Here is a 54,115-nt window from a genome sequence, read left to right as displayed (position 1 = left end):
TCCTTGCCGAGCTGCGAGGCCGGATAGACGTCGACGGTGTAGCGGCCCTGAGTGCGCTTCTTAATCTCCTCCGCTGCCCACACGGACTCGGTATGGAAGGGCTCCGACGTCTCATACACGTGGGCCCATTTCAGAGCTGTCTGCGCCGAGGCCGAAGCCAAAGGCATAGCGATCGCTGCGATCGCACCGAGTAGAACTGCGTATTTTCTCAGCATTGTGTTCCTCCCTGAGGTTGGATTTGACTGCTCCGACCGGATCTCCCCCCGGCCGACTGCTAGATATTTTAGTTGAGCATCGGATTTCCCAAAACCGATTCCTGCTTTTGGGTCCGATGCTCTATTCCGCGACCTCCCCGGCCACGGATTTCTCACCGAAATTGCGTGAGAATCTCAGTTGCGACTGACGCAGATGTTCCTGCATGGCGGCCTTCGCCCGTTCGGGCTCGCGCGCCGCGATCGCGTCCCGCACCGCGCGATGCTCCTCCGCGGCGGCCCGCCAGGAATCCCTGTTCTCGAAATAACTCGACAGGCGTTCGAAATATGGGTTCATGCGCTGGTCGAAAAGCTCGCCGATGCAGCGCACCAGGACGGCGTTTCCGAGAATGCCCGCCACCATCGTATGGAACTCGCGGTCGAGCGCGATCGTCGTCTTGGTCGGGTGAGGTATGTCCTCCATCCGGCGCAGCACGTCGTCCATATGTTCGATGTCGATCGGCCGAACATGGAGGGCGGCTTCGGCGGCGATCGCCCCTTCGATGAACTCGCGTGCCCGCAACAGCTCGAACGGGCCTTCATCCATCTCTGCAGTCAAAACCTCGGCACGCGGCCGGTCGGTGACGTAGATGCCGGAGCCGACGCGAATGCGTATACGCCCCTCGACCTCGAGCGCGATCAGCGCTTCACGGACGGTCGGGCGGGAGATGCCAAGCTGATCGGCCAGTTCGCGCTCAGTCGGCAGGCGATCGCCGACTACGAACTCGCCCGCGTCGATCAGCTGCCTGAGCTGATCGGCGATCTGTCGGTAAAGTCGACGCGGTTCAACGGCCTGGATCGGCATTCTCACCCAGTTCTACTTCAACAGAATCATCGGGCTGGTCCCGGATCGGTAAATTGGTCTGACCTATTAATCGAAGGTGCCGCGAAAAAAGCGGAGAGTCAAGCAGCAGAGAACGCCCATGGAACTCATTCTCCGTGACTTTCTTGGAAACGACGGATCGGCCATGGCTGGACGGCAACTCTTGACCTTCCAGCAACTGGAAGGCTTATCGAATGGTTTCGCCGCCAGCACCATCTCCGGGAGTTTCTAGGGGAAGGGCCTGCGACGCGGCGCGTTCAAGGGGGCGGACGAAACAGTCCGTCGCTCTAAGGTCAGTGGAGAGAAAACCGACAGGAGTTCTGCAGTGTTCGTACAGCCCGTCGACTACTTTCTTGCAGTCTGGTTCGTTCTAGCGGCCCTCAGCACGGCTTGCGTGGCGTGGGATCAGTTCCGCAACAATCCCGAGCCCGTGGTAATGAAATGGGGCTTCATCCTGGTCACGCTCTATATGGGGCCGCTGGGGTTGCTGATTTACGTGCTGGCCGACAAGGAGCCTCGGCCGGGCGAACACGAGGCGTTCACCAAGCCGCTCTGGAAGCAAGGCGTCGGCTCGACGATCCACTGCGTCGCCGGAGACGCCACCGGCATCATCCTCGCGGCAGCAATCACCGCCGCTCTCGGGCTGCCGATGTGGATCGACCTCATCGTCGAGTACGTTGCCGGATTCGCGTTCGGCCTGTTCATCTTTCAGTCGCTGTTCATGAAATCGATGATGGGCGGCACCTATTGGGAGAACGTCCGCAAGAGCTTCATGCCGGAATTCATCAGCATGAATTTCATGATGGCGGGCATGGCTCCGGTCATGAGTTTTCTGATGATGGGCAGCGACATGCGGGCCATGGAACCGACCGAGTTCCTGTTCTGGGGCGTGATGTCGTTCGGCGTGATCGTTGGATTCATCACTGCATATCCTGCCAACGTGTGGATGGTGGTTCGTGGCCTGAAGCACGGGCTGATGACCGAACGCGAGCCGGAATTCGACAAGGCGAGGGAAGGCAGGCGCGAGCACACGCATGGCGGCGCGGAAGTCGGGGTAGCGGGGCACCGTCATGACGAGGAAAAGCGCAAGCCTGAACCGACGGGAGACCGCCCAAGCCACAGCGCTCACGCGCGCGTCGACGAACACGCCAACCCTGGACATGGCGGCGCAGGCGGCAATCCCGGGGTTGGTCATTATGGATCCGGCCACGGATCGACGCATGGGGAGGCGGGCATCACTGCCTTTGCGAGGATCGGCCGTCATCCGCTTCATCCTATGCTTGTGCCGCTTCCGATCGGATTTTTCATAGCGGCACTGCTTACCGACATCGCCTATTGGCTTACGGCTTCGCCGGCGACGGCGAGCGCAGCCACATGGCTGATTGCCGGGGGCGTCGTGACCGGCGCCGTCGCCGCTGCCGCCGGTCTGGCCGACTTTTTGGCAAACGCCGAGATTCGCGCGCTCTACCACGCACGCTATCATCTCGTCGGAAACGTCGCGGTTCTAGCGATAGGAGCAACCAGCCTGTGGTTGCGAAATTCAGTGGGTGAGGCCGATGCCGTGCTGCCTTGGGGTCTCTCAATGTCCGCTGCGGTCGTCGCGCTGTTGGCATTCACGGGGTGGCATGGAGGCGAGATGGTCTTTGGCCACGGCGTCGGCATGCAGCCGCATCAGCATGAAGCTGGGCACAGGGTCCATCGGCAAGGATCTCGATCCGGCCACGGCTCAGCCCATGGCAATGGGGGAGGCGGGTCGCGTAGTCCGCATGGCGGTCACGGGATGGAACCGGATGCAACTGTACCGCAACTCGCGGCCTTTGGCGGCGTGTCCGTGCTTGCGCTGGCGCTCGGCATGATCGCTCCGGCCAATTGGGTGAACCTCACCCTCAGCGCGCGAGACGTCGGCGGCGCTATCATGCCGCCGGGTATGGTTATGGACCGCGACACGCCGGCTGCAGCGATGCTCGACATGGCCGCCGTGCATCCTCGCCTGGTCACGGCCAGTCATGGCCTGGAGGTACGCGGCGACCGGGAACTGCAAGCCAGGATGGAGAACGGGGTGAAGGTGTTCGACCTTGAAACGTCGGTCATCCGCTGGGCGATCCTGCCTGACGTGAAAGTCGATGCCTATGCGATCAACGGTCAGGTTCCGGGCCCGCGGCTGCATATCCGGCAAGGCGACCGCGTGCGCATCAACGTCACGAACCGCCTGCCGGAGAGCACGACCCTGCACTGGCATGGATTGATCCTGCCGAACGAAATGGATGGCCCGGCCGAGATCACGCAGGAGCCCATCCCGCCCGGCGGCAGCTACCGATATGAATTCACGGCGGGCCAATCAGGGACCTACTTCTATCACTCGCATGACCATGTCGATCGCCAGCAGGCGCTCGGACTCTACGGCGCGCTCATCATCGATCCTGCCAATCCCCAGGTCGAGATTGCGGCAGACCACGACTATGTTATTCAGCTTCAGGAATGGCTGATGCGGGAGGGCCTGACCTTTCCGTCGATGCCGATGGACGGCGGGCAGCCGAATTACTTCACCATCAACGGCCGCGCCTATCCTTCGACGGACACGATCAGGATGAAGGTCGGCGAAACTCTGAAAGTGCGCTTCATCGGCACCAACAATGGGTTTATCCACCCGATGCACATCCACGGCGGTCCATTCGAAGTTGTCGCCCGCGACGGCGAGACGATCCCGGAGTCGGCGCGTTTCCTTGCCGACACAGTCAACGTCGGACCAGGGCAACGCTACGATGTCGTCTGGCAGGCCCGTCGGCCCGGAAAATGGCTGATCCACTGCCATATCGGGCACCATACGACCAACAACAATGTCGAAGAGAAGGGCGGTGGCGGACTGATGGTCGTGATCGATGTGCAATCCTGAAGCCCTTCCGCAAAGCGAAAACATAGATGGATGTGTTTGCCGTATACGGCGGCCTATTTGCTGTTGCCTTCGCCGCGGCGACCATCCTTCCGGCGCAGTCGGAGGCCGCCCTTGCAGGGCTCCTCGCCACGGGTTCCTTCTCGCCCGCAGTGCTGGTTGGTGTCGCCAGCATAGGCAACGTCCTGGGCTCGGCGGTGAACTGGGGGCTTGGTCGAGGGATCGAACGCTTCCGGGACAGGCCATGGTTTCCGCTGCGTCCTGCGATGCTCAACCGCGCAACGAACTGGTATCGCCGTTACGGTAGATGGTCGCTCCTGTTAAGCTGGATGCCGATCATCGGCGACCCGCTGACCGTGGTCGCTGGGGTCTTGCGCGAGCCGCTATGGAGCTTTGTCGCAATCGTCGCCCTCGCGAAGGTTTCGCGTTATCTGGTCGTCGCCGGGGCGGTGCTGAACCTGATGTAAAACCGGAATCGCGGACATCGCAGCGCTGCTTTTTGCGCGGGCCATAAACAGGCCATACAAAAATGTATGAAAAATGTGGTGGCACATGGCGGCTTCGAGCAATACCGTCCTTACAACAACCTTCACTTTTGGTTGCACTGCAGCAAACTGGTCGAGGGCGGCCTTGACAAATCAGCCGAACAATTGTCGGAAGGGGTTGATGAGGACTCTTGGTCGATTCACGATCCTAGGAAACGCACCGCTCCGAGCAATGCTGGCGGTTTTGTTCCTGGTCATGTCGGCTCTTCAGCCTGGTCTGTTCGCCACAGCCAATGCTACGGGTTTTCACGCCGGGGTGCATCTCCAGGCCGAGACAGCCGCACACGATATGGGCGATCACGGCGCCACGGCGGACGACGCGGACACATCGGAGCATCATCACGGCGCCAAGCAATCCGCCGACAAGAGCTGTGAAGCCCATTGCGCGCCGGCAAATGCCGTGCCGGTCGACTGCCCTGACTTGGAGCATGTTGTCTCCCGCTGCTTTGCGCCCGTCGTTGCCGTCACTTTGCCGCTTGGCGAATACACAGCGCTCATAAGGCCCCCCAAACATCTGAACTGACTCGCCCTTTCGGGGCGTTCGCGCGCAGCGTCGGGAATCCGTTCCCGCGCGGCCAAACGCATACGTCATGTTTCAGGTCTACAATGAAAATCGCAAGCTCCGCGATGCTCGCATCGCTGTTAGTTACCGGATGTGCGGCAACCACGCCGCCGGACATCCTTCCCGCCTTCAATCCGGCCGATCCCGCAATGGGCGTCCGTGATGTGCACTACCACCCGGTCGTCGTCGACTATCGCCACCGGGAGCCAGTCGATCCGCGGAATTGGCGGCGTCTCAATCAAGAACGTTCTCCCGTGAACCCGGGAGCCGGATCATGACGCGCCGGTTCCTGACCATAGCTGCAGTGGTGACCATTCCGCAGATCGCAGCCGGATGCACGACCAGCGGGGTCCTTGATGGCATCTCGGCCCCGATGGCCGGCTTCACGACAGTTGCGGCGCGTGCCGAATCCGTGACCGGCAAGAAAACCGTATGGGTGCAATCCAGCGAGGAAGCGCGGACGGCTTCAGAGCGCGTGAAGCGCCTCGTCCAGAAGAAGACAATCGGCCCGGACACCGCGGTGCAGGTCGCCTTGCTCAACAACAAGGGCCTGCAGGCCGCCTACGCCGAGATCGGCTTGTCGGCGGCCGACATGTGGCAGGAGACGATGCTCGTCAATCCGACGATCTCTGTCGGCATGATCGGTGTCGATCCCATGCGGACGATTGAAGGAGCGGTGATCAGCAACATCCTTGCGCTGGCGACCCACAAGCGGCGCGTCGCAGTCGCGGACGCACGTTTCCGTCAGGCCCAGCTCCGCGCCGCCGAAGAAACGCTACGATTGGCCGCGGACACGCGGCGGGCCTGGATCAATGCTGTCTCGGCCTGGGAGAGCGTTTCCTATCTGAACAAGGCGCAAGCCGCCGCCGACTCTGCCTCCGAACTCGCTCAAAAACTTGGAGAGACGGGTGCCTTCACAAAGACCGGCCAAGCCCGCGAACACGTCTTTTATGCCGAGATCACCGGTCAGGCGGCGGAAGCGCGGCTCGCTGCCCGGACTGCCAAGGAAGAGCTCACCCGGCTGATGGGTCTATGGGGACCGGACGTCGATTACTCGGTCCCCAACATGCTTCCAGCCCTGCCCAAAGGGGCCAAGGCCAAACGCGCGATCGAGGCTGAGGCGCTAAAAAATCGCGTCGATCTCGAGATCGCGAAACTTGAGCTGGAGGCGCTGGCGAAATCCTACGGTCTGACCGAGGCGACGCGCTACGTCAGCGACCTGGAACTACTTTCCGGCGTCGAGGTGGAACGCGAGGAGTCGGAGGAGGGCGGAACGGAGACGAGTGTCTCACCCACTCTCGAGCTCGAGCTCGTCATTCCGATTTTCGATACCGGCAAGGCACGCATGCGCAAGGCCGAGCTTGCCTACATGCAAGCCGCAAACCGGTTCGCGGAAAAGGCGGTCAACATCCGGTCGGAGGCGAGATCCGCCTATGACGCCTACCGTTCGACCTACGACATTGCCCGGCACTATCGGAACAATGTTGTGCCGCTGCGAACAAAGATCGAGGCGGAGTCGGTCCTCACCTACAACGGCATGATCACCAACACGTTCGAGCTGCTGGCGGACACACGCGCGAAAATCAGCTCGATCATGCTTTCCCTCAACGCCAAGCGCAATTTCTGGCTGGCCGATGTCAATCTCGGAACCGCCATCCACGGCGGCGGCGCGAGCGCGTCCGGGGGCGGCGACGCACCGGCCGCGGCCGAAGCAGGCGCCGAAGGCCACTGAATTCAAGGAGAAGAAAAATGCTTTCAAGACGTCAGTTGTTAGGCGCGGGAGCCCTGCTCGCCGGCGCCACTGCATGGACCAAAACGTCCGCGATGGGGCTGCCCGACGCACCAATCATGGAGTCCCCTGATATGCAGCCTCCGATCTTCCCGACGAGCGGACCGGACTACCAGCCGGTCGTGACGCTCAACGGCTGGACCCTTCCGCATCGCATGAACAGCGGCGTGAAGGAGTTCCACCTCGTGGCCGAGCCGGTCGAGCGCGAGATGTCGCCCGGCATGACTGCCTATCTCTGGGGCTACAACGGTCAATCTCCCGGCCCGACCATAGAGGCGGTTGAGGGCGACCGAGTCCGCATCTTCGTAACAAACAAGCTGCCGGAGCATACGACGATCCATTGGCACGGCATGATCCTGCCCAACGGCATGGACGGCGTGACCGGTCTTACCCAGCCCGGGATCCCGCCCGGCAAGACCTTCGTCTACGAGTTCGACCTCGTGAAGAGCGGCACATTCATGTACCACCCGCACGCCGACGAAATGGTCCAGATGGCGATGGGCATGATGGGCTTCTTCGTCATTCATCCCAAAGACCCGAAATTCATGCGCGTGGACCGCGATTTCGTGTTCCTGCTGAACGCCTTCGATATCGAACCGGGGTCGTACGTCCCGCGCATCATGGAGATGACGGATTTCAATCTCTGGGGTTGGAATAGCCGCGTCTTTCCGGGGATCAGTCATCTTCCTGTGGCGAAAAACGACCGGGTCAGGGTTCGCGTGGGCAACCTGACCATGACCAATCATCCGATCCACATGCATGGTTACGACTTCGAGGTGACCTGCACCGATGGCGGCTGGGTCCGGCCGGAGGCGCGGTGGCCGGAGGTGTCGATCGACATTCCCGTCGGCGCCATGCGGGCATATGAGTTCGAAGCCAAATACGAGGGCGACTGGGCAATCCATTGCCATAAGTCGCACCACACAATGAACGCCATGGGCCACGACGTGCCCACGTTCATCGGCGTCGACAACTCGAAAGTCACCGACAAGATCCGCCGGGTCCAGCCAGAATACATGGCCATGGGTGACCGCGGCATGGCCGACATGGGCGAGATGGAGATGCCACTTCCCGACAACACGATTCCGATGATGACCGGCTGGGGCCAATTCGGCGCCATCGAGATGGGCGGCATGTTCTCAGTTGTGAAGGTTCGCGAGGGTCTGGCCTCGAACGATTACGCCGATCCGGGATGGTACCAGCATCCGGAGGGAACCGTGGCTTACGAGTGGAAGGGGGATGTCCCCGCTCCGACGAAATCAGGCGACGCAAAAACGATGGCCCCGGCAGCGCACGGCGGTCACGGCAAACAGGGATGAGAAACCGAAACCCCTCAACCTCAACAATGAGAGAAAGTGCAGCATGAAACGTATAATCGCAGCGGCCGTTTTGATGGCGGTCAGTTCGGGAGCAGCTCTTGCCGGTGGAACCCATGCCGGAGGCCATGGCGACAAAGCCGCCACAATGCCGATCGGCAGCCCTGGCGAGGCTAGCAAGGCAAAACGGACCATCAACATCTCGATGTCGGAGAAGGACGACGGAAAAATGTTGTTCCAACCGGCCGTCCTCAAGGTGAAGAAGGGCGAGACCGTTCGCCTGAAATTCATCAACAAGGGCCAAATCGATCACGAGTTCGTCATGGACGTCCACGACGGAATTATGGAGCACAAGGCGCTGATGGAGAAATTCCCCGAGATGGAGCACGCCGATCCCAACGCGATCCGGCTGGCGCCCGGCGCCAGAGGCGAGATCATCTGGACGTTCGCCAATGCCGGCGAATTCGGCTTCGCCTGCCTGGTCCCGGGCCACTACGATTCCGGCATGAAGGGCGACATCACCGTCGCCAACTGACTGCTAAACCGCAAAGGAAGCTAATCATGACACTATTGGTAAAGACTCTCTCGGCACTCGCGCTCGTGCTCGCCATCGGCGGGAGCGCGCTTGCGCAGGAATACGTGAAGGGCGAAGTCATCAAGGTCGACGCCAAACAGAAGAAGCTGACGATCAAGCACGAGCCGCTGACCAATCTCGACATGCCTGCGATGACGATGGTGTTCGTCGTCGCCGAGCAGGGCCTGCTCGAGAAGGTCAAAACCGGTCAGGCGATCGAGTTCACAGCCGACCGCGTCAACGGACGCATCACGGTCACCGGCATCAAGTGATCCGGGACTGGTGCCGCGGGTTGAAAAATCCGCGGCGCCGGAGGTTTTCGCAAGCGATCCGGCGCGACAGTTTGCAAGGTGATGAGTTCCAAGGCGCTTTCCGCCTGGGACCGTGTTGTCGATCCAGTGCACGGATGTTGAGACGTCAGACCCAGTACCTGGCCGGTGGAAAGGCCGCGTCGCCGACTAAGGGCACCAGGCCGAAAAACCCGCCGTCAAAACCTCACTGAGACATCGCTTCGGACGCCATCGCGGGCAGAAGCAAACTGGCCAAAAGGTCATCAACGCTTGGCGCACCAAGCCAGATGAGAGATTAGCATTATGAAAATTCTCTTAGTCGAAGACGACGAACAAATCAGCCGTTACATCGAAAATGGACTGAGCTCTTCCGGCCATGTGGTCGATGTCCTGACAGACGGGCGCGATGCTTTGCTTGTCGGACTGCGCGAACCCTATGACGTCGCCATTGTGGATCGGATGCTGCCTGGCCTCGATGGCTTGTCTCTCGTGCGGGGTCTTCGAGGCGCCGGCGGAAAGGTGCCAGTGATTTTCCTGACGGCAGTGGGCGGTGTCAACGATCGAGTTGAGGGATTGGAGGCAGGTGCGGACGATTACTTGATCAAGCCTTTTGCATTCTCCGAACTCCTGGCTCGGGTCAATGCTCTGCAAAGGCGCCCTCCGATCACCGCCGAAAAGGCAAAGCTGAAGGTGGCTGATCTGGAACTGGATCTCTTCAGCCGCCTCGCCACCCGCGGCGGAACGACGATCGAATTGCTCCCTCGGGAGTTCGCGCTGCTTGAACTCCTGATGCGTAACGAGGGCCGCATACTGACGAAGACCATGCTCCTTGAGCGGATCTGGAACTTCAACTTCGACCCACAAAGCACCGTGGTGGAAACCCATATTAGCCGACTGCGGGCGAAGATCGACAAACCATTTGATGTTCCGCTCCTGCGTAACACACGCAATACCGGCTACACCATTCATGGCCAACGCTAGTATCGCGAGAAGTACGTCGATCCGCCTTGCCGCCTTCTACATCTCCCTGTTTCTGCTTTCGTTCCTTGGAGCCAATTTCGTCGCTTACAACATGGTCGCCGCCTATCTTTACGAGCGGCTGGATTCCAATGTGACGGAGCGGTTCCGGGAGATTTCTTTCGCCTATGACGCGAACGGTGTCGATGGTGCTGCCGCCATGATCCGAAGCCATGGCCCGGCAATCAGGGGACAGGAGACGCTTTACACACTGAAGGATTCCGACGGCGACTTCCTGGCTGGCAACATTGATATTTCCGACGTCCCGCCGGGATTTTCTACGCGCGCACCGACAAGCCACGAGGCGGCGCTCAACAACTACCGGCTCTACCGGAAGAACCTGGACGGCTACGACCTAACCGTCGGCGTAAGCTATGACGACACCGATCGCTTGCGCGGCATCGCGCTTGTCAGCTTCGGCTGGGGAACGGCGATCGTACTTGCGGGAGGGCTCGGCGCGGGCGCGGTGTTGGCCTTCCGCACACGGCGGCGTATTGCTGGACTGTCGCGCGCTATGAAGGCCGTCGGCGCTGGCGAACTCGCTACCCGCCTGCCACTCTCCTTGCGCGGCGATGACATCGACATACTGGCAGCTGAGATAAATGTCGCGCTTGCACAGCTACAGGCCAACGTCGCGGCGATGACGCAGGTAACGACGGACATCGCGCACGATCTCAAGACGCCGATCGGTCGGCTGTTTCTAACGCTTGAGGCCGCTTCCGAAAGCAAAGACCAAACGGCCATCAGATCGCTCATCGAAAAAGCTATGGGCGAAGTTTCGCATATAGCCGGCACGTTCGAGGGCTTGCTGCGCATCTCGCAAATCGAGTCCGGCGCACGCCGTTCGCGATTTGCGCAGGTGAACGTTTCGGAGTTGGTCGCCGAAATCTACGATATCTATAGCCACATCGTCGAGGACGCCGAGCGTTCGCTGGTTCTGTCCAGTGACAGCCGAAACACGGCCTCATTCATATGGGGCGATGCCGATCTGCTGAAGCAGATGTGCGTAAATCTTATCGTCAATGCAATGCGCCATACACAACGAGGAGCCCGGATTGCGATCGGTGTCACGACGCAGGCGAATCGCTGCGCAATCGTCGTCAGCGACAACGGACCGGGCATCCCGGCGGCGGAGCAGCTGAAAGTGTTCAAGCGCTTCTATCGCCTGGAAAAGAACAGGACCACCGAAGGGACAGGGCTCGGCCTAAGTCTGGTCAAGGCCATATCGGATATGCACGGCGCGACAATTTCCCTGGGCGACAACAGGCCCGGCTTAATCGTGGAAACAGAGTTCCCGCGTAAACTATGAAAGCGTTTGAGGTTAGTCACGTGAACGGATGGTTCATATCGCCTGTGACGAAACTACAAATATTCAATAGTGGTTCGATCAGACCAGAGTTCGCATACCCGCCACGAAGGGAAATCGCCCGTTCCGGGTAGCGTGGTATAGCCGGCGGTATTGGTCGCCAGGTCCGGCGTACGCCGGCGGATGCGCGCCTACGGCACTGACTTTCTATATGCTGGGTACGGACCTGCCTGCGCATCAGCGGCTATGTCTGATACGATATCGCCGGCGAAAACCTCAGCTCCGACGTCGTTGGGACAGTTGTCATAAGCGGGCCGTTCGCAAGACAGATGCACGCTCACGGACCGAGCTCGCCACCTTGCGCGTCTATGCTCAAATCAAACACTACCCTTCCCTCGGTGACGCTGCGACCACATCACGACTGATGACAGCATTGCGGGTGAGAGCAGCATCATGAGGCGTTGCTTGTGTAGGCGACGACCATCCCCGAGGGGGTGGTGGAGAGTCGGTTTCCTTGGTGCGGTGTGCTGTGCTGTACAGGCTTGGTTGAGGAAGCAGTCGAAAGGACAAACCAGCCGGCGCATTGCCGGCTGGTTTGTCCTGCACTGGCTCCGCTGGGAGGATGCGGAGCTGCGGTGTTGGGCCGGCTACCGGCCCGCCCAGCTGGCGCGCTGGCGGGGGCTCCCGACCTGCCACGATGAGGGGCTCACAGCTTCGACCCTATTGTAGGCGGAACTGGAATTCTCGATATCGCCATTGTCGAGCACTTGGGAAGATACGTCGGGCTTGGATGCCGATTTCGTGGTTTCGCCCGTCGATCCATGGCCGTGCAAGACCCCGTCGATGCGGGGGCTTGTTGCGTTTGTGCCGCTGTTGGCGACACTGGCCGTGGTCATTGCCGCGAAGACTATCAATGCATATCCGATGGTGTGTTTCATGGCTCAGTCCTTTTGTCGAAAGCGAGCGTTCGAACGCTCAGCAACCACAGACTACCGGGTCGAATTCACGGGCACCTTCCCTCGGATTTACATTTTTGTGATTCTCATGCGTAGCCGCGGCTGAATCCGAAATCGGGAAGATCAGTTTTGAAGATGTTGAACGGCTGTCTCAGTTTCTCTTACGCCGATGCATGGGCTATCCAATGCGGCTTCAAAGGGAAAGAGCGCGTTCAACCAGGCGGGAGCGCACTGGCGCAGGAATATGTGAAGGGCGAAGTCATCAAGGTCGACGCCAAACAGAAGAAGCTGACGGCGATGACGATGGTGTTCGTTGTTGCGGAGCAGGGCCTGCTCGACAAAGTCAAAACCGGTCAGGCGATCGAGTTCACAGCCGACCGCGTCAACGGATGCATCACGGTCACCGGCATCAAGTAATCCGGGACAGGCACCGCGGGTTGAAAAATCAACCCGCGGCGCTGTGCTGTCGAAAATGCCATGAGTACGGAAGTCAGGATGAAGGGGCCGCGCAGAAAATCCTCCAGAGATTTTCTTTCCAGTCATCATGTGCGGAGCGGTTCAGAGACATCTCTATGGGATATTTTCGCACACCTACGCTCACATATGCCGGATAACTACAGCGAACGCGTGCATGATGCCTGCCGGTATCTTCGTACCTGATGACGCCGTTCGCGTCCGTCTCGACGAGGCCAATAGCGACGTCAAAGTCATAATCCCCATATGGCGAGACACTGTTGTCCATGACGCTGAGCTGGACCGAGGTGGCATCTGGAAAACTGGCGGTGTAAAAGACCAGTTGCTCCGCCGCCATCGAGGGCGTAGCCACCAACACGCCGGCAAACAATGCAATGGCGCGCATTTCCTCCTCCCGAGGATCCAGAGCGAGACTATCACCTCTCGCGTCAATATTCTAATTACTGTTCCGGGCAGTGGGTCGAGGCATTCCGATGCGCGTTGCGTTGCATGTCTCCTCCCATCCGTTACCTCCAGTCAGGACCATCAATGGCAAATCCTCCGCGCCGACCGACAAATCCAATGGCTGCCGCCGAAGCCGCCTTCAAGCCAGTCAAGAAGCCGGCCCCACCGGTTCGCGAAGCCGCAGCTGCTCCAAGTGTCAGAGAGCTTGTTTCAATCAGGATTGATCGAGCTGTCCTGGATTATTTCCAGGGGGACGGACCCGGTTGGCAGGACCGTATTAATGATGCTTTGCGGGCCATGGTCGAGAAGCGGATCGCCGCCGAGGGCGATCGTTCAGACGACATCACCTGACGAAAATGTGAGCGCCTGGTGATCTTTTCTGGGCGGCATGTGGGAATGCATCATGCCGGAGGCACATCATCGCCGGCGGGCAAGCTCCCGATAAAACGCCTCCGGCGTAACGGCGATCTCCGACGCAACATGATGCCAGCGTCCCTTGGGCGGCAAGACGCCGCCGTTGCATGCCATCCAGGCGCTGACTCTCGCTGCGACGGATTTCAGGGATAGTATCTCGGTTCGCGTTCGCGTCTGGTGGACCTCGCCTGCCAAGTGTCGCAGCAGTGAGGAGGCCAGCGCGCGATCGCTTTCGAGCGCCGCCTTGGCCTTGGTGATCGGCACGGCGCGCACTGTCGATTCCTCGGTTGCCAAGGCGTCGCAATGATATCGATCCGCAAACAGCGAAGCCTCAGCCAGGATCGAAGCCGAGCCGGCACGCTGCAACGTCAGCTGGAACCCGTCGGGAAGTGCACGAACAAGGCGCAGTTCTCCCGCGGTGACCAGGAAGAGCGACAGCACCGGGTCGTCCATACGAAACAGGACGCTGCCGGCAGGGAGAGATTGCTCTCGTTCCGCGAGTTCGAGGAATCGCTCGAAGAGGAGTTCCGACATGATCGCAATCATGTTTCAGTTCCCGCGGCTGTGTCAAACGTCGCAAACATGAAACGCTAAAGATCATTCGATGAACCGCATCCCCATTGCCGCGCTGTCTCTCATGCTGACTTTTCTTGCCGCCCCTCACGGACTGGCGCAGCAGCATGGCAGCATCAACCATCACAAGGCCGCTGAAGGAAAGGATCCAGCCACTTCGTCTTATTTCGGGATGGAGACGCGCCGCGTGAAAGCGCTCTCGGACGAGCAGATTTCCGACCTTATGGCGGGGCGAGGGATGGGTCTGGCATTGGCGGCCGAACTCAATTCCTATCCGGGTCCGTCACATGTCCTCGATCTCCGTGATGCTCTTGATCTCAGCGACGAACAGGCCTCGCGGACCAAGGCCCTGCTGGATCAGATGAAGGCAGAAACCATCCCGCTCGGAAGACGAATCATCGAGGAAGAAACCGAACTGGACCGCTTGTTTTCCGAACGAAAGATAACGTCGGCGCACCTCGTTGAAATGACAAAAACCATCGCCGACGGGCAAGGCGCGCTACGAGCAGCGCACCTGCGCTATCATCTCGATATGGCCGAGTTGCTCACCTCTGAGCAGATCGGCCGGTACTCGCAGCTTCGCGGATACTCTGGCCGGGTCGATTGAACAGGGCTGCGCACGCAACTTTGGCTTCATCAGCGGACGCTATTGCGCGACCGCACCTTCCAGGTAGCCGATTATCGCGGCGCGCTGGGCGGCGTTGGGAACGCCCACTGTCATCGATGTGCCCGGAACCATAAGGCGTGGCGCCGCGAGGAAGGCATCAAGGGTACCGCGTTCCCAAACGATGCCCGCCTCCCGCAGCGCGGCCGAATAGCGGGCGCCCTCGACACTGCCCGCCTTGCGGGTGATGACGCCCGACAGATGCGGGCCGGCTCTGTTCTGGCCGGGCTCGAGGCTGTGGCAGGTGCCGCAGCGCTGCCGGAACAGCCGCTCTCCGTCGGCCTGCTGCGCGGAAGCGGGGCCCGGCAACAGCAGGCCGACGGCAGCCAAGAGCGCAGCCAGGGACGTACGCGCTCGCGTGACAGACGTCCGCAGGGATACGGTTACGTGGTTGCGTGTCGTGGCTTGTGAATGGTTCATCGGATGACCTTTGCTGAACGTTCGGGGAGGGGCTTTGCTGGTGACCGGAGGCTTCCGGCAAGACCAGCCGCTCACCAGCGAGAGCGGCTGCTGGGTCGAGGAGGCGCGGGGAGGATGCAGGTCGTGACTTGTCCTTCGCTGCGACAGCGATGATCTAATTATGGCGCGGCAGCGCAGGAGTTCCGATCGCGGGACGGTTTCGGGATCGCAGTCCGGTCGGAGGTTTCGTCTCAGGCATGGACGCTGGGGCAAGCTGCTTGGCCATGTCGATCAGCGGCAACCTGATGAGCGCTCGAAGGCCCTCGTTCCGGTTTTCCAGCACGATGTCGCCGCCATGGTGGCGGGCGATGGCGCGGGCAATTGACAGGCCGAGCCCGACGCCGCCGGTCTCCCGGTTGCGCGACTGCTCCAGGCGGAAGAAGGGGGCGAACACCTGTTCCATGTCGCCTTGCGGAATGCCGGGTCCGGCGTCCTCGACGACGATGTCCAGACTGTCGTCACTCCTGACCAGGCTCACCTTGGCCTGCTCGCCGTAGCGGACGGCATTTTCGACGAGGTTGCGGATCGCCCGGCGCAGGGAGTCCGGCCGGCAGCGATACAGCACCTTGGGCCCGTCATTGACGGTGACGTTTTGGCCCAGCTCCGCGAGATCGTCGCAGAGGCTGCCGACCAGTGCTGAAAGATCGACGGTGCGCGTCGCCTCTACCGCGGCGTCCTCACGCGCGAAGGCGAGCGCCGCTTCCGTCATCGTCTGGATTTCCTCGATGGTCTTCAGCATCTTTTCCTGGAGTTCGTGATCCTGGACAAACTCCGCGCGCAGCCGCAGCGAGGTCAGCGGCGTGCGCAGGTCATGGCTGATCGCCGCAAGCATCCGCGTGCGGTCCTCGACGAAGCGCTGCAGGCGCTCCTGCATGCGGTTGAACGCCTCGGCGGTCTGGCGGATGTCGTCGGGTCCTGATTCTGGCAGCCGCGGCACGGCCTCGCCACGACCGAACAGTTCGGCGGCATTGGCGAGCCGTCGCAGCGGACGCGCGATTGCCTGCGCCCCGAAAATCGCGATGGCGGACAGGATGAGCGCGGTGAGCGCCAGCGATATCGCCGATTGCGTCGTCCAGAAGGCGTTCGGCATTGCCTTGGCGTAGGCGGCATTCAGCCAGGTGCTGTCGTCGAGGCGAACCGAAAGGCCCATGCCGTTTGGGGCGGCGTCCATATAAAGGAACTTGGCCGGCCGCGAGAAGGGCCTGCCATTGCCGGACAAATCCAACATGCGCGGCGGCACGGAAGGATCGGCGGCATCGACTGCGTTCGAGGCCTGTCCGTTCATGTAGGCGGCATATTTGCCGGCAATCCCGGGCAGCGGCTTGGCGAGCTGAGTAAATGCCTCCTGTTGCCAAGCGAGGGGATTGCTCGGTCCGTCGTCCGAGGTCCAGAAACGCGTATAGGCCGTGCCGCTGACGTTGAGGATATCGGGCCGAAGTGAGGGCGGTGTCGTGTCAAGCAGAAGCGCCAGCGAAGAGGTGCGGCTGACGAACTCGCCCTTGGCCGCCGCGTGCAGGGCCTGGCCGCGCTCGTCCCACGAAATCAGGAACGTGATCGCCTGCGATAGGGCGAGCGCCAGAAGCACCAGCATGAGGAAGCGGGCCGCCAGGCTGCGTCTCCACAACAGCATCATGCCTGGGCCACCTCGGCGGTGAAGCAGTAGCCGCCGCCCCAGTGCGTCTTGATCAGCATCGGACTCTTCGGATCCGCCTCGATCTTCTTGCGCAGCCGGCTCACCTGGTTATCGACGGCCCTATCAAACCCGTCGGCGGTGCGCCCGACCGTGAGGTCGAGCAGCTGATCCCGGCTAAGCACGATCCCGACATGCTCGATGAAGGCGGTGAGAAGGCGGAATTCAGCCGTGCTGAGCGCGACTGCCACGCCGTCGAGCCCGACCAGCTCGCGGCGGCCGACATTCAGCGTCCAGCGGTCGAACCGAAGCGCGTTCGACTTGAGGCGGCCGCGCTGCGGCGGCAGGCTGTGGACGCGCCTGAGCACAGCCTTGATCCGCGCCAGCAGTTCCCGCGGGTTGAACGGCTTGGTCAGGTAGTCGTCGGCCCCGATCTCGAGGCCCACGATCCGGTCGATCTCCTCGGCCATGGCGGTGAGGAAGATGATCGGAACGTCGACCGTCCCGCGCACATGCCGGCAGGCGGCAATGCCGTCCTCGCCAGGCATCATGACGTCGAGGACGATGAGATCGGGCAGGCTGCGGTCGAGCAGCCGCTTGAGCGCGGCCGTGCTGTCGGCGACGCTGACGCGATAACCCTGCTGGGTGAGGTATTTCCCGACGAGGTCGCGGATGTCCCTGTGGTCGTCGACGACCGCGATGTGCTGCGCCACTTCCATGCAATGCTCCAAAGCCGCCGCTAAATAGTCGGCCAGTATCGACGATATCTAGTTTGCGTCTACACGGATGATCACCTTCCGCACCATGGCGGCAATCTCGCACGGCATCAACAAACCGTGAGAAGTGTAACGAAGTGTATCAGAACGCTTCGCCTGCGACAGCTTGTGATGAACTGCCGGTCATCGGGACAAGGTTCTGCGACAGGTCCTGGCTAACTTGGCCTCGTCGCTAGCCGGGACTTCCGGTCTCTGCCGCCGGGCCACGCCAGGCGGCATCCGGATGGTGGTCCTCGCCAGCCTTTGATCGAAAGGATTGCACAATGGCCACATTGATCGTCAACGGCACGCCACGTGACGTCGAGGTCGACCCAGACACGCCGCTGCTATGGGTGATCCGCGAACAAGTCGGACTTACCGGGACGAAGTACGGTTGCGGGGTTGCCGCCTGCGGAGCCTGCACCGTCCATATTGACGGCGCCGCCACGCGCTCCTGCGTGCTTCCGGTGAGCGCGGTCGGGCCGGACCAGCAAATCACCACTATCGAGGGACTTTCGCCGGACAGTTCGCATCCCGTCCAGCAGGCGTGGCTGGCGCTCGATGTGCCGCAATGCGGTTATTGCCAGGCCGGCATGATCATGGCTGTGGCTGGTCTGCTCATGCAGAACCCGAACCCCACGGACGAGGACATCAACACCGAGATCACCAATATCTGCCGCTGCGGCACCTACAACCGGGTCCGCGCCGCCATCAAGCTGGCTGCCAATGGCGGCGAAGCCACGCAACGCGGTTGAGGAGAACAGCCATGAACGCGATAATTTCCATCTCCCGCCGCAGCTTCATCATCGGCGTGGCCTCCACGGCCGGCGGCATGTCTCTCGGGTTCAACGTGCCGTTCATCAAGCCTGCGCTTGCCGAGGGCGCCGAGACGGCGCCGGAGATCAATGCCTGGGTGGTGATCAGGCCCGACGACACGGTGATCATCCGCATCGCCCGCTCCGAGATGGGGCAGGGGACGCTGACCGGCCTGGCGCAACTCGTCGCCGAGGAGCTGAATTGCGACTGGTCCAAGGTCACGACCGAATATCCGTCGCCGGCCCAGAATCTCGCGCGCGACCGCGTATGGGGCAATTTCTCGACCGGTGGCAGCCGCGGCATCCGCGAATCGCACGAATATGTGCGCATTGGTGGCGCCATCGCGCGCGAGATGCTGATTGCCGCTGCGGCCGCCGAATGGGGCGTGCCGGCCAGCGAATGCACCGCAAGGATGGGCATGGTCACGCATGCGGCATCGGATCGCGCCACCTTTTATGGACAGTTGGCCGCCGCCGCTGCGCGGATGACGCCGCCCGCCAATGTCACGCTGAAGGACCCGAAGGATTGGACCATAGCCGGCAAGCCGCTGCCGCGGCTTGATACGGCCGATAAGCTCAACGGCAGCCAGATCTACGGCATTGACCTCAAGCTGCCGAACATGCTCAACGCGGCAATCCGGGCCTGCCCGTATTTCGGCGGCAAGGTGGAGAGCTTCGACGCAGCGGCGGTGGCTGAAATGCCCGGGGTGCGCACCGTCGTTCAGGTGGACGAAACCGCTGTTGCGGTTGTCGCCGACACGTGGTGGCGGGCGAAGACCGCCCTCGATGCCCTGCCGGTCGTCTGGGACGAAGGTCCCAACCGGCAGGTCACCAGCGCCTCGATCGCGGCGATGCTCGAAGAGGGGTTCGGCGCAAATGACGCCTTCATTGGCGCCGAGCAAGGTGACGCGAGTGCCGCCCTGTCCGCTGGCGGCCGAACGGTCACGGCGACTTATGCCTATCCCTATCAGAACCACGCAACCATGGAGCCGATGAACGCGACGGCGCTCTACACGCCGGAGCGCTGCGAGGTTTGGGTGCCGACCCAGAATGGCGAGGCGAGCCTTGCCGCAGCGGCCGAGGCCGCCGGCCTGCCGGTGCAGCAATGCGAGGTGCATAAGATCCATCTCGGCGGCGGCTTCGGCCGGCGCGGCAACTTCCAGGACTATGTGCGTCAAGCGGTCAGCATTGCCAAGCAGGTGCCGGGAGCACCCGTAAAGCTCATCTGGTCGCGTGAAGAGGACATGCTGCACGGCGCCTATCATCCGACGACGCGGTGCCGACTGACGGGCGCGCTCGACGCGGACGGCAACCTGACCGCTCTGCACATGCGTATATCCGGCCAGTCGATCCTTGCGGCGGTGCGGCCGGAAGGCATGCAGAACGGCATGGACCCGGTCGTCTTCCAGGGCCTCGTCCTCAGTGGCACGGAAGGCACACTGGGCTACACGGTGGACAATCTGCGGATCGACCATGCCATGCGCAACCCGCCGATCCCGCCGGGCTTCTGGCGAGGCGTGAACCTCAACCAGAATGCGCTCTACGTCGAGTGTTTCATGGACGAACTCGCCCATGCGGCCGGCGTCGACCCGCTCGCCTTCCGCCGCAAGCTGATGGTCAAACATCCGAAGCACCTCGCCGTGCTGGAGGCGGTTGCCGAACGGATCGGCTGGGACACCCCGCCCGCCGCCGGCGTTCACCGCGGCCTGGCGCAGATCATGGGTTTCGGCAGTTATGTCGCGGCGGCAGCGGAGGTTTCGGTCACCGACGGGCAACTCAGGATCCATCGCATCGTGGCGGCCACCGATCCGGGTCATGTCGTCAACCCCGCACAAGTGGAGCGGCAGGTCGAGGGCTCCTTCGTCTATGGCCTTTCTGCCTGCATCTACGGCGAATGCACCGTCAATGGCGGCCGCATGGAGCAGGAGAACTTCGACAGCTACGAGGTTATGCGCATGGCCGAGATGCCGGAGGTGGAGACGATCATCCTGCCGTCCGGTGGCTTCTGGGGCGGCGTCGGCGAGCCGACCATCGCGGTCGCCGCGCCGGCCGTCCTCAATGCGATCTTCGCCGCCACCGGAAAGCGCATCCGCACGCTGCCGCTGAAAAACCATGACCTCGCATGACATGATGCGCCCAAAGAACAGGCGCGGACGATCGTTCGCGCCCGTCCTGGTTGCGGCGCTCGCGGCCAGCGCGCCGGCATGGGCCGGCGCAGCGCCTGGAGCGGCGGCATGCACCGGCTGTCACGGGCCGGCGGCGCTTGGCTCAGCCATCCCCTCGCTCGACGGCCACGCGGCGGACGACATCGTCGCCCAGATGCGAGCCTTCCGTTCCGGTGAGCGCAAGGCGACGGTCATGGACCGCATCGCTAGGGGATATACCGAGGAAGAGACGCGCGCCATCGCCGAATGGCTCGCCAAACCCGAGGCGGCACGCCATGCCCAGCCGTAGAGCCTTGATCGGCGGCGCGGCGGCCAGCGTCGCCGCGACGGTCCTTGCTGCGCCGCAGGTACGCGCACAGGCGCAGCCCAGCGTGGTCGTGGTCGGCGGCGGCTTTGCCGGGGCAAGCTGCGCCCGCGCACTGAAGCAGCTGGATCGCGACCTTGCCGTGACGCTGATCGAGCCGGAGACAGCCTATCTGGCCTGCCCGTTCAGCAATGCCGTGCTTGCAGGGCTGCGCGGTATCGAGGCGCAGACCTTCGGCTATGACCGGTTCGGCGACATCGGGTTCATCCGCAAGCGCGCTGTCGCCGTCGATGCCGAGCGCCGGCGCGTTCGGCTGGATGACGGAACTGACATCGGCTACGTCAGGCTGGTGCTGGCGCCCGGCGTAGACCTGCGCTTCGACGCGCTGCCGGGCTACGACGAGGCGGCGGCGGAGATCATGCCGCATGCCTGGAAGGCGGGGCCGCAGACGTTGCTGCTGCGCGACCAGCTCGCGGCGATGCCGGACGGTGGGGTGGTCATTCTCTCCGCGCCAGCCAATCCGTTCCGCTGCCCGCCCGGTCCCTACGAGCGAGCAAGCCTGATCGCGCATTACCTCAAGACCAGCAAGCCACGCTCGAAGCTGATCATCCTCGACGCCAAGGACGCCTTTTCGAAGCAGCGGCTGTTCGAAGCCGCCTGGCGAGAGCTCTATCCCGGCCTGATTGAATGGGTGCCGCTGTCCTCGGGCGGCAGGGTGACGGAAGTCGACCCGGCGACAAGGACGCTGGTGACCGAGTTCGGCAGCCACAAGGCTGATATCGCCAACGTGATCCCACCACAACGTGCGGGCAGGATCGCGCAGTCGGCCGGTGTCGCGGATCAGACGGGCTGGTGCCCGATCGACCCGGTCACCTTCGAGTCCCGCCTGCAGCCAGCGATCCACGTCATCGGCGACGCGGCGATCGGTGGGGCGATGCCGAAATCCGCCTTCAGCGCCAACGCCCAGGCAAAAGCCTGCGCTGCGGCGGTCGCCGCGCTGGTCAGGGAGCGGCAGCCGGCGCAGCCGAAGCTCATCAACACCTGCTACAGCTTGGTCGCGCCCGGCTACGGCATTTCGATCGCAGGCGTCTACCAGCCGCGCGACGGCCTGCTTGCCGAGGTGGAGGGTGCGGGGGCACAAGCCCGCTCGAAGCGCCGTCCTCCGTCCGCGAACTGGAAGCGGCCTATGCGGAGGACTGGTTCCGGACGATCACCAGCGAAGTGTTCGGATGATGAGGATGGCTTGCCTCGCTGTTGCGGGATTGCTGATTGCGGCCTCGCCCGGTGTCGGCGAGGAGGCGGTATCTTACGTCGTGACCGGCGACGCGATCATGGAGCCTCTGGTCGGCGGCAAGGGTGATCCGGCGCGAGGCGCGGCGCTGATCGCGGACCGGCAGCGCAGCCTCTGCACGCTCTTGCCACAGCGGGCCGTTCCCCGATGCGCATCTGCACGGCACGCTGGCGCCCGACCTGACCGGCGTCGGGGCAAGACTTTCGGAAGGCCAGATCCGGCTGCGCCTAGTCGACATGAAGCGGCTCGCGCCGAACACGATCATGCCTTCCTACTACCGGATCGCGGAAGAGGAAGGCCGGCGCGTCGCCACCGCCTGGCGCAGCAAGCCGATCCTGACCGGCGCCGACATCGAGGATATCGTCGCCTATCTCACGACGCTGAAGGGGTGATTATGCGCGAAGACCCGCTTCGAGTTCACGGAGGCTTAGTCGGACGGCGGCAGTTTCTTTGGGCCGGCATGACCGGCCTTCTGGTGATCAGCCTGCCGCGCTGGGCCGTTGCCCGTCCGAGCCTCGATGAAGCGATCCGTACCTTCACCGGGGGAGCCGACGTTCTCGACGGCCGCGTCCGGCTCGACCTGCCGCCTTTGGTCGAAAACGGCAATGCGGTCGGGATCACGGTCGCCGCCGAGAGCCCGATGACCGCGGACGATCATGTCCGGCGCATCGCGGTCTTCAACGAGAAGAACCCGGAGGCGAATGTCGCGGTTTTCCGTCTCGGGCCGCGCTCGGGCCGCGCCACCGTCTCGACGAGGATCCGGCTCGCGACCTCCCAGGTGGTGGTCGCGGTCGCTGAGATGAGCGACGGCAGCTTCTGGTCAAGCCGTGCAAGCGCGATCGTCACGCTGGCCGCCTGTATCGAGGATCTTTCATAATGGTGCGTGCGCTGGTCAACGTGCCGAAAGCGGCCAGGCAGGGCGAGGTCGTCGAGATCCGAGCGATGATCGCCCATCCAATGGAAACCGGCTACCGCATCGGCCCGAACGGCTCCAACATCCCCCGCCACATCATCCGCCGCTTCGCCTGCACCTACAATGACGAGGAGGTGTTTTCGGCCGATCTCTTTCCGGCGGTGTCGGCCAATCCGTTCATTGCCTTCACGCTCGTTGCCACGACGAGCGGCACGATCGACTTCACCTGGACGGACGATGCCGGGAAGAGCCAAACGGCATCGGCCGAAATCACGGTGAGCTGATGCGCGCCCTCTGGGGCCTGGTGGGGATCATCGCGGCGGTCGTCTGCAGCATGGCCATCGCTGCCGGCATCGAAGACAGCGCGAAGCGCTCCGGTTTCGACTTCATGACGCCGGAGACGCAGGCGCTGCAGGCAGACGACATGAGCAACCCCGGTATGCTGTGGGTGCTGCAGGGCGAGCAGCTCTGGCAGCAGCCGGAGGGTAGGGCGGATGTCGCCTGCGCCGGCTGCCATGGCGATGCCAGTCAGACGATGCGCGGCGTTGCCACGCGCTACCCGGCCTTTGACGAGGCGACGGGACGGCCGATCGACCTTGCCGGGCGCATCAATTCCTGCCGCGCGGAGCGCCAGCAGGTGGAGCCGCTGGCGCCGGAATCTGACGCGTTGCTCGCCCTGACGGCCTATGTGGCACGTCAGTCGCGCGGCATGCCAATCACACCGGCGACCGACGCCCGGCTGGCGCCGTTTCGCGACAACGGTCGGCGTCTGTTCCAGAGCCGTATCGGCCAGCTCGATCTTTCCTGCGCCTCCTGCCACGACGACAACTCGGGCAAGCGACTCGGCGGCAGCGTGATCCCGCAGGCGCATCCGACCGGCTATCCGCTCTACCGGCTTGAATGGCAGACGGTCGGTTCGCTGCAGCGGCGCCTGCGCAACTGTATGATCGGGGTCAGGGCCGAGCCCTTCGCCTTCGGCGCACCGGAACTCGTGGACCTGGAGCTCCATCTGACGGAGCGAGCCCGTGGTCTGCTGGTCGAAGCGCCGGCGGTCCGGCCGTGATGCCGGCCTGCGGGCCGCTCTTCACCTGTCGCCGACGGACAGTTGATCGCAACGCGGCGCGCGGGTCTGGCAGGCCTTGCCAACCTCGCACATGTCATCGATATGGAGCTTGATGAGTTCACCGAAGGTTTGGCGAAAAGCGCAGTATCGTGGCGCACGCTCGTGTGTACTTGACACAAGCTAACGATTTAAAGTTAAACAAAAACGATGACGTATCAAGCACATAGACTGGCTATTGCGCCGATGATGGATTGGACGGACCGGCACTGCCGGTTCTTTCATCGTCAGTTGACACGCCGGGCGCTGCTTTACACCGAGATGGTCGTGGCCGACGCGGTCATCCAGGGCGCGCGCGAGCGCTTACTCGGCTTCGACGATACCGAGCATCCGGTCGCGTTGCAGCTCGGCGGCTCCGATCCGCAGAAGCTTGCCGAGGCGGCGCGCATCGGCGAAGCCTTCGGCTATGACGAGATCAATCTCAATGTCGGCTGCCCGTCCGATCGCGTCCAGTCGGGCACGTTCGGTGCCTGCCTGATGAAGGCACCAGTTCTTGTCGCTGACTGCATTGCGGCGATGAAGGTTTCCGTCAGTATCCCCGTCACAGTCAAATGCCGGATCGGCGTCGACGAGCAGGATCCTGAGCCGGCGCTCGACGCGCTGGCGGACGGCGTTTTCGCGGCCGGCGCCGACGCGCTGTGGGTGCATGCCCGGAAAGCGTGGCTGGAAGGGCTGAGCCCGAAGGAAAACCGCGACGTCCCGCCGCTCGACTACAGCAGGGTCTATCGGCTGAAAGCCAGAAAACAAAACAAATTCATTGGCATCAATGGCGGTATTCAATCTCTTGAAGAAGCGCTCGACCACATTGATCACGTCGACGGCGCTATGCTCGGCCGCACCGCGTATCACACGCCGGGCATTCTGGCAGGCGTCGACGCCGCGTTTTACGGCGACAAACCCGACGCGCTCGATTTTGTCGCGCTGATCGACGCCATGGCGGATTATGCGGCGCACCATATCGAGCGGGGCGGGCGGCTTGGTCATGTCACCCGTCATATGGTCGGGGTGTTCCACGGCCTGCCGGGCGCGCGCCGCTACCGGCAGATCCTTTCCACTGACGCGACAAGGCCCGGCGCTGGACCGGATGTTCTGAAGGCGGCTTTCGCTGCAGTCGATTTCGGCAGGGCGGATGCGGAAGCAGCCTGACTGTTCAGTCGCGAAAGATCATGCGGCGCGTCTACGCAGTCCGTTCAGCAATCCAGAGGACCGTCGATAGCTGAGGCAAGTCGGGCTAAGCAGCGCGCGCCCGCTCGCCGTCCGGCATTTCTTCTCTGATCCCGCGTGCTGCGCTCCGGACGCGAAGGGCGTCGCGCTTCGGCGGCGCTTTGAACAGTCGGGCATAGTCGCGCGTGAATTGTGAAACGCTCTCGTAGCCCACCTCGAACCCAGAGCTGCTTGCCGAGAGGCCTTCATCCAGCATGAGGCGGCGCGCTTCGACCAGGCGAAGCCGCTTCTGGTACTGTCCCGGTGTCAGCGATGTCATCTGTTTGAAATGCTTATGGAAGGCGGTGAGGCTCATTGCCGCTGCCGCCGCCAGGCGTTCGGCGGACACGCGCGATCGGTACTCCGCTCTCAGGATCGCGATGGCCGCGGCGAGGCGGCTCGCGTGGCTTTCTGGATCCGCAAGTGCCCGCAAGGCGACGCCGTGCGGCCCCGACAGAAGCCAATAGTGCAGCTCATGCATGATTCCGTCGCGCAGGAGCGGTATCGCATCGGGCCGGTCCAGCAGCCTCATCAGCCGCGATGCGCAGTCCAGCGCCGCGGCTTCGGTGTCTTCGGCGAACAAGGTGCGTGTCTCGGACGGGCGTAGCGGGCGGACGCTGCCCAGTTGCGCCGTCAGCTCGCGCAGGATCGTCATCTCGAGCTCGACCGCTACGGCCAGATAGGGTTCGCTCCGGCTCGCCTGCACGATCCGCCCGACGACCGGCATGTCCGCGCTCACGATCACGGACTGCCCGGCGGAGAAGACCTGCTGCTCTCTTCCCACGGTCATGCGCTTGGCGCCCTGTAGGACCAGGCACACCAGGGGTCGATAGACTGAATGAAGATCGCCGGAAGGGGACTCGATGTACATCATCTTGAGACCCGGCACAGGCGTCACCGCCAAGCCATCGCTGTTGGCATGTCGACTGGCATAAGCCTGAGCGGCCTGTTTGAGCGAGTCCATGTGATCTCTCTCCTGTAGCGTGGCTCGATACCTAGCATACCGCGCGCGCAAACGTCACGTGGGCTGCAGAATCGAGCAAGTTTTGCGCATGGGTTGGCAAGCTCCTGGCCGGCCCGCGCGGTATGTAACGTCCCGACAAAAGCAAGTTCGCTACAAGGAAAGGAACTCCCAATGTCTGGACAGAACGAGGTGCCGAGACGAGCCGTGCTGGCGGTGGTCGCCATGGCTCCAGTAGCACTCGCGGTCGGGGCCGCCCGCGCGCAAACGACCGGTCAGGCGCCGGCATCGCGCGGCAAGGTCGCCCTGGTGACCGGCTCTTCCCGGGGCATCGGCGCAGCGACGGCCAGGCGCCTCGCTCGTGACGGCTATGCCGTCACCGTGAATTGCGAAAAGAACCGCGATCTCGCGGCCGGCGTAGTCCGGGAGATCGAGGCAACTGGCGGGCGCGCCATCTGGGTGCAGGCCGACGTCAGCGATCCCAGTGCAGTGCAACGCCTGTTCGAGGAAAACGAGCGCGCGTTCGGCGGCGTCGACGTTGTCGTGAGCAATGCCGGCATCATGCGGCTTGCGCCTTTCCGCGACATGACCGACGCCGATTTCAGCCGGATGGTCGACGTCAACCAGAAGGGCAGTTTCTACGTGCTGCGCGAGGCGGCGCGGCGCGTGCGCGACGGCGGCCGGATCATCGCGCTGTCCTCGAGCATCACTCAGCTGCGCAGCCCGACCTACGGAGCTTACGCCGCCACCAAGGCCGCGCAGGAACTCTACGCGAACATACTCGCCAAGGAACTTGAAGGCCGCATGATCTCGGTGAACGCCATGGCACCAGGCCTTGTGAACACAACCCTCTTCACCGACGGCAAGACCCCCGAGCAGATCGCCGGCTTCGCCGCTCGCACGCCACACAAGCGGCTAGGCGAGCCTTCCGACATTGCCGATGCGATCGCGGCGCTCTGCAGCGGGGACGGCGCCTGGATCAACGGACAGACGGTATTTGCAAACGGTGGCGTCGTTTGATCCCGAGCAGCTGGAATACATGGAGCACAGAACGATGAAAACGACGGGAAACACGATCCTCATCACCGGCGGCGGATCCGGTATTGGGAGGGAACTGGCGCTGCGCTTCAATGCGCTTGGAAACACTGTGATCGTCGCCGGACGGCGCGAGGAGGCGCTCGAGCGGACGATTGCCGGGCGTGAAGGCATGCACGCGATGGTCGGCGATGTCGAAGATTCGGAAGCAATCACAGCATTTGCCAAGCGCGTAGTCGCCGAACACCCGGCACTCAACATGCTCATCAACAATGCCGGTATCATGCGCCGCGAAGATCTGACCAGGACCCGCGATCTGCGCGACGCGGAGGAGACGATCGTCACCAACTTGTTCGGGCCGATCCGGCTCATCAACGCGCTAATCGACCACCTGGCGGCCCGGCAAAACGCCGTGATCGTCAACGTCTCGTCAGGCCTGGCCTTTGTGCCGCTGAGTGGCACGCCGACCTACAATGCCACCAAAGCGGCGATCCATTCCTATACGGTGTCGTTGCGCGAGCAACTCAAGGGCAAGGTCGAAGTGATCGAGCTTGCGCCGCCCGCGGTTCGCACTGAACTGACGCCCGGCCAGTCGACCCGCGAGGAGTATATGCCGCTCGATGCGTTCATTGACGAGGCGATGGCGTTGCTCAGTCGGCAGCCGACGCCGAAAGAGATCCTGGTGGAGCGAGTAGGCTTCCTGCGCTGGGCGGAACGGGAAGGCCGGTTTGATCAGGCAGTCGAGATGCTCAACACTCACTGAGCGGCGCCGAAGCAGCCTGACTGTTCAATCGCGCAAGATCATGCGGTCGCCGCGCACGTCAAAACCGGACAGCGAGCTGATGAAATTCATGCCGAGCAGGCTCTGGCCGAGCATGCCGGGCGCGGCAATCATGACCGACATGTCCTTGCGCACGATCCCGCCGATCGCCAATTCGTCGGTTCTCACGGCGGCGGCGCGCGCCATGCCATTGGCGGTAGAAACCGGTATGGTGAAATTGAGAACGGCTGGATTGAACCCAGCCGCTTGCGCGTCCTGCGCGGTCAGCACGGTGCTGGTTGCGCCGGTATCGACCACGGCCCGGACCGGCGTGCCGTTGATCATGATGCGCGCTTCGAAATGGCCATTGCCGGCCTTGTCCAGGGTCACGGTGGCGTGGCCGTCTTCCAACCCCAATGCCAGTGGACTGCCGGGAACAAGGCCGGCCGTTACCCGGCTGGCGACATCCTGCAACTCATAACGGTACTGATAGCCGGCGATCAATGCGAGCACGATGACGACCCAGGTGCCGAGATTGCGGGCCATGGCGCCCAAGGGCCTGCCTGATCTGAGCAGGCCGGCGCCGATGAGCGCGACCAATGCGCCAAGCCAGATCAGCCGGCTGAAATCGTAATTCTCGACGCCGAACGTGCTGCCGGCGGAATCGTTGAGCATGAGCAGGACCACGCCGGCCCCGATCACGATCATCAAAGTCCAGAAAAACCGGTTCATATATGGCTCACGAGAGGGCGTCGCGTTCGCGCGCGAGGCGGGTGCGGCGCGTTTCCCGACGCGGTCTGCGTTCAACCATCTCCAGTCGGGCCGGCAGCTCGGCCATGACGCTGCGGCGGACTTCAGGGGTCATCTCGATCCAGGCGCCGATTTCCTCGCGCGTGCGGCCGCACCCGAAGCAGAAGCCGGTTTTCATATCGATCGAACAGACCAGGATGCATGGGGATTCGATGGCCGTCATGATATTCTCTTGTCTCGCTTCCACATGGTGTAACGGCAAGGCCAATGCAAGCCCTCCGGAATGCGCCGCCGGCAACCGCTTTCGCGTCAATGCTGGCAGTTGTGCCTACGAAGCAAGGCGGCTATGCCGCTCACCAACTCCAGGGAATGATCACCAACGACATGACCAGCGCGCTGCCCTTCGACGATTTTCGCAATCTTCTGGCGACCCTGCCGCCGGCCGACGCGGCGGCCGAAGCCCGTGTCCGTGCGTTGTTTGCCAAGGCCGACAAACCCAAAGATTCGCTCGGCCGCGTCGAGGACATCGCCGCGTGGCTCGCCGCCTGGAGCGGCCGTGCGCCGCCGGCGGTGAACAGGCCGTTGGTGGCGATCTTCGCCGGCAATCATGGCGTCGCCCGGCACGGCATTTCGCCGCGGCCTGTCGCTGCTACGGCGAACGCGGTCGAGCTTTGTGCGGCGGGCGGTGCTGCGGTCAACCAGATATGCATTGCCAACGATCTGGGGCTGAAAGTGTTCGATCTTGCGCTGCACATTCCGACCGCCGACATCACCGAGGATGCAGCACTTGACGAGCGCGGCTGCGCCGCCACCATGGCCTTCGGCATGGAGGCAGTCGCCGGCGGCACCGATCTGCTTTGCCTTGGCGACCTCGGCGTCGGCAATTCCACTATAGCAGCGGCTTTGTTTGCGGCACTGTTCGGCGGCAAGGGTGCCGATTGGGTCGGATCCGGATCGGGTGCCGATGCGGCGATGCAGGCGCGCAAGGCCGAGGTGGTCGATGCGGCGCTAGTCCTCCACGGCACAAGTCTCAGGGACCCGCTCGAAGCGTTGCGCCGGGTTGGCGGCCGCGAATTCGCGGCGATCGCCGGCGCCATCCTCGCCGCCCGGATGCAGAAGATCCCGGTGCTGCTCGATGGACTGGCGGCGACAGCCGCCGCCGCGACACTGCATGCTGCCAACCCCGCCGCGCTCGACCATTGCCTGCTTGCCAGTCTGTCGCCAGAGCCTACGCACGCTCGGGCCGCCGGACGACTCGACCTGCGCCCGCTGCTTGATCTCGGCGTGAGCCACGGCGAGGGGGCAGGGGCGGCCCTTGCCGCGGGTCTGGTCAAGGCAGCCGCGCTCACCAGTTCGGGCATGGCGGCGGCGGTTCGTTAGGCGACTAGCGCCGCCGGGCGGCAACCGCCTTGGTCGGCAGTGCAGGCAATTCCTCCATTACCCGGCTCAGCGGGAAGATGGCGATGGCCTCGGTGCCTTCACGCAGTTTGGAATGGAGTTCGAACTCGCCGCCATGCAATGCGAGCAGGCTCTGGACGATCGGCAGGCCGAGCCCGGTGCCTTGTTCGGCGCTCTTGATGGCGATCGAGCCCTGGCCGAAGGCGGACAGCACGACCGGAATCTCGTCTGCCGGTATACCGGGCCCATTATCCCTAACGGAGAGGTATTGGCCGCCGCCCGCCGTCCAGCCGACGCGCACGCGGATTTCGCCGCCAGTCCCGGTGAACTTGATGGCGTTCGACAAAAGATTGAGCGCGATCTGTCGCACCGCGCGTTCGTCGGCGAACAGGCGCGGCAAGGCGCTTTCGAAATCCTGGACGATACGGATGTCCTTATTGCGCGCCTTCAGCTCCATCATGTGACAGCAATCCTCGACGACGGAGAGCAGCATCATCGGCTCCTCGTTGAGCTGGTAGCGGCCCGCCTCGATGCGCGAGAGGTCAAGGATTTCGTTGATCAGATCGAGCAGATGCTGGCCAGAGTCGTGGACGTCACGAGCATAGTCGCGATAGGTCGGGTTGCTCATCGGTCCGAGCACTTCGTTCGCCATTACCTCGGAGAAACCGAGAATGGCGTTGAGCGGCGTCCGCAGCTCGTGGCTCATCGAGGCCAAAAACCGCGACTTTGCCAGATTGGCGTCTTCAGCCCGTCGTCGCGCTTCGTCCGACATCGATTTCGCCGTGTCCAGTTCGGCGATAAGCGCGTCCTTTTCGGAGCGGAACGAGAGCAACATCAAGGACGAGCGATTGAGTTGGCGCGCCGTATAGACGAAGAAGGGCAGCGAGACGATCAGCAAACCGGCCATGATCAGCTCGACCGGAATCCACTGCCTCGTACTGGCATAGGCATAGACCGCGACCGGAACGGCAAAGGTCGACAGCAGCGCACCGCGCAGCGATGACGCGATGATCGCGGTCGCCGCCATGGCGAGCAGCAGCACTACCGCCTTAGTCAACTGGAACTGATCGACCTGGCAAGCGTCGCAACCGAGCCAGGCGAACCAAGCCCAGCCCAGGCCGCAAAGGAAGTGGCCTACCAGGAAATCGCTGTGCGTCTGCAGCGGGTTGAGTTCGGCAGCTTCCGTTTGATCGATGCGCCTCGCCATGAATACTACGATGGTGTAGCAGATGAGTGTAAAAAGCGCCCAAACGCCAATTTCGTTACCCACTCCAGCAAACAGACCCGTCGCGGCGGTCGCCAGGACGAGAATCGGAACGATGGTCGCGCTGCCTATCATCGCACGGGCGTGGAGTTTTAAGAGCTCGCGGTCGAAATCAAGATTTCCGACCTGCTGCGAAAGACGGTCGCGCGTCTTGCGCACCGCGCGCGCCACATCGCTGTTGCGATGGGGTTTCCTGCGGTCCACAATAAACTTGTCCGCTGTGGTCGAGCGTTGCGAGGGCATGGAGACTTCAATTTATGCGGGCAGCGGTTTCAAATTGTTAAGCTACGTTCGAATGATTAACCAACGGTTTGCCATATGAGCCGTTCGTGGTCGTGGCGACCGCGACAGCGATACGTGCCGCCGCGGCCGCGAAGCCTGTGGCGCCGGCTGGGGGACTACGCACTGGCCGTCATCGTCCTCGGTCTGCTGATCCTTCTGGCAGCGCGCCTTGACCGGATCGAGACGCGCAAGACGGAGGGTGCCGCCGTCGTCAATGACGGCGATACGATCACGCTCGGTACCGAGCGCATCCGCATGCGTGGCATTGACGCGCCGGAATATTCGCAAATCTGCCGTAAGGACGGTATCGACTATGCCTGCGGCAAGCTGGCACGGCAGTCGCTGGTGAGGCTGATATCAGGCAAACCCGTCTCCTGCACCGGCTGGCAGCGCGATCGATACGGCCGGCTGCTCGGCGATTGCAAGGCCGGCGGCAAAGATCTCAACCGCGCCCAGGTCGAGGCCGGCTGGGCGGTTGCCTATGGCGATTTCGAAACCGACGAAGCCGCCGCTCGTTCCGGCAAGGCTGGCATCTGGGCCGGCACGTTCGACGAGCCGCACGATTGGCGCGAGAGTCACGATCACGAGGTTGTCGAAAGAAAGCATGGCAGTCTGGCTTCGATTGGCGATGCCTTGCGAGAAATTTTTCGCTTCTGGTGAGCAGCAACCTTATAATTTGTCGGATCAATCAGGAGGATGGAATGAAACTCTTCGATGGCGGCCGCGCTCCCAATCCACGGCGGGTACGCGTCTTCCTTGCCGAAAAGGGCATTCAGGTTCCGCTGGTGCCTGTCGATATGGGCGCGATGGAGCACAGAGAACAGACGGTCAGTTCGCGCAACCCGCTGCAGCGCCTGCCGGTGCTCGAACTCGACGACGGCACCGTCATCACCGAATCCGTCGCCATCTGCCGCTATTTCGAGGAACTGCATCCGGAACCGGCTTTGTTCGGGCGCGGTGCGCTCGGCAAGGCGCTGGTCGAGATGTGGCAAAGACGCATGGAGCTCAACCTGCTCGGTTGCGTCGCCGCCGCGTTCCGGCACACCCATCCGGCGATGAAGGAATGGGAGGTTCCGCAAATTCCCGAATGGGGCGAGGCCAACAAGCCGAAAGCCATCGAATTCCTGAAATTCCTCGATGAGGAACTGGCGAACCGGGAATTCATCGCCGGCGAAACCTATTCGATCGCCGACATCACCGGGTTGATTGCCGTCGACTTCATGAAGCCGGCGCGTATCAAGGTGCCGGAGGAGTGCAGCAATGTACTGCGCTGGCATCAGGCAGTCTCCAGCCGGCCGAGCGTCGCCGCCTGAGTATGAGTTCTCCGAGAATGAACGACGAGCTGGAAAACTTCGCGGCGACCGTACGCACCTGCCGAATCTGCGTCGAAAACCCGGTCGGCCGGCCGTTGCCGCATGAGCCGCGCCCGGTGCTCAGGCCGTCGTCGAGCGCCCGCATTCTGATCGCCAGCCAGGCACCGGGCACCAAGGTGCATGTGTCAGGCATGCCGTTCACCGACGCCTCCGGCGATCGATTGCGAAATTGGCTGGGCGTCAACAGCGAAGAATTCTACGACACGACAAAGTTCGCCATCGTGCCGATGGGTTTTTGCTTTCCCGGCCAGGATGCCAAGGGCGGCGACCTGCCGCCGCGCCGCGAATGCGCACCGGCCTGGCGCGCGCCGCTGATGGCACTGATGCCGCAGGTCGACCTGGTGCTGACGATCGGCCTCTATGCGCAATCCTGGCATTTGGGCGCAGCGCGCCGGCCCTCGCTGACGGAGACGGTGATGAATTGGCGCACCATCTGGGATGCGCCCGGCAACCCGAAAGTGCTGCCGTTGCCGCATCCGTCGTGGCGCAACACCGGCTGGCTGAAGCGCAATCCGTGGTTTGAAATGGATTTGCTGCCGTTTCTGAGATCGGAAATCCGCTATCGCCTCGGCTGAAGCGTGAGCAAGAAATCACTCGCTTTTGCGCTATCTGACAGAATTTCTTTCTTGTGAATGGCCTAAATAAGAAGGACTATAGCCAATCTATTCCAAGTCTATCCCTGTGGGAGCACCCAATGGACCGCCTTGACAGAAAAATCCTCCGCCTCTTGCAGGAGGACGCGACGCTCGCGGTCGCCGATGTCGCCAAGAAAGTCGGACTGTCGACCACGCCCTGCTGGCGGCGCATCCAGAAGCTCGAGGAGGAAGGCGTCATCAAGCGGCGCGTCGCCATCCTCGATCATGAAAAGGTCAATGTGCGCGTCACCGTGTTCGTGTCGATCCGCACCAATTCGCACAGCCATGAATGGCTGCGGCGCTTTTCGGAGGTCATCCAGGAATTTCCGGAAGTGGTCGAGTTCTACCGCATGAGCGGCGACGTCGACTATCTCTTGCGGGTGGTGGTGCCCGATATCGCGGCTTACGACGCCTTCTATAAGCGCCTGATCGCCAAGATCGAGATCCGCGACGTGTCGTCGTCGTTTGCCATGGAGCAGATCAAGTACACGACCGAAATGCCGCTGGACTACATGGTGCTGGACAAGGAATCGGGCGCGAACGCTGCTTGAGGTTTTTTTGCTTAGTTCTTCTTTTTGTTGAGAAAACGCCACGGTGAGTTTGCCGGCTGCGTGATCGTATCCGGCACCACATCGACGTCCACCACCTCCGCCTTGCGCACCGTGTAGCCTGACTGGATGACGCTGGCACCGTCGACGATGAAGAGCTGACTCTTCTCCATGCCCGGCTCCAGGGCGCCGGTCACGGAAACCGGCTGGTAGGCCTCCGACATCCTGTAGGGGTGCGCGGGCGTGACGAGGACGATCTGATTGGGCGGCGGCGTCGGCATGTGACTGCACGCACCCGTCCACGGCACCAGCAGGAACTGGTAGACGAGATCGCCCTCGCGATCGACCGGTAGCGCGTATCCCGCCAGTTGGATGGTCTTGTCCTGCAGATTGAGAGACAGCGTCTCGCCATGATCAGGCATTTTTGCCGCGATCATCGGCAGTCCGACACTTTCGGCAGCCGCTTGCGTCGCCGGGCGCAGATCCTTCCAGAATATACGCGCGGTTTCGGCGGAAGCGCTGCCCGCCGCGATGGAAATCAGCACGGCCGCCAGCGCCGCTGTCGATTTGAGACGATTGCTCATCGTGTGCTCTCCATTTGACAGGAGTTAAGCTGCCGTCGCCAACAGCGTCAACGTTCGAGCCGCATCACATGCCGGCGCGAGCCGGCCATGCCGATCTCGTGGAATCCGCGGGCCACGAACATGTCTCGAAAGCCCATGAAACGGTAACTCGGCGATGCCTGGTCGACCGGATAGGCCTCGATCGTCCTGGCGCCTTTGGCGAAGGCGTGATCGATGGCCGCGTCGAGCAGTGCGGTTGCCAGCCCGCGGCTGCGCAATGCCCTCGGCACATAGAAACAGACGATCGACCAGATGCCCGTTTCGGTATCGTCCTGCTGCGGCGACAGTTTGCGGTAGGTTTCGCGTGGTGCCATCGAGCACCCGCCTATGGTTTTGCCTCCGGCTTGGGCGACAATGCCGACCGGCGTGTCGGCCGCGATGAGCGCCATCATCGCCCGTTTCCTCTCATCGTTGCCCACGTGCTCGCGGTTTTCGAGATCGCGCCAGGCCATGCACCAGCAATATTTCGGCCCGCCCGGCTGCTCGAACAGGTTCTCGAAATCGGTGCGCGTTGATCGCGTCACCTCAGTAAAGAGGATTTCGCCCCATTCAGCCTTTCCTGGCGAGCCGCTCAAGCGTTTTGGCATCGGAAAGCTCCCTTGCAGCGTCCTTGCCGATCCAGCGTGCCGTCTTGTCGGTCGAGGCAGCCAGCTTTTGTGCCAGCGCAAGGGCAGGGCCGTGCAGATCCATCGATCGCTTGCCGATCGAACGAAGCGCCCAGTTCACCGCCTTTTTCACGAAATTACGGCCGTCGGTGGCTTGCGCTTCAATGATCGACAGGAAGTCGAGGAAGGTGGCCTCTGGTTCGTTCTTCCGGTGGACCACCGACCAGGCCATCATGGCAAAAGCCGTACGTCGAACGAATTCCCGGTCGTCGACCGCGAATTCGACGATCAGTTCCCTCCAGCAATCCGTGTCGACAAAGAGATCGGAGACGCCGTCAACGATATCCCATGAGTCGAAAGTCGCCGCCCAACGTCTTGCATCCGCGACAGAAAACCGCGTCGGATCGGCCGTGACGGAAGCGATGAACTGCGCTTCCATGATGCCCGACTGCCACAGCTCGAACGCACGTTCATGGTTGCGCTTGATTTTCTTGGCAATCTGCCGCTGCACGCCGTGCGAGATACCGAGCGCACGTTCGATCTTGATGCCGTAGCGCAGCATGCCAAGGCGATTCTCCTCCGAGCCGATCGAGCGCAGATGGGCGACAATTTCCTCGGCGCTGGACTGAGGCGACAGCTCGGCCACGACAAAACCTATTTTTCCAATCGCGCCAACAGCGAAGACGTATCCCAGCGCTTGCCACCCATTCCCTGCACATCCTTGTAGAACTGATCGATAAGTGCCGTCACCGGCAGCTTGGCGCCGTTGCGGTCGGCCTCCGCCAGGCAGATGTCGAGATCCTTGCGCATCCAGTCGACGGCAAAGCCGAAATCGTATTTGCCGGCATTCATCGTCTTGTGCCGGTTCTCCATCTGCCACGAGCCGGCCGCGCCCTTGGAAATCACCTCGATGACCTTTTCGATGTCGAGCCCGGCCTTCTTGCCGAAATGGATGCCCTCGGCCAGCCCTTGGACAAGGCCGGCGATGCAAATCTGGTTGATCATCTTGGTGAGCTGGCCGGAGCCGACCGGACCCATCAGCCCAACCATGCGGGCATAGGCATCGATGACCGGCTTTGCTTTGTCGAAGGCTTTCTGCTCGCCGCCCACCATGACGGTGAGCACGCCGTTTTCGGCGCCGGCCTGACCGCCGGAGACCGGTGCATCGAGGAACGAGAACCCGCCCAATTGCGCCTTCTCCGCCAGTTCGCGCGCGACTTCAGCCGACGCCGTGGTGTTGTCGATGAAGATGGCTCCCTTCTTCATCGTCTGGAACGCACCCTCGGCTCCGATCGTCACCGCGCGCAGGTCGTCGTCATTGCCAACGCAGGAAAAGACAAAGTCCTTGCCGTCGGCGGCTTGGGCCGGCGTGTTGGCAACACTGCCGCCATGCTGAGCAACCCATTGCTCGGCCTTTGCTTTGGTGCGGTTGTAGACGGTGACGTCGTGGCCGCCCTTGTTCCTGAGATGTCCGGCCATTGGATAGCCCATGACGCCAAGACCGAGAAATGCCACCGATGCCATGTTTTCGAATCCCTTAGAAGCCTGCTTTCCGACCTTCTTAGCGGATCAGGCAGAGCTATGGGAGTCAGCGGTGCAGATGTATCGTGATGCGCCGTTCTATCCACTCGACCGCGTGGCGCAGTATCTCGACAATGATCAGATAGATGATCGCCGCCCAGACATAGGACTGGAAGTCGAAAGTGCGCGAATAGGTGAGCTTCGTGATGCCCATCAGATCATAGACAGTGATGATGGCGACGATCGCCGAGCCCTTGATCATCAGGATGATCTCGTTGCCGTAGGGCCGCAGCGCCACGATCAGTGCTTGCGGAAGTATGACCTTCCACATCGTCTGCAATTTGTGCAGGCCGAGCGAGGCGGCGCCCTCCCACTGGCCCCTGGGCACGCTCTGGATCGCGCCGCGCAGGATTTCCGCCTGATAGGCGGCAGTGTTGAGCGAGAAGGCGAAGATTGCGCAGTTGAACGCCTCGCGGAAAAAACCCCAGAGGCCGACCATCTCGAGTTGCGGCCTGAAGGAGCCTACGCCGTAATAGATAAGGAAGGTCTGGGCCAGCAGCGGTGTGCCGCGGAAGAAATAGACATAGGCATAGGCAAGACCTGAAAGAACCCGGTTCTTCGACATGCGGGCATAGGCGATCGGCACCGACAGGATCGCACCGAGCACGATCGAGATGGCGACAAGCAGTAGAGTGATGCCAAGTCCCGATACATAGCCGGGCGCGTATTTCGCGAAAAGCTCGCCGTTCCAGGCGAGAATGAGGTAGGCGGCGATCCCGGCGAGAAAAGCGATCCACAGACAGACCAGCGCGTAGCCGAGAATGCGTTGCCGGGGCCAGCCGCGTGGCAGAGCCGGCGGTCGGTCGATGGCGGCTACGCTCATCGCTGCACCTGCTGGCGGCTGACCGCACGTTCGATCGCGTTTATGCCGAAGGACGATATGATGGCGAGGAGCAGATAGATGAGGGCGGCGACACCGAAAAACAGGAAGGCGTGCTTGGTGACGCGGGCGGCGACGCCCGCTTGCCGCAATATGTCGGTAAGACCTATGGCGGACACCAGGGCCGTGTCCTTGAGCAGGATGAGCCACAGATTGGCAAGGCCCGGTAGCGCGATACGGATAAGCTGAGGTAGGACCACAAGTCGCATCGTCTGCCAGCCCGACAGGCCAACAGAATAGCCGCCCTCATACTGTCCCTTCGGGATGGCGCGGAATGCGGAGAGGAAGACCTCGCTGGCGTAGGACGAGAAGACGACGCCGAGCGCGATCATGCCGGAAACAAAAGCGTTTACTTCGACCGCGGCGGTCGGGTCATACAGGCGCATCACTTGCTGGATGCCGATTTGCGCGCCGTAAAAGATGATGAACAGCGTCAGCAGCTCGGGCAATCCGCGAAAGATCGTGGTGTAGATGTTGCCGGCCAGCCGCAGCGACGGCTCGTCGGATTGCTTGGCCAGTGCGACCAGAAAGCCGATCACCAGACCGACAGGCAGGGTCGCGGCTGCAAGCGAAACGGTGATGAAAACGCCATAGGCAATGTCGTCGAGCCAGCCTTCGGGGCCCCAACTGAGCAGCGTCCAAACGCTTTGCATCCGCCTGCCTGTTCTCCTTTATGGGCTCTTTGAGAGCAGCGCGGCGTCACCCCTCGTGCGCCGCCCCTTGTGCGAACGGCGGGAATGTCCCGCCGTTCGCTATCAGATCCATAAGGATCAGGACTCGCCGCCGTAGACGTCGTACTTGAAGTACTTGTCGTTGATTTCCTTGTACTTTCCGTTGGCGCGGATGGCGTCGATCGCCGCATTGAATTGGTTGACCAGCTCGGTCTCGCCCTTACGCACCGCGATGCCGGCGCCCGGACCATGGATCTTGATGTCAGGCGCGATCGCACCGATCACCTTGCAGCAGGCGCCCTCAGGCGTGGCAAGCCAGCCTTCGAGAACAGTGATATCGTCGTTGACCGCATCAACGCGGCCATTGGCGAGATCGAGCTGGTATTCCTGCGCGGTGGGGTAAGGCTTGATCGTGCTGTCGGTGTAGGTTGCGGTCGAATAGTTGAAATGCGTAGTCGAACCCTGCACGCCGATCGTCTTGCCGGCCAAGTCCTCCTTGGTCACGCCCTTGATGTCGCTGTCCTTGGGCGCGACGATTGCCGGTGGCGTGTTGTAGTATTTGTGGGTGAAGTCGACCTTCTCGGCACGCTCCGGGGTGATCGACATCGATGCGACGATGGCATCGAATTTGCCAGCCTGGAGCGCCGGGATGATGCCGTCCCAATCCTGCGCGACGAATGTGCACTTCACCTTCATCTCGTCGCAGAGTGCCTTGGCGATGTCGATGTCGAAGCCCACGAGCTGGCCGTCGGCGGTCAGGTTGTTGAACGGAGGGTAAGCGCCTTCAGTGCCGATCCTCAAAGTCTTTTCCTGAGCCTGGGCAACGCCCAGCGTCAGCAGCGCGGCCGATGCGGCGAGCGCTATACGCAATGCAATACGCATGATGGTCCTCTCTGTATGTCCCGGCCGTCGTTCCAAACGGCTCTGTGGGCGGTGCTTTTGACCGCCCGCTGGCGCGATACTCCCACTCTTTCCCCAAAAAAAGCAACTGCAAAAACCGTTGCTTCCGGGATTTGCATTCGTGGACAATGATGACGTTGGGGCAGGCATAATAGCGGCGAAAAAGGGCCCCTTCGCAAATGCCCTCAGCGCTTCATGCCTGTCGCGCGCTCGATGAAGTCGGCTATCGATTTCGTGTCGTCGAGATCAAAGACAGGCAGGCTTTCGCCCGCTATGGCGAAGTCGGCGGCGATGGCGACGATATGCGGATCATTTGCCGAAAGCGGTGCCCGGTCCTTGGCCTCCAGCCGCCGTGTTTCGATCTTGCTGTGCGCCTCACGCTTGTAGCCTTCGACCAGCACGATGTCGAAGGTGCCGAGCCGCGACAGGATCGTGTCCAGCGTCGGCTCGTCCTCGCCGCGCAATTCATGCATCAGGGCCCAGCGCCTGTCTGACACAATGGCGACTTCCGTGGCTCCGGCCTGCCGATGGCGAAAGCTGTCCGCTCCCGGCTTGTCGATGTCGAAATCATGATGGGCGTGTTTTACCGTCGAGACTTTCCAGCCACGCCGGACAAGTTCGGCGACCAGCTTTTCGGTCAGCGTCGTCTTGCCGGAATTCTTCCAGCCCGTGATGCCGAAGACGCGTCTCATCATGGCCTCATGGTCTGCAACAGACGTTCGGCTTCGGCAAGGTCGTCGGGCGTATTGATGTTGAAGAAAGGATCAATCTCGTGCCCACCGGAGTTCCACATCGGAAATTCCACATCGACAAAGCCGTGCCGCTCGATGAAGGCGAAAACCCGCCTATTGTCTTCATTGACCAGGAAACGTCGCAACGCGTCGTGCAGACCAAGCGGCCAGAGCGCGAACGTCGGATGCCGCTTGCCACCCGAACTGGCGACAGCGATCGCGCCGGGACGTTCCTTGACCACCGCGGCCAGCCGCCCGACCACATCCTCGGGAAAGAACGGCGTGTCGCCAGCGACAGTGACGACCACACTGCAAGCCATGGACGCCCACTCGAGGCCGGCAAGGATGCCGGCAAGCGGTCCCGCGTAACCCTCGACCGTATCGGCAAGCACCGGCAGTCCGAACTTGGCAAAGCGTGTCGGATCGCCGTTGGCGCTCAGCGCCAGCGGTCCGACTTGCGGGGCAAGGCGCGCGACGACATGGTCGAGCACGCGGCGGCCTCCCAGCGCAAGCAAGCTTTTGTCGCCACCACCCATTCGCCGCGACTGGCCACCGGCCAGAATGATCCCTGCAATATCTCGGTTCATCGTCTGCTGTCTTCTCGCCGGCCCCAAATCGTCAGGTTCCAGCGACCCTCGGGGCTCGTCTATATGCCGTCCGGCGCCATATCAGGTCCAGCGCTTTCGGCGGCTGTCTTTCGCCGGCCGACGATCCGTTCGCGGTAAAGTGTGTAGAGGCCGGAGCCGACGATGACGGTGGCGCCGAGTATCATCGGCAGGTCGGGGACGTCACCGAAGATGAACAGGCCAAGCAGGATCGACCAGAGCAGGGCTGTGTAGCGGAACGGCGCGACGAACGAGATGTCGCCCACCCGCATCGCCATGATGATGAACTGGTAACCGATGACCACGAGCACTGCCGCAAGCGCTAGCAGCGCCGTGCTTTTTCCCGTCATCGGTGTCCACCCACCCATTGGCGAAAGCAGTGCCGCGCCCAGCACTGTCATGGCAAGTGCTGTGGCGGTAGACACCAGCAATGTCGGAACGGCCTGCGGTATTCGCGTGGTGGCGAGATCACGCACCGCGCAACAGGCGACGCAGGCCAGCGCCAGCAGGGAATAGATGCTGAACCCCTCGAGGCCGGGCCGCACAATGATCAGCACGCCGGCAAAGCCGATGGCGATGGCCAGCCAGCGCCGCCAGCCGACGCCTTCATTGAACACAAGTGCTGCGCCCATCGTCACCGCAAGCGGCAGCGCCTGCAGCACGGCCGAGACGTTGGCAATTGGCAGATGGGCAAGAGCAATGAGAAACGACACGGTAGCACCGGCTTCGCCGGCGACACGCACCGCAACCATCGGCTGCAACATCGAGCCGGGCAGGGCAAGCGCACCGCGTTGCCAGGCAAGCAGGCCTATAAAAAGCGAAGCGAAGGCGCCGCGGATCAGCATGACCTGCGCCATGTTCATGGATTCCGACGAGAATTTGCTGATCGCGTCGTTGAGGGTGAAGCCACTCATGGCCACCATCATGAACAACGCGCCGCGCAGGTTTGGCGAAAGAGGCAAGGGCGTTACCGGTTGTGGTTCTGCATCAAGCCTCTAGCAGCCGGCTGCAAAACAGCAACGTCAAAGGGCTAGTCCACAGCCGTTCCGTGGCCCGTTACATCCTCCTCGCAAGAGCGGCAGGATTTATTTCGGCGGTGTGAGCGAGAAGATCAGCCGCCGGTGACGCTCATGTGCCGCGACACCGATGGACGGTTGGTGCGGCGGTCGATGATGAAATCATGGCCCTTCGGCTTGCGGCCAATGGCTTCATCGATGGCGTCGGCGACCAGTTCATTGCCTTCGGAGGCACGCAACGGCGCGCGCAGGTCGGCGGCATCTTCCTGGCCGAGGCACATATAGAGCGTGCCGGTGCAGGTCAGCCGGACGCGGTTGCAGCTTTCGCAGAAATTATGCGTCATCGGCGTGATGAAGCCGAGCTTGCCACCAGTCTCGGCGACGTGGACGTAGCGGGCCGGACCACCGGTCTTGTAACGAATGTCGGTCAGCGTGAACTGCCGCTCCAGTGCTGCGCGCAGCAGCGACAGCGGCAGATACTGGTCGGTGCGGTCGGCATCGATTTCACCCATCGGCATGGTTTCGATGACCGTCAACTCCATGCCGCGGCCGTGCGCCCAGCGCAGCATTTCCGGCAGCTCGGCGTCATTGAAATCCTTCAGCGCCACCGCATTGAGCTTTACCTTCAGCCCCGCCGCCTGCGCAGCGTCGATGCCATCCATGACCTTGTCGAGATTGCCCCAGCGGGTGATCTGGCGGAATTTTTCCGGGTCCAGCGTATCCAGCGAGACATTGATGCGCTTGACCCCGCAATCGGCGAGCTCAGCGGCAAAGCGGGAAAGCTGCGAGCCATTGGTGGTCAGCGTCAGTTCTTCCAGCGCACCACTTTCGAGATGACGCGCAATCTGGCGGACGAGATGCATGATGTTCTTGCGCACCAGCGGCTCGCCGCCGGTAAGACGCAGTTTCCTCACACCCTTCTCGATGAAAACCGTGCACAGCCGGTCGAGCTCTTCCAGCGACAGCAGATCCTTCTTGGGAAGGAACGCCATATCTTCGGCCATGCAATAGGTGCAGCGGAAATCGCAGCGGTCGGTGACCGACACGCGCAGGTAGCTGATCGTGCGACCAAAAGGATCGATCATGTCCATGCTCGTGCGTTTCCCGTGGCTGCGAACGGCATCGTTATATATGGCTATGTGATACGATCCAACCTGCTATTCAAGATAAGAGGTCTCGATCTTTGGTAACATCGCGCCGCCGACAGATTGCGTCGGAAGTTTCGAAGCGGCCTTTTCCCGTTGCGTGAAGCGGCGTAGGGAAAGGACAGATGATGCGGAATCTATCACCATGACGGCGCCGAAGGAACTGAGAGTCTCGAAGGACCGCAAGCTGCTTACCGTGACCTTCCCTGACCATCAGCCGTTCGAATTGCCGGCGGAGTTTCTGCGTGTTGTCTCGCCATCGGCCGAAGTGCAGGGCCATTCGCCCGAACAGCGCGTGACCGTTCCCGGCAAGCGCAATGTTGCGATCCTGAAGATCGAGCCGGTCGGCAACTATGCCGTCCGCATCACCTTCGACGACTTCCACGATACCGGCATCTTCACCTGGAATTACCTGCATACGCTGGGCCATGAGAAGGAGGCACGCTGGGCCGCCTATCTCGCCGAGTTGGAAGACAAGGGGCTAAGCCGCGATCGTTGAATGGTTCCCGCACGACGCCCTGGTCAACGCAGGATCGCCAGTATTTCGCTGGTGTCGTGATAAAACGGCGTGCCTTCGATCAACCGGTCATCCTTGAAGCATAAACCTCTTTCAGGTCGAGCCAAATGCCATTCGCAACCAGTGCATAGTGAAACAAGAAAGATACGGTTTTCGGAGGAACTAATGCATTACACACTTTATGCTGCGCCAGGCTCATGCTCTTTTGCGCCTCACATCCTCATGGAGGAGATTGGAAGACCATATTCGCTAGCGTTGATGTCTCCCGGCCATCCCGAAACCAAAACCGACGAATTCCGTCGATTCAATCCGAAAGGGCGAATCCCTGTTCTCATTGCCGAGAATTTCACTCTCACTGAAGCGCCGGCAATTTTGTTGCACCTGGGCCTGACGAACCCAGACACGGGACTCCTGGGAGCGGATGCAGCAAATGTCGTCCGTTCCATCGAATGGTTTAACTGGCTATCCAGTGCGGTTCACGCGGTCGCCGTCCGAATGATCTGGCGCGCCGACTTTTTCTTACCGGATGAAACGATGTACGCGCCGTTGGTTGAAAGAGGAAAGGAGCATTTGGCCTCCGCATTTGCTCTTATAGATACCAAGATGAAGGACCGAGTTTGGGCAATAGGAGAGTGCTACTCAATCGTTGATCCATATTTGCTCGTATTCTATCGGTGGGGAAATCGTATGGCCATTGATATGCAAAATACTTATCCAGCTTGGACCACTCATACTCGTCGACTGGAGGAACGTGCGGCTGTGCAACGAGCTATAGCGCAAGAAGGAATATCCCTCTGGGAGTAGCTGTTGCATTGCCGAATCCAAAGATTGGCAAGGCCACCGATCAATACTCGCTCGTGCTTTAATCTGGTAGCGTTGTTTATCGGGAAACCAACGCTATGGCCTCGATAGGGCAAGGACTGCGGCTCATGCACGACAATCTCGGCATGAAATGCGCTAGCAAGCGTGTCGAGGCTCGCCGGCCCTGATTGCAGGAAGCGCATTTCAACCTCGAACATGTTTTCAAGAAGTTCCATGGCGGTGCGTCGCCGATCGAGTGGTTTATCCATTTCGGTCTCCGTGATCAGTATCGTACGGTTGACGCGACTTGCCCCTTATATCGTTGGTTCGACACCCGTTTCCAGACAACCGAAAAGACGTGCAGCACGTGTCGTCAAAACGTCACGGATATGGAGTAGCGGCGGCGGATACTCGGAGACGAAAACATGCCCGTCATCACCACGGTCGAACAGCTCGAAGCGCTTTATGGCCTGCCCGGCGAGACCTCGCTGGTCAAGGAACTCGACCATGTGATCCCTGAATACGCTGCCTTCATCGAAGCCTCGCCCTTTGTCGCGCTCGCGACCAGCGGGCCGGAAGGGCTGGATTGCTCACCGCGCGGCGATCTCGCCGGCTTTGTTCGCATCCACGATCCGAAAACCCTGATGATGCCGGACCGGCGCGGCAACAACCGTGCCGATTCGCTGAAAAACATCATTCGCGATCCGCGCGTCGGCCTGTTGTTCCTGGTCCCAGGCTCCGGCACGACGCTGCGCGTCAACGGCCGCGCCCATATCACCACCGACGCCGCGCTCTGCGCCTCGTTCAGCGTCGACGGCAAGCCGGCGCGCTCAGTCACGGTCATCGATGTCGATTCGGTTTATTTCCAGTGCGCCCGCGCCATTGTCCGGTCGGAACTGTGGAACCCGGCGAGGCATGTCGATCCGAAATCGCTGCCGACACCTGGAACAATCCTGGAAATCACCAGCCGGAAAGGCATCGACGGCGAGGCCTATGACAAAGAGTGGCCGGAGCGCGCGAAAAAGTCGATGTGGTGAGCGGATCGCTACCGGCCCCGTCACGCTTCCTTGAGAACGTCGGCAATCTTGCGCATCTGCTCGCCGATCATATCGCATTGCTCCGGCGTCGACTGGCTCATCGCTTTCTCGATCAGCGCCATATGGACCTTCAGCGCCTGCATCAGAAGTTCCGTGCCGGCTTCGGTCAAGGTAAGCCGCAGCACCCGCTTGTCCTTCTGGTCACCTTCGCGGCGCAGCAGGCCGCGTGTCTCGAGTTGCGGCAAAAGCATGGTGATGTTGGAACGGCCGACCAGCAGCCGGCGGGCGAGATCATGCTGCGACATGCCGGGATGGCGGTAAAGGTTCATCAGCACGTCGAGTTGCGCCGGCTTGAGGTCAAGCGGCGCGAGCTTCACCGCCAGCGTGCGCTCCAGCACATGGCAAGCGCGCGCCACCGCGACCCAGTTGCGAAACCGCGGGTTGTCCCAGGGTAGCTCTTGTTTAATGTTCATGTTTGAACTATTATGTTCATGCTTGAACGAATGGATGGATCGCCACTATGGCATCATTTGGATTGAAGGTCATCCGGGGCGTGTTTGCTGCCGCCGAACATGTGGCTCCCCGCCTTACCGGGCGCGCGGCGTTCGAACTGTTCTGCCGCACGCCGAACGCCAAGATCCTCAGCGACGGCGAGCGACGCGCCGTCGACCGCGCCGCCGGCTTCATGGCCGAGGCGCGCCATCATCGGCTGAAGACCAAAAACGGGTGCGTCATGGCGCATGAATTCAGGCCAGAGCCGGGCAGGCGGGCCGTCGGCACGGTGCTCGTCATCCATGGCTGGCGTTCGCGCACCGAATATATGCGCACGCTGATCGAAGGCTATCGTGACGCCGGTTACAAGGTTGTCTCGCTCGACCTGCCGGGGCACGGCCAGTCGCAGGGCCGCCGACTCACACTGGTCAGTGCTGTCGAAGCCGCACGGCTGACCGGCGAATGGTTCGGCCCGTTCGTGGCGGTCGTCGGCCATTCCTTCGGCGGCGCCGTCGCCGCCAATGCCGTCGTCGGTTCGGTCAAGAACATTCCGCCGCTGGCGGCCGAGCGGCTGGTGCTGATCGCGGCCCCGAGCTCGCTGCCGGCGATCTTCAACGATTTCAGCCGCATGCTCAGTGTCGGCCCACGCTCGCAGGCCGCCATGGCGGACCGGGTCGAACGCATCGCCGGCCGGCCGCTGCACGAATTCGTCGGCGACCGCCAGCTTGCCCGCACGCCAGTGCCAACGCTGGTCATCCATGCGCCGGACGACCGCGAAGTGTCCGCCGACCATGCGAGGCTCTATGCGGGCGCCGGCGACCACGTCACGCTCTACTGGGCGGACGGGCTCGGCCATCGCCGCATTCTCGCCGACAAGGGCGTGGTCGAGCGCGCGATCGACTTCGTTGCCGAACACCGGGAGCCGGTATCGCTGCATTAAATGCCGCCGGCGTTTGTCACGTGTCGGTGCCGGCCATCCCCTTCCACGCTGCCATCGCACCGGCGACAGTCGCCATAAGGGCGGCGCGCGATGCGCCGTCGCGCGCCTGGATCGACATGCCGTGCTGCACGGTCGCATAGAACGTCGCAGCCACGCGGCAATCGAAGTCTGCCGGCAATTCGCCTTCCGCGACGCCACGTTCCAGCCGTCTCAGCAAGGCTGCGCGGTTCTCGGCGCGGCGGCGGCGCAGATCATCGCAGATGGCGCCGCGGCTTGAGTCCTGGTGCAGCGCGCCGAGCGCGATCAGGCAGCCTTGCGGACGATCGGTCTGCGAATAGGCCTTGGCCGTCTGGCGCAGAAAACGCTCGACCGCCTGGCACGCCGTCGGCGCCTTTTCCAGTGCGGACCAGATATCGGTGCCTTCGACCTGCGTGTAGAGCTCGACCGCTTCGAGAAAGAGCGCTTCCTTGCTGCCGAAGGCGGCGTAGAGGCTTGGCGAGTTGATGCCCATCGCCGCGGTCAGGTCGCTCATCGATGCGCCCTCATAGCCCTTGGCCCAAAACACCTCCATTGCGCGCCGGAGGGCAGTGGTTCGATCGAAGGTGCGGGGGCGGCCTCGTTCCGTCATGGCATCCTTTCTGTGTTGATTGATACATAAATCTGTTGACGCATCCGGGCAAGGCTGGCAGACATTTATGTATCGATCATTACAGAAAAGGAGTAAACGAATGTCTCCCATCGGCTTGAATGGCAAGGCCGCGCTCGTCACCGGCGGCAGCCGCGGCATCGGCGCGGCGATTGCGCGAAGGCTCGCGGCCGACGGCGCCAGCGTCGCGCTTACTTACGTGAATGGCGAGGAGCAGGCCCGTGCGGTCGTGGGAGAAATCGAGGCGGCCGGCGGTCGCGCCGTTGCCCTGAAGGCCGACAATCGCGACGCTGCCGCAATCCGAGCGGCGGTCGGTGAGACAGTGAAGGCCTTCGGGCGGCTTGACATCCTCGTCAACAGCGCCGGCATCTGGCGCGCCGCGCCGATCGATGCATTATCGCTCGCCGACTTCGATGAAACCATGGAGGTCAATGTCAGAGCCCCGTTCGTGGCCTCTAAGGCGGCGGCAGTGCATATGGGCGAGGGCGGCAGGATCATCTCCATCGGCAGCAATCTGGCCGAGCGTGTCACCGACACCAGCCTCAGCGCCTACTCGGCCAGCAAGGCGGCATTGGTCGGCTTGACCAAGGCATTGGCGCGCGACCTCGGTTCACGCGGGATCACCGCCAACGTCGTTCATCCGGGCTCGACCGATACCGATATGAACCCGGCCAGTGGCCCGCACGCCGAGCACCAGCGGCAGAAGATGGCGACGCCTCGCTTCGGCAAGGCTGAAGAGATCGCCGGCATGGTCGCCTGGCTGGCCGGTCCCGAAGGGCGCTTCGTGACAGGCGCCGCATTGACCATCGACGGCGGCGCCAACGCCTGACCCGTGCGCTAGTTCCCAAACCGGAGCGGGACTCAATCCGCTCCGGTTGCCCCGGTGTCGTGAAACTGTTCTGCAACAGACCTTCCCAAAATTTATGGAAGCTTAACGAAATCGGTATGAATCGGTATAGTCGCGTCTTACACCCGTCATACGGTGGGCAAGACCGTCAAGCGTGCGGAACGGGAACCGGTTGCAGCCGGAGCGGGTGATCCATGAAATTTCTCGGAAACAAAGCAACCGTGATGCCGCTTGCGGCGATCGCGGCAATGCTTGCCTTCGGCATGCCGCAGGCAGACGCCCAAGGGCTTTTCGAGAGGCTTTTCGGCGGCGGCATCCGGCACACACCGCAAGGTGATTTTCCCCCGCCGCCGTCGAGGCAGAAGTCACGATTTAAGCCAAACGCAACGGCGCCGGCCGTTTCCCGAAGCGCAGGCAACAAGCGCAGCGGCGGAGGGGGCGGTGCCGTCCAAATCAGCAGCCCGTCCTATTACACCTACAAAAGCGATCCACTGGTGCGCGTCGACTTCTCGACGCTGGCGGTAACGCCGGGGCCGGCAATGCCACAGGATGCCGCCTTCCAGCCGTCTTCCGCCACTCCATCTTCAGTTACTGGCGCCGCCTTCCGCGAAGCGATCGCCGGCCTTGGTGACTACGAACTCTATGCTGAAAAAGACATCGCCAAGGCGCTTGTTGCCTATTACTCGGCCAATCCTGATTTTATCTGGGTAACGGGAGCCAGCGCTAACAGCCGCGCGCAGGACGCGGTGCGGGTGCTTGGCGAGGCGGCGAGCTATGGCCTCACACCTGCCGACTACACGGTAGAAGTGCCCGCGGCCAGCGTATCGACCAGCGATGCCGATGCGCGGCTGAAGGAGCTCGTCCGCTTCGAGATGGCACTGTCGGCGCGAGTCCTGCGCTACGTTCATGACGCGCAAAGCGGTCGCGTCGACCCCAATCGCATGACCGGATATTATGATTTTCCGGCCAAGCCGCTCGACATGGAAGGCGTGCTGAAAACGCTGGCACGCACCCAGCAAGCGCGCACCTATCTCGAATCACGGCATCCGCAGAACGTGGAATATCAGGCGCTGCGCGTCGAACTGGAATCGCTTCAGGCCAGCGCCGAAGACGAGATCGTCGTCGATCCCAAGCTGTTGCTGAAGCCAGGCGAGACCAGCCCCGAACTGCCGAAGCTTCTGGCGAAGATCGCGCGCAACCTCGACGACGAGATGGGCGGCGCCTATGGCGAGATATTGGCCCGGCTCGCCACCAGCGAGGTCTATGACCCGGAACTGGTGCCGGTTATCAAGGCGGTGCAGAAGAAGGCCGGCATGAAGGGCGACGGCGTCATCGGGCCGCGCACCGTGGCGGCGCTGGCTGGAACGTCCAAGGTCGACAAGATCCAGAAGGTAAAGGTCGCGCTGGAAGAGTTGCGATGGTTGCCATCCGATCTCGGCAGTCCGCGCGTCTTCATCAACCAGCCGGCCTTCACGGCGAGCTACATCGAAAATGGCGAGGAGAAGCTGAAGACCCGCGCCGTCATCGGCAAGACCACCAATCAGACATCCTTCTTCTACGATCAGGTCGAGCAGGTCGACTTCCATCCTTATTGGGGCGTGCCGCAGTCGATCCTCGTCAACGAGATGCTGCCCCGGTTACGCCGGGATCCCGGCTATCTCGACCGCGCCGGCTACGAAGTGGTCAATGCGCGCGGCAAGCGCATTCCCTCCTCCTCGGTCAACTGGGGCGCTTATGGCGCGAAGATACCTTATGGCGTGCGCCAGCTGCCGAGCGAGGCCAACGCGCTGGGCGAGCTGAAGATCCTGTTCCCCAACAAGCACGCAATCTACATGCACGACACGCCGCAAAAGTCGTTTTTCCAGCGTGACATGCGCGCACTCAGCCATGGCTGCGTTCGTCTGCAGGATCCGCGTGGCATGGCGGCTGCCGTGCTTGGCACCTCGGTCGACTATATCGCGGAGAAGCTGAAGCACGGACATTCGACCGAAAAGGTGGCGCGCACGATCCCGGTCTATGTCGCCTATTTCACCGCCTGGCCTGATATGTCCGGCAATGTCGAATACTTCCATGACATCTACGACCGCGACACGCGGCTGCAGCAGGCGCTGGACAGCACGGAAGCGGTGCGCTCGCCGGCAAGCTGAGACTAAGCCTTGGTCGATCCGTCCTAACGTTGGGAGAGCGGGCGTCGGAAGCCGGCTTCGCGCCCGGCGATCAGCCAGTAGACCAGACCGGCGACAAGACCGGCGGCGGCGATGATGCCGATATCGGCCCAGCGCTCGGGGCTGATATCCTCCGGCGCGCTGGGCCAGATCAAGGCGAAGCCGGCAGCCGCTGCCGCGGCGCCGAAGACCATATGCAACAGGAAATTGCGCAGCGAAAACAATTCGGCGATCAGCGCGAAGATCAGCGTCTGCAGGCCCGTCAGCACGATCGTCAGGAAATAGATGAACATGCCGAGCGGCGGCACGACCAGCGCCGCGATCGGGCTGACCCCCATGAAATCGAAGTACCCCGGCGCATTGGGCAGCGAACTCAATGCACCATAGATCGTGGCCACAGCGATCAGCCCGACCAGCACCGCAACGAAATAGCCGGCGAGCATCATCAGGACGCGTTTCGCCACATGCTTTACCGTCGCCATGCCCACACCCGTGCGGCTCAATGATAACGCTGCAGTCAGCCATCAAAGGCGCATCGGCGCAAGGGGACACCGAAAAGCGTGCAGGAACTCGCCCCCGCTCTTGGTGACGCGACGGCGCTGCCAGTCTCCGAGGGATGCCACCAAGCTGCGCACGTATTTGCATGGAGGAAAGTGCGGCGATCTATTTCGGCTCGGCGGTCACGGGATCATAGGTGATTTCGACTTTCGCCTTGTCGGTCGTGTAATAAGTAACGGTGTAGGCGCCGCTGTCCCAGGCGACCTCGTCGACGTAACGAAAGTCGTCGCGCTGCTCGACCTTGGCGATTATTTCCGACAGTTTCCTGGCATTCTGGGGCGGCAGCGGGCTTTCGTCCGCGGCAAATGCCGATCCGCCGACAAGCAGCACGGCGGCCGCCAAAACAAATCTGGACATGGCTTTCCCTCACACTTCGACGAGTAGAAACTCGCGGCCATGCAAGTTTGTTCCGGGGTTCTGGATGCACACTCGCGAATCGCGCCGATGCATCGCGTTGTTGTTGCTCACGTTACGGCGTCTGCAGCGCTCATCCCTCCTCGGGGAAGAGATGGGCCAAGGCCGTGTCGAACGCGAGTTCCAGAGCGTCACCCGGTTGAAAGATCTTGTCTTCATTGAAGGCCGCAATGAGCTCGCGATCGTCGCGAAGCGTCAGGTCCACAACCGTCTCGCTGCCCAACCGCTCGGCATGTGCCACGACGCCATGCAGCATGCCTTTTCCAGATTGCACCGCCCGGAGGTGCTGCGGACGGATGCCCAGGATGGCCTTACCGTCTTTCCGGAAGGGGCGTCTTCTGGTCGCCACCCTGATCGGCTCCAGGGCTCGGTTGCCCACTGTTGCCGCTTCGCCATCGAGGTCGAGGACGTCGACTGTCAGGAAATTCATCGACGGGGCTCCCAGAAAACCGGCGACAAACCTGTTGGCCGGCTCGTGATAAAGCTCCATCGGCGCTCCGATCTGCATGACTTGACCGTCCTTCAGGACGACGATCCTGTCGGCCAGCGTCATCGCCTCGACCTGGTCGTGGGTGACATAGATCATCGTTGTGCCGAGTTGCCTGCGCAGCCGGCCGATTTCCATGCGCATGTCCATGCGCAGCGCGGCGTCGAGGTTGGAGAGCGGCTCGTCAAACAGGAATACGGCCGGTTTGCGCGTGATCGCGCGCCCGATAGCGACTCGCTGGCGCTGGCCGCCCGAAAGCTGACTTGGGCGGCGGTCGAGCAAATGTTCCATTTGCAGGATGCGTGCGGCCTCGGCGACCTTCTGTTCCTTTTCCTGCTTGGAAGCGCCCGCGATCGTAAGACCGAACGCAATATTCTCGCGCACGGTCATGTGCGGAAAGATGGCATAGCTCTGGAATACCATCGCAACACCGCGTTCCTTGGGTTGGAGCTCGTTGACCACCCGGCCTCCGATCTCGAGGATGCCTTCGGTCATCTCCTCGAGCCCGGCGATCATGCGCAGCAAGGTGGACTTCCCACAGCCGGACGGTCCGACAAAGACGACGAACTCGCCATCGTTGATGTGGATATCGACGCCTTTGATGACGTCGACGCGGCCATAGGATTTCTTGATGCCCTTGAGCGAGACCTCAGCCATGAGCGATGGCTCCCGTTTCCTGGTTCATGTGTCGCAATTCGGGGTCACCGGTCGTTTTTTCGTCCTTGAGGAAATAGCCGTGTCAGCGCTTGCCGTCATGGGCACGCTGTCCCAGACCCGCTGTCTTTAAGCGCGACAACCATGTATTCAGCCCTTCACGCCGGTAGAGGCGATCGATGCGATGAAGGCGCGCTGCAGGAAGAGATAGAAAATCAGCACCGGGACGGTGATAAGGGTGAGATAGGCCATGACCTCGCCCCAGGCGACGTTGAGTTGAAAGAAGTAGCCGAGACCGACCATGATCGGGCGATAGTTTTCCTGCTGCACCACGATGAGCGGCCAGAGATATTGGTTGTACATGACGAGGAACTTCAGGATGGCGGCAGTCGCCAGAACCGGTCCTGAAAGCGGCATGACAATGCGATAGTAGACCTGCCACCAGCTCGCGCCCTCCACCCGGCCCGCCTCAATCAGCTCGCCCGGCAGCCCTTTGAAATATTGCACGAACAGGAAGATCGTCAGCCCGTCGGCGATCCAGGGGATGATCTGCACCCGGTAGGTGTTCAGCCAGCCCCATTGCAGCCCCTCGAGCCCGATCCAGGGCAGTTTCGAGACCAGGAGCAGGAGCGGGATAGCGATGGTTTCGAAAGGGATGATCAGCGTGGCGATGACGATCGAGAGCACCACGTCGCGCCCCTTCCACCGCAGGAAAGCGAAGGAGAATGCGGCCAGCGAACAGATCAGCAACGAGAGAAGGACGGTCGCCCCGGTGACCAGAACCGAGTTCAGGACGAACAGGGCGACCGGCGCCCGCCGGAACGCTCCGAAATAGTTGTCGAGGCTGATGTCCCCGACGGGCAGGAAGGCACGCAGGCTGGAGGTGTCCGCGAGGAGCTGATTGTCGGGCTTGAAGCTCGAGTTGATCATGAACACGAGCGGAAAGATAAAGATCAGCGCGATCAGGCACAGCACCAGATAGCGGACGAAGAGCCTCAGGCCGTAATTGTCGGGATCAAAAGCCATCTTAACGCTCCCGAGTCAGCCAGCGCTGGATGAGTGAGATCGCGAGCACGATCGCGAACAGGATGACCGAGATGGTCGAGCCGCCCGAGATGTCCTGCTTGCCATAACCGCGCTCGACCGCCTGGAAGACTAGAGTTTGGGTGCTGTCTCGCGGGCCGCCGTTGGTCATCACGTCGATCTGGGCGAAGAGCGCGAAGCCCTGCATGGTGATCACGACAAGGACGA

64 protein-coding genes and 2 pseudogenes (2 of these 66 cut by a window edge) are annotated in these 54,115 nt (G+C 62.0%); 36 read left to right on the top strand and 30 right to left on the bottom strand.

The features are described from left to right. Positions 1-215, bottom strand: the 5' end (the start) of a protein-coding gene (locus EN885_RS19325) for a sialic acid TRAP transporter substrate-binding protein SiaP (protein WP_095485187.1). It extends 760 nt beyond the left edge of the window; only the first 215 of its 975 coding nucleotides appear in the window; its start codon is at positions 213-215; its stop codon lies beyond the left edge, outside the window. Between the two features lie 121 nt (positions 216-336). Beyond that, complete coding sequence (locus EN885_RS19320; RefSeq protein ID WP_128242267.1) at positions 337-1,056, bottom strand: FadR/GntR family transcriptional regulator; 720 nt, start codon at positions 1,054-1,056, stop codon at positions 337-339. A 118-nt stretch (positions 1,057-1,174) separates the two neighbouring features. On the opposite strand from EN885_RS19320, the gene EN885_RS34705 reads away from it, so the two are divergent. From EN885_RS34705 to EN885_RS19270, 10 genes are all read left to right on the top strand, one after another. Further along, on the top strand, positions 1,175-1,306 hold the full coding sequence (locus EN885_RS34705; protein WP_280953364.1) for a hypothetical protein: 132 nt from the start codon (positions 1,175-1,177) through the stop codon (positions 1,304-1,306). Positions 1,307-1,399: 93 nt separating this feature from the next. Continuing rightward, positions 1,400-3,967: a DUF4396 domain-containing protein gene (locus EN885_RS19315; protein WP_128242266.1), complete on the top strand. Its 2,568-nt coding sequence runs from the start codon at positions 1,400-1,402 to the stop codon at positions 3,965-3,967. 26 nt (positions 3,968-3,993) lie between these two features. Further along, a complete protein-coding gene (locus tag EN885_RS19310; RefSeq protein WP_095485185.1) occupies positions 3,994-4,431 on the top strand; it encodes a YqaA family protein in 438 nt (145 codons plus the stop codon). A 163-nt stretch (positions 4,432-4,594) separates the two neighbouring features. Beyond that, a complete protein-coding gene (locus EN885_RS19305; RefSeq protein WP_128242265.1) occupies positions 4,595-5,032 on the top strand; it encodes a hypothetical protein in 438 nt (145 codons plus the stop codon). A 313-nt stretch (positions 5,033-5,345) separates the two neighbouring features. Continuing rightward, positions 5,346-6,803 carry a TolC family protein gene (locus EN885_RS19295; protein ID WP_128242264.1) on the top strand — a complete coding sequence of 486 codons (1,458 nt, stop codon included), beginning with the start codon at positions 5,346-5,348 and terminating at the stop codon, positions 6,801-6,803. Between the two features lie 17 nt (positions 6,804-6,820). Further along, entirely contained in the window at positions 6,821-8,179 is a 1,359-nt protein-coding gene (locus EN885_RS19290; RefSeq protein ID WP_095485181.1) for a copper oxidase, read from the top strand. Between the two features lie 43 nt (positions 8,180-8,222). After that, positions 8,223-8,711: a cupredoxin family protein gene (locus EN885_RS19285; RefSeq protein WP_127291764.1), complete on the top strand. Its 489-nt coding sequence runs from the start codon at positions 8,223-8,225 to the stop codon at positions 8,709-8,711. A gap of 26 nt (positions 8,712-8,737) precedes the next feature. Then, positions 8,738-9,022: a copper-binding protein gene (locus EN885_RS19280; protein WP_164897876.1), complete on the top strand. Its 285-nt coding sequence runs from the start codon at positions 8,738-8,740 to the stop codon at positions 9,020-9,022. A gap of 321 nt (positions 9,023-9,343) precedes the next feature. Further along, on the top strand, positions 9,344-10,021 hold the full coding sequence (locus EN885_RS19275) for a response regulator transcription factor (RefSeq protein WP_095485178.1): 678 nt from the start codon (positions 9,344-9,346) through the stop codon (positions 10,019-10,021). Beyond that, positions 9,963-11,366 (top strand): HAMP domain-containing sensor histidine kinase, encoded by a 1,404-nt coding sequence (locus EN885_RS19270; RefSeq protein ID WP_245493108.1) that lies wholly within the window; start codon positions 9,963-9,965, stop codon positions 11,364-11,366. Before EN885_RS19275 ends, EN885_RS19270 begins: the two co-directional genes overlap by 59 nt. 644 nt (positions 11,367-12,010) lie before the next feature. On the opposite strand, the gene EN885_RS19265 is transcribed toward EN885_RS19270, so the two are convergent. After that, complete coding sequence (locus EN885_RS19265) at positions 12,011-12,301, bottom strand: hypothetical protein (protein ID WP_126106535.1); 291 nt, start codon at positions 12,299-12,301, stop codon at positions 12,011-12,013. A 147-nt stretch (positions 12,302-12,448) separates the two neighbouring features. Between EN885_RS19265 and EN885_RS19260 the strand changes: the two genes are divergently transcribed. Further along, positions 12,449-12,736 carry a copper-binding protein gene (locus tag EN885_RS19260; RefSeq protein ID WP_245329848.1) on the top strand — a complete coding sequence of 96 codons (288 nt, stop codon included), beginning with the start codon at positions 12,449-12,451 and terminating at the stop codon, positions 12,734-12,736. A 73-nt stretch (positions 12,737-12,809) separates the two neighbouring features. On the opposite strand, the gene EN885_RS19255 is transcribed toward EN885_RS19260, so the two are convergent. Further along, complete coding sequence (locus EN885_RS19255; protein ID WP_095485174.1) at positions 12,810-13,178, bottom strand: hypothetical protein; 369 nt, start codon at positions 13,176-13,178, stop codon at positions 12,810-12,812. Positions 13,179-13,321: 143 nt separating this feature from the next. Here EN885_RS19255 and EN885_RS19250 point away from each other — a divergent pair, with 143 nt between their 5' ends. Further along, complete coding sequence (locus tag EN885_RS19250; protein WP_128242263.1) at positions 13,322-13,588, top strand: BrnA antitoxin family protein; 267 nt, start codon at positions 13,322-13,324, stop codon at positions 13,586-13,588. A 66-nt stretch (positions 13,589-13,654) separates the two neighbouring features. On the opposite strand, the gene EN885_RS19245 is transcribed toward EN885_RS19250, so the two are convergent. Beyond that, the gene (locus EN885_RS19245) at positions 13,655-14,185 is read right to left on the bottom strand and encodes a Crp/Fnr family transcriptional regulator (protein ID WP_164897875.1); all 531 of its coding nucleotides are present in this window, start codon (positions 14,183-14,185) and stop codon (positions 13,655-13,657) included. A gap of 70 nt (positions 14,186-14,255) precedes the next feature. On the opposite strand from EN885_RS19245, the gene EN885_RS19240 reads away from it, so the two are divergent. Beyond that, positions 14,256-14,831, top strand: a complete 576-nt coding sequence (locus EN885_RS19240) for a periplasmic heavy metal sensor (protein ID WP_128242261.1) — start codon at positions 14,256-14,258, stop codon at positions 14,829-14,831. A 39-nt stretch (positions 14,832-14,870) separates the two neighbouring features. On the opposite strand, the gene EN885_RS19235 is transcribed toward EN885_RS19240, so the two are convergent. The 3 genes from EN885_RS19235 to EN885_RS19225 form a co-directional block, all read right to left on the bottom strand. Further along, positions 14,871-15,308: a c-type cytochrome gene (locus tag EN885_RS19235; protein ID WP_128242260.1), complete on the bottom strand. Its 438-nt coding sequence runs from the start codon at positions 15,306-15,308 to the stop codon at positions 14,871-14,873. A 154-nt stretch (positions 15,309-15,462) separates the two neighbouring features. Beyond that, the gene (locus tag EN885_RS19230; RefSeq protein ID WP_128242259.1) at positions 15,463-16,980 is read right to left on the bottom strand and encodes an ATP-binding protein; all 1,518 of its coding nucleotides are present in this window, start codon (positions 16,978-16,980) and stop codon (positions 15,463-15,465) included. After that, positions 16,977-17,696 (bottom strand): response regulator, encoded by a 720-nt coding sequence (locus EN885_RS19225; protein WP_095485165.1) that lies wholly within the window; start codon positions 17,694-17,696, stop codon positions 16,977-16,979. Before EN885_RS19225 ends, EN885_RS19230 begins: the two co-directional genes overlap by 4 nt. 320 nt (positions 17,697-18,016) lie before the next feature. Here EN885_RS19225 and EN885_RS19220 point away from each other — a divergent pair, with 320 nt between their 5' ends. The 9 genes and pseudogenes from EN885_RS19220 to dusA all read left to right on the top strand — a co-directional run bounded on the left by EN885_RS19220 (position 18,017) and on the right by dusA (position 25,486). Next, positions 18,017-18,487, top strand: coding sequence for a (2Fe-2S)-binding protein (locus EN885_RS19220; RefSeq protein ID WP_128242258.1), 471 nt, complete (start codon positions 18,017-18,019; stop codon positions 18,485-18,487). Between the two features lie 11 nt (positions 18,488-18,498). Further along, positions 18,499-20,673 carry a molybdopterin cofactor-binding domain-containing protein gene (locus EN885_RS19215; protein ID WP_128242257.1) on the top strand — a complete coding sequence of 725 codons (2,175 nt, stop codon included), beginning with the start codon at positions 18,499-18,501 and terminating at the stop codon, positions 20,671-20,673. Then, positions 20,660-21,001: a c-type cytochrome gene (locus EN885_RS19210; RefSeq protein WP_245493103.1), complete on the top strand. Its 342-nt coding sequence runs from the start codon at positions 20,660-20,662 to the stop codon at positions 20,999-21,001. Before EN885_RS19215 ends, EN885_RS19210 begins: the two co-directional genes overlap by 14 nt. Continuing rightward, positions 20,988-22,249: pseudogene (locus EN885_RS19205) on the top strand (NAD(P)/FAD-dependent oxidoreductase). Before EN885_RS19210 ends, EN885_RS19205 begins: the two are co-directional and overlap by 14 nt. Positions 22,250-22,462: 213 nt before the next feature. Then, complete coding sequence (locus tag EN885_RS34855) at positions 22,463-22,699, top strand: hypothetical protein (protein ID WP_348631646.1); 237 nt, start codon at positions 22,463-22,465, stop codon at positions 22,697-22,699. A gap of 2 nt (positions 22,700-22,701) precedes the next feature. After that, positions 22,702-23,184: a SoxY-related AACIE arm protein gene (locus tag EN885_RS19195; RefSeq protein WP_128242256.1), complete on the top strand. Its 483-nt coding sequence runs from the start codon at positions 22,702-22,704 to the stop codon at positions 23,182-23,184. Further along, the gene (soxZ, locus tag EN885_RS19190; protein WP_128242255.1) at positions 23,184-23,504 is read left to right on the top strand and encodes a thiosulfate oxidation carrier complex protein SoxZ; all 321 of its coding nucleotides are present in this window, start codon (positions 23,184-23,186) and stop codon (positions 23,502-23,504) included. The genes EN885_RS19195 and soxZ overlap by 1 nt, the downstream gene beginning before the upstream one ends. Beyond that, positions 23,504-24,283 carry a sulfur oxidation c-type cytochrome SoxA gene (gene soxA, locus EN885_RS19185; protein WP_128242254.1) on the top strand — a complete coding sequence of 260 codons (780 nt, stop codon included), beginning with the start codon at positions 23,504-23,506 and terminating at the stop codon, positions 24,281-24,283. Before soxZ ends, soxA begins: the two co-directional genes overlap by 1 nt. Before the next feature lie 207 nt (positions 24,284-24,490). Next, on the top strand, positions 24,491-25,486 hold the full coding sequence (dusA, locus tag EN885_RS19180) for a tRNA dihydrouridine(20/20a) synthase DusA (RefSeq protein WP_127291791.1): 996 nt from the start codon (positions 24,491-24,493) through the stop codon (positions 25,484-25,486). An 85-nt stretch (positions 25,487-25,571) separates the two neighbouring features. Here dusA and EN885_RS19175 read toward each other — a convergent pair whose 3' ends face one another. Further along, entirely contained in the window at positions 25,572-26,507 is a 936-nt protein-coding gene (locus EN885_RS19175; protein ID WP_095486877.1) for an AraC family transcriptional regulator, read from the bottom strand. 171 nt (positions 26,508-26,678) lie between these two features. Here EN885_RS19175 and EN885_RS19170 point away from each other — a divergent pair, with 171 nt between their 5' ends. Further along, complete coding sequence (locus EN885_RS19170; protein WP_095486875.1) at positions 26,679-27,524, top strand: SDR family oxidoreductase; 846 nt, start codon at positions 26,679-26,681, stop codon at positions 27,522-27,524. A gap of 34 nt (positions 27,525-27,558) precedes the next feature. Beyond that, positions 27,559-28,302: an SDR family oxidoreductase gene (locus EN885_RS19165; RefSeq protein ID WP_095486929.1), complete on the top strand. Its 744-nt coding sequence runs from the start codon at positions 27,559-27,561 to the stop codon at positions 28,300-28,302. 24 nt (positions 28,303-28,326) lie between these two features. On the opposite strand, the gene EN885_RS19160 is transcribed toward EN885_RS19165, so the two are convergent. Continuing rightward, positions 28,327-29,031, bottom strand: coding sequence for a TIGR02281 family clan AA aspartic protease (locus tag EN885_RS19160; protein ID WP_095486873.1), 705 nt, complete (start codon positions 29,029-29,031; stop codon positions 28,327-28,329). A 7-nt stretch (positions 29,032-29,038) separates the two neighbouring features. Next, positions 29,039-29,272, bottom strand: a complete 234-nt coding sequence (locus EN885_RS19155; protein ID WP_164547208.1) for a DUF1289 domain-containing protein — start codon at positions 29,270-29,272, stop codon at positions 29,039-29,041. Positions 29,273-29,433: 161 nt separating this feature from the next. Between EN885_RS19155 and EN885_RS19150 the strand changes: the two genes are divergently transcribed. Then, positions 29,434-30,429: a nicotinate-nucleotide--dimethylbenzimidazole phosphoribosyltransferase gene (locus EN885_RS19150; protein WP_095486927.1), complete on the top strand. Its 996-nt coding sequence runs from the start codon at positions 29,434-29,436 to the stop codon at positions 30,427-30,429. A gap of 4 nt (positions 30,430-30,433) precedes the next feature. Here EN885_RS19150 and EN885_RS19145 read toward each other — a convergent pair whose 3' ends face one another. Continuing rightward, positions 30,434-31,954: a HAMP domain-containing sensor histidine kinase gene (locus tag EN885_RS19145; protein ID WP_127206638.1), complete on the bottom strand. Its 1,521-nt coding sequence runs from the start codon at positions 31,952-31,954 to the stop codon at positions 30,434-30,436. Positions 31,955-32,029: 75 nt separating this feature from the next. On the opposite strand from EN885_RS19145, the gene EN885_RS19140 reads away from it, so the two are divergent. The 4 genes from EN885_RS19140 to EN885_RS19125 all read left to right on the top strand — a co-directional run bounded on the left by EN885_RS19140 (position 32,030) and on the right by EN885_RS19125 (position 34,552). Continuing rightward, on the top strand, positions 32,030-32,653 hold the full coding sequence (locus EN885_RS19140) for a thermonuclease family protein (RefSeq protein WP_095486867.1): 624 nt from the start codon (positions 32,030-32,032) through the stop codon (positions 32,651-32,653). 41 nt (positions 32,654-32,694) lie between these two features. After that, positions 32,695-33,306 carry a glutathione S-transferase gene (locus EN885_RS19135; RefSeq protein WP_095486865.1) on the top strand — a complete coding sequence of 204 codons (612 nt, stop codon included), beginning with the start codon at positions 32,695-32,697 and terminating at the stop codon, positions 33,304-33,306. Then, positions 33,246-33,941, top strand: a complete 696-nt coding sequence (locus tag EN885_RS19130) for a uracil-DNA glycosylase family protein (RefSeq protein WP_127206637.1) — start codon at positions 33,246-33,248, stop codon at positions 33,939-33,941. The genes EN885_RS19135 and EN885_RS19130 overlap by 61 nt, the downstream gene beginning before the upstream one ends. Positions 33,942-34,060: 119 nt before the next feature. Beyond that, positions 34,061-34,552, top strand: coding sequence for an Lrp/AsnC family transcriptional regulator (locus tag EN885_RS19125; protein WP_006333679.1), 492 nt, complete (start codon positions 34,061-34,063; stop codon positions 34,550-34,552). 11 nt (positions 34,553-34,563) lie between these two features. Here the strand turns inward: EN885_RS19125 and EN885_RS19120 are convergent, their stop codons facing one another. The 11 genes and pseudogenes from EN885_RS19120 to moaA form a co-directional block, all read right to left on the bottom strand. Beyond that, positions 34,564-35,133, bottom strand: a complete 570-nt coding sequence (locus tag EN885_RS19120) for a DUF3299 domain-containing protein (protein ID WP_128242253.1) — start codon at positions 35,131-35,133, stop codon at positions 34,564-34,566. A 47-nt stretch (positions 35,134-35,180) separates the two neighbouring features. Beyond that, positions 35,181-35,759 carry a GNAT family N-acetyltransferase gene (locus EN885_RS19115; RefSeq protein WP_128242252.1) on the bottom strand — a complete coding sequence of 193 codons (579 nt, stop codon included), beginning with the start codon at positions 35,757-35,759 and terminating at the stop codon, positions 35,181-35,183. Continuing rightward, positions 35,722-36,423: a DNA alkylation repair protein gene (locus tag EN885_RS19110; protein ID WP_095486857.1), complete on the bottom strand. Its 702-nt coding sequence runs from the start codon at positions 36,421-36,423 to the stop codon at positions 35,722-35,724. The genes EN885_RS19115 and EN885_RS19110 overlap by 38 nt, the downstream gene beginning before the upstream one ends. Before the next feature lie 8 nt (positions 36,424-36,431). Next, positions 36,432-37,307, bottom strand: a pseudogene (locus tag EN885_RS19105) (NAD(P)-dependent oxidoreductase); the annotation flags it as partial. Between the two features lie 58 nt (positions 37,308-37,365). Then, positions 37,366-38,181, bottom strand: a complete 816-nt coding sequence (locus tag EN885_RS19100) for an ABC transporter permease (protein WP_095486853.1) — start codon at positions 38,179-38,181, stop codon at positions 37,366-37,368. Further along, a complete protein-coding gene (locus tag EN885_RS19095) occupies positions 38,178-38,891 on the bottom strand; it encodes an ABC transporter permease (protein WP_095486851.1) in 714 nt (237 codons plus the stop codon). The genes EN885_RS19100 and EN885_RS19095 overlap by 4 nt, the downstream gene beginning before the upstream one ends. A 117-nt stretch (positions 38,892-39,008) precedes the next feature. Then, on the bottom strand, positions 39,009-39,791 hold the full coding sequence (locus EN885_RS19090; protein WP_095486849.1) for an ABC transporter substrate-binding protein: 783 nt from the start codon (positions 39,789-39,791) through the stop codon (positions 39,009-39,011). Positions 39,792-39,994: 203 nt separating this feature from the next. After that, the gene (gene mobB, locus EN885_RS19085; RefSeq protein WP_095486847.1) at positions 39,995-40,504 is read right to left on the bottom strand and encodes a molybdopterin-guanine dinucleotide biosynthesis protein B; all 510 of its coding nucleotides are present in this window, start codon (positions 40,502-40,504) and stop codon (positions 39,995-39,997) included. Beyond that, complete coding sequence (mobA, locus tag EN885_RS19080; RefSeq protein WP_095486845.1) at positions 40,501-41,127, bottom strand: molybdenum cofactor guanylyltransferase MobA; 627 nt, start codon at positions 41,125-41,127, stop codon at positions 40,501-40,503. The genes mobB and mobA overlap by 4 nt, the downstream gene beginning before the upstream one ends. Positions 41,128-41,186: 59 nt before the next feature. Next, the gene (locus EN885_RS19075; RefSeq protein ID WP_095486843.1) at positions 41,187-42,107 is read right to left on the bottom strand and encodes a DMT family transporter; all 921 of its coding nucleotides are present in this window, start codon (positions 42,105-42,107) and stop codon (positions 41,187-41,189) included. Positions 42,108-42,256: 149 nt separating this feature from the next. Continuing rightward, entirely contained in the window at positions 42,257-43,252 is a 996-nt protein-coding gene (gene moaA, locus EN885_RS19070; RefSeq protein WP_095486841.1) for a GTP 3',8-cyclase MoaA, read from the bottom strand. Between the two features lie 193 nt (positions 43,253-43,445). On the opposite strand from moaA, the gene EN885_RS19065 reads away from it, so the two are divergent. The 3 genes from EN885_RS19065 to EN885_RS19050 all read left to right on the top strand — a co-directional run bounded on the left by EN885_RS19065 (position 43,446) and on the right by EN885_RS19050 (position 45,661). Further along, positions 43,446-43,805: a DUF971 domain-containing protein gene (locus tag EN885_RS19065; RefSeq protein WP_185928347.1), complete on the top strand. Its 360-nt coding sequence runs from the start codon at positions 43,446-43,448 to the stop codon at positions 43,803-43,805. Between the two features lie 183 nt (positions 43,806-43,988). Next, positions 43,989-44,627 (top strand): glutathione binding-like protein, encoded by a 639-nt coding sequence (locus EN885_RS19060; RefSeq protein WP_095486837.1) that lies wholly within the window; start codon positions 43,989-43,991, stop codon positions 44,625-44,627. 422 nt (positions 44,628-45,049) lie between these two features. Beyond that, positions 45,050-45,661, top strand: coding sequence for a pyridoxamine 5'-phosphate oxidase family protein (locus EN885_RS19050; protein WP_095486833.1), 612 nt, complete (start codon positions 45,050-45,052; stop codon positions 45,659-45,661). Positions 45,662-45,681: 20 nt separating this feature from the next. Here the strand turns inward: EN885_RS19050 and EN885_RS19045 are convergent, their stop codons facing one another. After that, positions 45,682-46,134 carry a MarR family transcriptional regulator gene (locus EN885_RS19045; RefSeq protein WP_091590958.1) on the bottom strand — a complete coding sequence of 151 codons (453 nt, stop codon included), beginning with the start codon at positions 46,132-46,134 and terminating at the stop codon, positions 45,682-45,684. 47 nt (positions 46,135-46,181) lie between these two features. Between EN885_RS19045 and EN885_RS19040 the strand changes: the two genes are divergently transcribed. Further along, a complete protein-coding gene (locus EN885_RS19040; RefSeq protein ID WP_095486831.1) occupies positions 46,182-47,093 on the top strand; it encodes an alpha/beta fold hydrolase in 912 nt (303 codons plus the stop codon). Between the two features lie 16 nt (positions 47,094-47,109). On the opposite strand, the gene EN885_RS19035 is transcribed toward EN885_RS19040, so the two are convergent. Then, the gene (locus EN885_RS19035) at positions 47,110-47,721 is read right to left on the bottom strand and encodes a TetR/AcrR family transcriptional regulator (RefSeq protein WP_095486829.1); all 612 of its coding nucleotides are present in this window, start codon (positions 47,719-47,721) and stop codon (positions 47,110-47,112) included. Between the two features lie 100 nt (positions 47,722-47,821). On the opposite strand from EN885_RS19035, the gene EN885_RS19030 reads away from it, so the two are divergent. After that, the gene (locus EN885_RS19030) at positions 47,822-48,568 is read left to right on the top strand and encodes a 3-oxoacyl-ACP reductase family protein (protein WP_128242251.1); all 747 of its coding nucleotides are present in this window, start codon (positions 47,822-47,824) and stop codon (positions 48,566-48,568) included. A 212-nt stretch (positions 48,569-48,780) separates the two neighbouring features. Next, complete coding sequence (locus EN885_RS19025; RefSeq protein ID WP_128242250.1) at positions 48,781-50,733, top strand: murein L,D-transpeptidase; 1,953 nt, start codon at positions 48,781-48,783, stop codon at positions 50,731-50,733. 23 nt (positions 50,734-50,756) lie between these two features. Here the strand turns inward: EN885_RS19025 and EN885_RS19020 are convergent, their stop codons facing one another. The 3 genes from EN885_RS19020 to ugpC all read right to left on the bottom strand — a co-directional run bounded on the left by EN885_RS19020 (position 50,757) and on the right by ugpC (position 52,867). Further along, positions 50,757-51,233, bottom strand: a complete 477-nt coding sequence (locus EN885_RS19020; RefSeq protein ID WP_095486825.1) for a hypothetical protein — start codon at positions 51,231-51,233, stop codon at positions 50,757-50,759. Positions 51,234-51,414: 181 nt separating this feature from the next. After that, positions 51,415-51,666 carry a PepSY domain-containing protein gene (locus EN885_RS19015; RefSeq protein ID WP_095486823.1) on the bottom strand — a complete coding sequence of 84 codons (252 nt, stop codon included), beginning with the start codon at positions 51,664-51,666 and terminating at the stop codon, positions 51,415-51,417. A 130-nt stretch (positions 51,667-51,796) separates the two neighbouring features. Then, positions 51,797-52,867: a sn-glycerol-3-phosphate ABC transporter ATP-binding protein UgpC gene (gene ugpC, locus EN885_RS19010; protein WP_095486821.1), complete on the bottom strand. Its 1,071-nt coding sequence runs from the start codon at positions 52,865-52,867 to the stop codon at positions 51,797-51,799. Here ugpC and EN885_RS34700 point away from each other — a divergent pair. Continuing rightward, complete coding sequence (locus EN885_RS34700) at positions 52,866-52,997, top strand: hypothetical protein (protein WP_280953382.1); 132 nt, start codon at positions 52,866-52,868, stop codon at positions 52,995-52,997. The two genes, ugpC and EN885_RS34700, sit on opposite strands and share 2 nt — an antisense overlap. 17 nt (positions 52,998-53,014) lie before the next feature. On the opposite strand, the gene EN885_RS19005 is transcribed toward EN885_RS34700, so the two are convergent. Further along, a complete protein-coding gene (locus EN885_RS19005) occupies positions 53,015-53,890 on the bottom strand; it encodes a carbohydrate ABC transporter permease (RefSeq protein ID WP_095486820.1) in 876 nt (291 codons plus the stop codon). Between the two features lies 1 nt (position 53,891). Beyond that, positions 53,892-54,115, bottom strand: the 3' end of a protein-coding gene (locus EN885_RS19000) for a sugar ABC transporter permease (RefSeq protein ID WP_095486818.1). The gene runs 844 nt beyond the window's last position; only the last 224 of its 1,068 coding nucleotides appear in the window; its start codon lies beyond the right edge, outside the window; the stop codon is at positions 53,892-53,894.

The organism is Mesorhizobium sp. M6A.T.Cr.TU.014.01.1.1, from assembly GCF_004022765.1.
GTDB lineage: Bacteria > Pseudomonadota > Alphaproteobacteria > Rhizobiales > Rhizobiaceae > Mesorhizobium > Mesorhizobium mediterraneum.
This window is presented reverse-complemented; position numbering and strand designations above follow the sequence as displayed.

Bases quoted from the DNA above. Each gene is read 5' to 3' on its own strand.
- EN885_RS19320 (WP_128242267.1), bottom strand. From the start codon at position 1,056: ATGCCGATCCAGGCCGTTGAACCGCGTCGACTTTACCGACAGATCGCC.
- EN885_RS34705 (WP_280953364.1), top strand. From the start codon at position 1,175: ATGGAACTCATTCTCCGTGACTTTCTTGGAAACGACGGATCGGCCATG.
- EN885_RS19310 (WP_095485185.1), top strand. From the start codon at position 3,994: ATGGATGTGTTTGCCGTATACGGCGGCCTATTTGCTGTTGCCTTCGCC.
- EN885_RS19295 (WP_128242264.1), top strand. From the start codon at position 5,346: ATGACGCGCCGGTTCCTGACCATAGCTGCAGTGGTGACCATTCCGCAG.
- EN885_RS19290 (WP_095485181.1), top strand. From the start codon at position 6,821: ATGCTTTCAAGACGTCAGTTGTTAGGCGCGGGAGCCCTGCTCGCCGGC.
- EN885_RS19285 (WP_127291764.1), top strand. From the start codon at position 8,223: ATGAAACGTATAATCGCAGCGGCCGTTTTGATGGCGGTCAGTTCGGGA.
- EN885_RS19280 (WP_164897876.1), top strand. From the start codon at position 8,738: ATGACACTATTGGTAAAGACTCTCTCGGCACTCGCGCTCGTGCTCGCC.
- EN885_RS19275 (WP_095485178.1), top strand. From the start codon at position 9,344: ATGAAAATTCTCTTAGTCGAAGACGACGAACAAATCAGCCGTTACATC.
- EN885_RS19270 (WP_245493108.1), top strand. From the start codon at position 9,963: ATGTTCCGCTCCTGCGTAACACACGCAATACCGGCTACACCATTCATG.
- EN885_RS19265 (WP_126106535.1), bottom strand. From the start codon at position 12,301: ATGAAACACACCATCGGATATGCATTGATAGTCTTCGCGGCAATGACC.
- EN885_RS19255 (WP_095485174.1), bottom strand. From the start codon at position 13,178: ATGCGCGCCATTGCATTGTTTGCCGGCGTGTTGGTGGCTACGCCCTCG.
- EN885_RS19250 (WP_128242263.1), top strand. From the start codon at position 13,322: ATGGCAAATCCTCCGCGCCGACCGACAAATCCAATGGCTGCCGCCGAA.
- EN885_RS19245 (WP_164897875.1), bottom strand. From the start codon at position 14,185: ATGTCGGAACTCCTCTTCGAGCGATTCCTCGAACTCGCGGAACGAGAG.
- EN885_RS19240 (WP_128242261.1), top strand. From the start codon at position 14,256: ATGAACCGCATCCCCATTGCCGCGCTGTCTCTCATGCTGACTTTTCTT.
- EN885_RS19235 (WP_128242260.1), bottom strand. From the start codon at position 15,308: ATGAACCATTCACAAGCCACGACACGCAACCACGTAACCGTATCCCTG.
- EN885_RS19230 (WP_128242259.1), bottom strand. From the start codon at position 16,980: ATGATGCTGTTGTGGAGACGCAGCCTGGCGGCCCGCTTCCTCATGCTG.
- EN885_RS19225 (WP_095485165.1), bottom strand. From the start codon at position 17,696: ATGGAAGTGGCGCAGCACATCGCGGTCGTCGACGACCACAGGGACATC.
- EN885_RS19220 (WP_128242258.1), top strand. From the start codon at position 18,017: ATGGCCACATTGATCGTCAACGGCACGCCACGTGACGTCGAGGTCGAC.
- EN885_RS19215 (WP_128242257.1), top strand. From the start codon at position 18,499: ATGAACGCGATAATTTCCATCTCCCGCCGCAGCTTCATCATCGGCGTG.
- EN885_RS19210 (WP_245493103.1), top strand. From the start codon at position 20,660: ATGACCTCGCATGACATGATGCGCCCAAAGAACAGGCGCGGACGATCG.
- EN885_RS19195 (WP_128242256.1), top strand. From the start codon at position 22,702: ATGCGCGAAGACCCGCTTCGAGTTCACGGAGGCTTAGTCGGACGGCGG.
- soxZ (WP_128242255.1), top strand. From the start codon at position 23,184: ATGGTGCGTGCGCTGGTCAACGTGCCGAAAGCGGCCAGGCAGGGCGAG.
- soxA (WP_128242254.1), top strand. From the start codon at position 23,504: ATGCGCGCCCTCTGGGGCCTGGTGGGGATCATCGCGGCGGTCGTCTGC.
- dusA (WP_127291791.1), top strand. From the start codon at position 24,491: ATGACGTATCAAGCACATAGACTGGCTATTGCGCCGATGATGGATTGG.
- EN885_RS19175 (WP_095486877.1), bottom strand. From the start codon at position 26,507: ATGGACTCGCTCAAACAGGCCGCTCAGGCTTATGCCAGTCGACATGCC.
- EN885_RS19170 (WP_095486875.1), top strand. From the start codon at position 26,679: ATGTCTGGACAGAACGAGGTGCCGAGACGAGCCGTGCTGGCGGTGGTC.
- EN885_RS19165 (WP_095486929.1), top strand. From the start codon at position 27,559: ATGAAAACGACGGGAAACACGATCCTCATCACCGGCGGCGGATCCGGT.
- EN885_RS19160 (WP_095486873.1), bottom strand. From the start codon at position 29,031: ATGAACCGGTTTTTCTGGACTTTGATGATCGTGATCGGGGCCGGCGTG.
- EN885_RS19155 (WP_164547208.1), bottom strand. From the start codon at position 29,272: ATGACGGCCATCGAATCCCCATGCATCCTGGTCTGTTCGATCGATATG.
- EN885_RS19150 (WP_095486927.1), top strand. From the start codon at position 29,434: ATGACCAGCGCGCTGCCCTTCGACGATTTTCGCAATCTTCTGGCGACC.
- EN885_RS19145 (WP_127206638.1), bottom strand. From the start codon at position 31,954: ATGCCCTCGCAACGCTCGACCACAGCGGACAAGTTTATTGTGGACCGC.
- EN885_RS19140 (WP_095486867.1), top strand. From the start codon at position 32,030: ATGAGCCGTTCGTGGTCGTGGCGACCGCGACAGCGATACGTGCCGCCG.
- EN885_RS19135 (WP_095486865.1), top strand. From the start codon at position 32,695: ATGAAACTCTTCGATGGCGGCCGCGCTCCCAATCCACGGCGGGTACGC.
- EN885_RS19125 (WP_006333679.1), top strand. From the start codon at position 34,061: ATGGACCGCCTTGACAGAAAAATCCTCCGCCTCTTGCAGGAGGACGCG.
- EN885_RS19120 (WP_128242253.1), bottom strand. From the start codon at position 35,133: ATGAGCAATCGTCTCAAATCGACAGCGGCGCTGGCGGCCGTGCTGATT.
- EN885_RS19115 (WP_128242252.1), bottom strand. From the start codon at position 35,759: ATGCCAAAACGCTTGAGCGGCTCGCCAGGAAAGGCTGAATGGGGCGAA.
- EN885_RS19100 (WP_095486853.1), bottom strand. From the start codon at position 38,181: ATGAGCGTAGCCGCCATCGACCGACCGCCGGCTCTGCCACGCGGCTGG.
- EN885_RS19095 (WP_095486851.1), bottom strand. From the start codon at position 38,891: ATGCAAAGCGTTTGGACGCTGCTCAGTTGGGGCCCCGAAGGCTGGCTC.
- EN885_RS19090 (WP_095486849.1), bottom strand. From the start codon at position 39,791: ATGCGTATTGCATTGCGTATAGCGCTCGCCGCATCGGCCGCGCTGCTG.
- mobB (WP_095486847.1), bottom strand. From the start codon at position 40,504: ATGATGAGACGCGTCTTCGGCATCACGGGCTGGAAGAATTCCGGCAAG.
- mobA (WP_095486845.1), bottom strand. From the start codon at position 41,127: ATGAACCGAGATATTGCAGGGATCATTCTGGCCGGTGGCCAGTCGCGG.
- moaA (WP_095486841.1), bottom strand. From the start codon at position 43,252: ATGGACATGATCGATCCTTTTGGTCGCACGATCAGCTACCTGCGCGTG.
- EN885_RS19060 (WP_095486837.1), top strand. From the start codon at position 43,989: ATGCATTACACACTTTATGCTGCGCCAGGCTCATGCTCTTTTGCGCCT.
- EN885_RS19050 (WP_095486833.1), top strand. From the start codon at position 45,050: ATGCCCGTCATCACCACGGTCGAACAGCTCGAAGCGCTTTATGGCCTG.
- EN885_RS19045 (WP_091590958.1), bottom strand. From the start codon at position 46,134: ATGAACATTAAACAAGAGCTACCCTGGGACAACCCGCGGTTTCGCAAC.
- EN885_RS19040 (WP_095486831.1), top strand. From the start codon at position 46,182: ATGGCATCATTTGGATTGAAGGTCATCCGGGGCGTGTTTGCTGCCGCC.
- EN885_RS19035 (WP_095486829.1), bottom strand. From the start codon at position 47,721: ATGACGGAACGAGGCCGCCCCCGCACCTTCGATCGAACCACTGCCCTC.
- EN885_RS19030 (WP_128242251.1), top strand. From the start codon at position 47,822: ATGTCTCCCATCGGCTTGAATGGCAAGGCCGCGCTCGTCACCGGCGGC.
- EN885_RS19025 (WP_128242250.1), top strand. From the start codon at position 48,781: ATGAAATTTCTCGGAAACAAAGCAACCGTGATGCCGCTTGCGGCGATC.
- EN885_RS19020 (WP_095486825.1), bottom strand. From the start codon at position 51,233: ATGGCGACGGTAAAGCATGTGGCGAAACGCGTCCTGATGATGCTCGCC.
- EN885_RS19015 (WP_095486823.1), bottom strand. From the start codon at position 51,666: ATGTCCAGATTTGTTTTGGCGGCCGCCGTGCTGCTTGTCGGCGGATCG.
- EN885_RS34700 (WP_280953382.1), top strand. From the start codon at position 52,866: ATGAGCGATGGCTCCCGTTTCCTGGTTCATGTGTCGCAATTCGGGGTC.
- ugpC (WP_095486821.1), bottom strand. From the start codon at position 52,867: ATGGCTGAGGTCTCGCTCAAGGGCATCAAGAAATCCTATGGCCGCGTC.
- EN885_RS19005 (WP_095486820.1), bottom strand. From the start codon at position 53,890: ATGGCTTTTGATCCCGACAATTACGGCCTGAGGCTCTTCGTCCGCTAT.